53 protein-coding genes, 1 tRNA gene and 2 pseudogenes (1 of these 56 cut by a window edge) are annotated in these 56,128 nt (G+C 67.2%); 15 read left to right on the forward strand and 41 right to left on the reverse strand.

The window, feature by feature from the left end; genetic code table 11:
• From IMW82_RS08620 to hppD, 7 genes and pseudogenes are all read right to left on the reverse strand, one after another.
• Positions 1-315 (reverse strand): annotated as a pseudogene (locus IMW82_RS08620) (nitrite reductase, copper-containing); the annotation flags it as partial.
• A 122-nt stretch (positions 316-437) separates the two neighbouring features.
• On the reverse strand, positions 438-1,688 hold the full coding sequence (locus tag IMW82_RS08625) for an NnrS family protein (protein WP_211004332.1): 1,251 nt from the start codon (positions 1,686-1,688) through the stop codon (positions 438-440).
• A gap of 98 nt (positions 1,689-1,786) precedes the next feature.
• Positions 1,787-2,548, reverse strand: coding sequence for a helix-turn-helix domain-containing protein (locus tag IMW82_RS08630; protein WP_108470399.1), 762 nt, complete (start codon positions 2,546-2,548; stop codon positions 1,787-1,789).
• A gap of 35 nt (positions 2,549-2,583) precedes the next feature.
• Positions 2,584-3,984, reverse strand: coding sequence for an oxygen-independent coproporphyrinogen III oxidase (gene hemN, locus IMW82_RS08635; protein ID WP_211004333.1), 1,401 nt, complete (start codon positions 3,982-3,984; stop codon positions 2,584-2,586).
• A 100-nt stretch (positions 3,985-4,084) separates the two neighbouring features.
• Positions 4,085-5,071: a fumarylacetoacetate hydrolase family protein gene (locus IMW82_RS08640; protein WP_211004334.1), complete on the reverse strand. Its 987-nt coding sequence runs from the start codon at positions 5,069-5,071 to the stop codon at positions 4,085-4,087.
• 37 nt (positions 5,072-5,108) lie between these two features.
• Positions 5,109-6,407 carry a homogentisate 1,2-dioxygenase gene (hmgA, locus tag IMW82_RS08645; protein WP_108470396.1) on the reverse strand — a complete coding sequence of 433 codons (1,299 nt, stop codon included), beginning with the start codon at positions 6,405-6,407 and terminating at the stop codon, positions 5,109-5,111.
• Positions 6,408-6,418: 11 nt separating this feature from the next.
• Positions 6,419-7,480 (reverse strand): 4-hydroxyphenylpyruvate dioxygenase, encoded by a 1,062-nt coding sequence (hppD, locus tag IMW82_RS08650; RefSeq protein WP_199909794.1) that lies wholly within the window; start codon positions 7,478-7,480, stop codon positions 6,419-6,421.
• 132 nt (positions 7,481-7,612) lie between these two features.
• Here hppD and IMW82_RS08655 point away from each other — a divergent pair, with 132 nt between their 5' ends.
• Positions 7,613-8,083 (forward strand): MarR family transcriptional regulator, encoded by a 471-nt coding sequence (locus tag IMW82_RS08655; protein ID WP_108470394.1) that lies wholly within the window; start codon positions 7,613-7,615, stop codon positions 8,081-8,083.
• Between the two features lie 32 nt (positions 8,084-8,115).
• Here the strand turns inward: IMW82_RS08655 and IMW82_RS08660 are convergent, their stop codons facing one another.
• The 6 genes and pseudogenes from IMW82_RS08660 to IMW82_RS08680 form a co-directional block, all read right to left on the reverse strand.
• Positions 8,116-10,938 carry an aconitate hydratase gene (locus tag IMW82_RS08660; RefSeq protein WP_108470393.1) on the reverse strand — a complete coding sequence of 941 codons (2,823 nt, stop codon included), beginning with the start codon at positions 10,936-10,938 and terminating at the stop codon, positions 8,116-8,118.
• Between the two features lie 75 nt (positions 10,939-11,013).
• A complete protein-coding gene (locus IMW82_RS17910; RefSeq protein ID WP_267895670.1) occupies positions 11,014-11,145 on the reverse strand; it encodes a hypothetical protein in 132 nt (43 codons plus the stop codon).
• Positions 11,146-11,147: 2 nt separating this feature from the next.
• Positions 11,148-11,432: pseudogene (locus IMW82_RS17975) on the reverse strand (succinate dehydrogenase iron-sulfur subunit); the annotation flags it as partial.
• 208 nt (positions 11,433-11,640) lie between these two features.
• Positions 11,641-13,149 (reverse strand): peptide MFS transporter, encoded by a 1,509-nt coding sequence (locus IMW82_RS08670; RefSeq protein ID WP_108470392.1) that lies wholly within the window; start codon positions 13,147-13,149, stop codon positions 11,641-11,643.
• A 134-nt stretch (positions 13,150-13,283) separates the two neighbouring features.
• A complete protein-coding gene (locus tag IMW82_RS08675; protein ID WP_108470391.1) occupies positions 13,284-14,783 on the reverse strand; it encodes a peptide MFS transporter in 1,500 nt (499 codons plus the stop codon).
• Positions 14,784-14,857: 74 nt separating this feature from the next.
• Positions 14,858-15,706 (reverse strand): tryptophan 2,3-dioxygenase family protein, encoded by an 849-nt coding sequence (locus tag IMW82_RS08680; protein ID WP_108470390.1) that lies wholly within the window; start codon positions 15,704-15,706, stop codon positions 14,858-14,860.
• A gap of 264 nt (positions 15,707-15,970) precedes the next feature.
• On the opposite strand from IMW82_RS08680, the gene pdhA reads away from it, so the two are divergent.
• The 3 genes from pdhA to IMW82_RS08695 all read left to right on the forward strand — a co-directional run bounded on the left by pdhA (position 15,971) and on the right by IMW82_RS08695 (position 19,543).
• Positions 15,971-17,056, forward strand: coding sequence for a pyruvate dehydrogenase (acetyl-transferring) E1 component subunit alpha (gene pdhA / locus IMW82_RS08685; protein WP_108470389.1), 1,086 nt, complete (start codon positions 15,971-15,973; stop codon positions 17,054-17,056).
• A gap of 3 nt (positions 17,057-17,059) precedes the next feature.
• Positions 17,060-18,040, forward strand: a complete 981-nt coding sequence (locus IMW82_RS08690; protein ID WP_108470388.1) for an alpha-ketoacid dehydrogenase subunit beta — start codon at positions 17,060-17,062, stop codon at positions 18,038-18,040.
• Positions 18,041-18,190: 150 nt separating this feature from the next.
• Entirely contained in the window at positions 18,191-19,543 is a 1,353-nt protein-coding gene (locus IMW82_RS08695) for a dihydrolipoamide acetyltransferase family protein (protein ID WP_108470387.1), read from the forward strand.
• An 86-nt stretch (positions 19,544-19,629) separates the two neighbouring features.
• Here IMW82_RS08695 and IMW82_RS08700 read toward each other — a convergent pair whose 3' ends face one another.
• Genes IMW82_RS08700 through IMW82_RS08710 form a run of 3 tightly spaced genes read right to left on the reverse strand, consistent with a single transcriptional unit; the run spans position 19,630 to position 21,408 of the window.
• Positions 19,630-20,214 (reverse strand): hypothetical protein, encoded by a 585-nt coding sequence (locus tag IMW82_RS08700; RefSeq protein WP_159082144.1) that lies wholly within the window; start codon positions 20,212-20,214, stop codon positions 19,630-19,632.
• Between the two features lie 28 nt (positions 20,215-20,242).
• Positions 20,243-20,887 carry a DUF6348 family protein gene (locus tag IMW82_RS08705; protein WP_108470385.1) on the reverse strand — a complete coding sequence of 215 codons (645 nt, stop codon included), beginning with the start codon at positions 20,885-20,887 and terminating at the stop codon, positions 20,243-20,245.
• 2 nt (positions 20,888-20,889) lie between these two features.
• Complete coding sequence (locus IMW82_RS08710; protein ID WP_108470511.1) at positions 20,890-21,408, reverse strand: M48 family metallopeptidase; 519 nt, start codon at positions 21,406-21,408, stop codon at positions 20,890-20,892.
• A gap of 58 nt (positions 21,409-21,466) precedes the next feature.
• Here IMW82_RS08710 and IMW82_RS08715 point away from each other — a divergent pair, with 58 nt between their 5' ends.
• Positions 21,467-21,850, forward strand: a complete 384-nt coding sequence (locus IMW82_RS08715; protein ID WP_108470384.1) for a VOC family protein — start codon at positions 21,467-21,469, stop codon at positions 21,848-21,850.
• 3 nt (positions 21,851-21,853) lie between these two features.
• Here the strand turns inward: IMW82_RS08715 and IMW82_RS08720 are convergent, their stop codons facing one another.
• From IMW82_RS08720 to IMW82_RS08730, 3 genes are all read right to left on the reverse strand, one after another.
• Positions 21,854-24,082, reverse strand: coding sequence for a DUF5916 domain-containing protein (locus IMW82_RS08720; RefSeq protein WP_108470383.1), 2,229 nt, complete (start codon positions 24,080-24,082; stop codon positions 21,854-21,856).
• A 174-nt stretch (positions 24,083-24,256) separates the two neighbouring features.
• Complete coding sequence (locus IMW82_RS08725; protein ID WP_108470382.1) at positions 24,257-24,586, reverse strand: hypothetical protein; 330 nt, start codon at positions 24,584-24,586, stop codon at positions 24,257-24,259.
• A gap of 33 nt (positions 24,587-24,619) precedes the next feature.
• Positions 24,620-25,984 (reverse strand): tryptophan--tRNA ligase, encoded by a 1,365-nt coding sequence (locus IMW82_RS08730; RefSeq protein WP_108470381.1) that lies wholly within the window; start codon positions 25,982-25,984, stop codon positions 24,620-24,622.
• A gap of 141 nt (positions 25,985-26,125) precedes the next feature.
• Here IMW82_RS08730 and IMW82_RS08735 point away from each other — a divergent pair, with 141 nt between their 5' ends.
• Complete coding sequence (locus IMW82_RS08735) at positions 26,126-26,455, forward strand: YegP family protein (RefSeq protein ID WP_108470380.1); 330 nt, start codon at positions 26,126-26,128, stop codon at positions 26,453-26,455.
• A 48-nt stretch (positions 26,456-26,503) separates the two neighbouring features.
• Here IMW82_RS08735 and IMW82_RS17915 read toward each other — a convergent pair whose 3' ends face one another.
• The 10 genes from IMW82_RS17915 to IMW82_RS08780 form a co-directional block, all read right to left on the reverse strand.
• Positions 26,504-26,626: a hypothetical protein gene (locus IMW82_RS17915; RefSeq protein WP_267895672.1), complete on the reverse strand. Its 123-nt coding sequence runs from the start codon at positions 26,624-26,626 to the stop codon at positions 26,504-26,506.
• 44 nt (positions 26,627-26,670) lie between these two features.
• Positions 26,671-27,243, reverse strand: coding sequence for a YkvA family protein (locus IMW82_RS08740; RefSeq protein ID WP_108470379.1), 573 nt, complete (start codon positions 27,241-27,243; stop codon positions 26,671-26,673).
• Between the two features lie 267 nt (positions 27,244-27,510).
• A complete protein-coding gene (gene rocF / locus IMW82_RS08745; RefSeq protein WP_108470378.1) occupies positions 27,511-28,425 on the reverse strand; it encodes an arginase in 915 nt (304 codons plus the stop codon).
• Between the two features lie 214 nt (positions 28,426-28,639).
• Complete coding sequence (locus tag IMW82_RS08750) at positions 28,640-29,104, reverse strand: DUF3617 family protein (RefSeq protein ID WP_108470377.1); 465 nt, start codon at positions 29,102-29,104, stop codon at positions 28,640-28,642.
• 559 nt (positions 29,105-29,663) lie between these two features.
• Positions 29,664-29,921, reverse strand: a complete 258-nt coding sequence (locus IMW82_RS08755; protein ID WP_234411245.1) for a hypothetical protein — start codon at positions 29,919-29,921, stop codon at positions 29,664-29,666.
• Positions 29,922-30,100: 179 nt separating this feature from the next.
• Positions 30,101-30,352 (reverse strand): hypothetical protein, encoded by a 252-nt coding sequence (locus IMW82_RS08760; protein ID WP_108470376.1) that lies wholly within the window; start codon positions 30,350-30,352, stop codon positions 30,101-30,103.
• A gap of 171 nt (positions 30,353-30,523) precedes the next feature.
• Positions 30,524-30,599, reverse strand: a tRNA-Thr gene (locus IMW82_RS08765).
• A 41-nt stretch (positions 30,600-30,640) separates the two neighbouring features.
• A complete protein-coding gene (locus IMW82_RS08770; protein WP_108470375.1) occupies positions 30,641-31,300 on the reverse strand; it encodes an SPOR domain-containing protein in 660 nt (219 codons plus the stop codon).
• 52 nt (positions 31,301-31,352) lie between these two features.
• Entirely contained in the window at positions 31,353-32,093 is a 741-nt protein-coding gene (locus IMW82_RS08775) for a type III pantothenate kinase (protein WP_108470374.1), read from the reverse strand.
• On the reverse strand, positions 32,090-33,079 hold the full coding sequence (locus tag IMW82_RS08780; RefSeq protein WP_108470373.1) for a biotin--[acetyl-CoA-carboxylase] ligase: 990 nt from the start codon (positions 33,077-33,079) through the stop codon (positions 32,090-32,092). Before IMW82_RS08780 ends, IMW82_RS08775 begins: the two co-directional genes overlap by 4 nt.
• Before the next feature lie 194 nt (positions 33,080-33,273).
• On the opposite strand from IMW82_RS08780, the gene IMW82_RS08785 reads away from it, so the two are divergent.
• Complete coding sequence (locus IMW82_RS08785) at positions 33,274-33,600, forward strand: hypothetical protein (RefSeq protein ID WP_108470372.1); 327 nt, start codon at positions 33,274-33,276, stop codon at positions 33,598-33,600.
• Between the two features lie 12 nt (positions 33,601-33,612).
• Positions 33,613-34,407: a M90 family metallopeptidase gene (locus IMW82_RS08790; protein ID WP_108470371.1), complete on the forward strand. Its 795-nt coding sequence runs from the start codon at positions 33,613-33,615 to the stop codon at positions 34,405-34,407.
• 4 nt (positions 34,408-34,411) lie between these two features.
• On the opposite strand, the gene IMW82_RS08795 is transcribed toward IMW82_RS08790, so the two are convergent.
• The 4 genes from IMW82_RS08795 to dusA form a co-directional block, all read right to left on the reverse strand.
• Positions 34,412-35,833, reverse strand: a complete 1,422-nt coding sequence (locus IMW82_RS08795) for an ATP-binding protein (protein ID WP_108470370.1) — start codon at positions 35,831-35,833, stop codon at positions 34,412-34,414.
• A complete protein-coding gene (locus IMW82_RS08800; RefSeq protein ID WP_108470369.1) occupies positions 35,799-36,491 on the reverse strand; it encodes a response regulator transcription factor in 693 nt (230 codons plus the stop codon). Before IMW82_RS08800 ends, IMW82_RS08795 begins: the two co-directional genes overlap by 35 nt.
• The gene (locus IMW82_RS08805; RefSeq protein ID WP_108470368.1) at positions 36,491-36,841 is read right to left on the reverse strand and encodes a PepSY domain-containing protein; all 351 of its coding nucleotides are present in this window, start codon (positions 36,839-36,841) and stop codon (positions 36,491-36,493) included. Before IMW82_RS08805 ends, IMW82_RS08800 begins: the two co-directional genes overlap by 1 nt.
• 88 nt (positions 36,842-36,929) lie before the next feature.
• Positions 36,930-37,901, reverse strand: coding sequence for a tRNA dihydrouridine(20/20a) synthase DusA (dusA, locus tag IMW82_RS08810; protein ID WP_211200178.1), 972 nt, complete (start codon positions 37,899-37,901; stop codon positions 36,930-36,932).
• 670 nt (positions 37,902-38,571) lie between these two features.
• Between dusA and IMW82_RS08815 the strand changes: the two genes are divergently transcribed.
• Positions 38,572-39,546 (forward strand): hypothetical protein, encoded by a 975-nt coding sequence (locus tag IMW82_RS08815; RefSeq protein WP_199909790.1) that lies wholly within the window; start codon positions 38,572-38,574, stop codon positions 39,544-39,546.
• Positions 39,547-39,621: 75 nt separating this feature from the next.
• Here the strand turns inward: IMW82_RS08815 and IMW82_RS08820 are convergent, their stop codons facing one another.
• The 4 genes from IMW82_RS08820 to wecB are packed head-to-tail and all read right to left on the reverse strand — an operon-like array spanning position 39,622 to position 46,807.
• Positions 39,622-40,536, reverse strand: coding sequence for a DUF4434 domain-containing protein (locus IMW82_RS08820; RefSeq protein WP_159082143.1), 915 nt, complete (start codon positions 40,534-40,536; stop codon positions 39,622-39,624).
• Positions 40,533-43,445: a tetratricopeptide repeat protein gene (locus IMW82_RS08825; protein ID WP_108470367.1), complete on the reverse strand. Its 2,913-nt coding sequence runs from the start codon at positions 43,443-43,445 to the stop codon at positions 40,533-40,535. The genes IMW82_RS08820 and IMW82_RS08825 overlap by 4 nt, the downstream gene beginning before the upstream one ends.
• Positions 43,442-45,679, reverse strand: a complete 2,238-nt coding sequence (locus IMW82_RS08830; RefSeq protein ID WP_108470366.1) for a glycosyl transferase family protein — start codon at positions 45,677-45,679, stop codon at positions 43,442-43,444. The genes IMW82_RS08825 and IMW82_RS08830 overlap by 4 nt, the downstream gene beginning before the upstream one ends.
• Positions 45,680-45,694: 15 nt before the next feature.
• Positions 45,695-46,807 (reverse strand): UDP-N-acetylglucosamine 2-epimerase (non-hydrolyzing), encoded by a 1,113-nt coding sequence (wecB, locus tag IMW82_RS08835; RefSeq protein ID WP_108470365.1) that lies wholly within the window; start codon positions 46,805-46,807, stop codon positions 45,695-45,697.
• Between the two features lie 406 nt (positions 46,808-47,213).
• On the opposite strand from wecB, the gene IMW82_RS08840 reads away from it, so the two are divergent.
• A complete protein-coding gene (locus IMW82_RS08840; RefSeq protein ID WP_211004335.1) occupies positions 47,214-48,977 on the forward strand; it encodes a polysaccharide deacetylase family protein in 1,764 nt (587 codons plus the stop codon).
• A gap of 366 nt (positions 48,978-49,343) precedes the next feature.
• Positions 49,344-50,120 carry a ferredoxin--NADP reductase gene (locus IMW82_RS08845; protein WP_108470364.1) on the forward strand — a complete coding sequence of 259 codons (777 nt, stop codon included), beginning with the start codon at positions 49,344-49,346 and terminating at the stop codon, positions 50,118-50,120.
• A gap of 13 nt (positions 50,121-50,133) precedes the next feature.
• Here IMW82_RS08845 and IMW82_RS08850 read toward each other — a convergent pair whose 3' ends face one another.
• The gene (locus IMW82_RS08850) at positions 50,134-50,787 is read right to left on the reverse strand and encodes a serine/threonine protein kinase (RefSeq protein WP_234411244.1); all 654 of its coding nucleotides are present in this window, start codon (positions 50,785-50,787) and stop codon (positions 50,134-50,136) included.
• A 112-nt stretch (positions 50,788-50,899) separates the two neighbouring features.
• Here IMW82_RS08850 and IMW82_RS08855 point away from each other — a divergent pair, with 112 nt between their 5' ends.
• Positions 50,900-51,382, forward strand: coding sequence for a DUF456 family protein (locus IMW82_RS08855; protein ID WP_108470362.1), 483 nt, complete (start codon positions 50,900-50,902; stop codon positions 51,380-51,382).
• A 63-nt stretch (positions 51,383-51,445) separates the two neighbouring features.
• On the forward strand, positions 51,446-53,218 hold the full coding sequence (locus IMW82_RS08860) for a DUF885 domain-containing protein (protein WP_108470361.1): 1,773 nt from the start codon (positions 51,446-51,448) through the stop codon (positions 53,216-53,218).
• 3 nt (positions 53,219-53,221) lie between these two features.
• On the opposite strand, the gene IMW82_RS08865 is transcribed toward IMW82_RS08860, so the two are convergent.
• The 3 genes from IMW82_RS08865 to IMW82_RS08875 all read right to left on the reverse strand — a co-directional run bounded on the left by IMW82_RS08865 (position 53,222) and on the right by IMW82_RS08875 (position 54,755).
• Complete coding sequence (locus IMW82_RS08865; RefSeq protein WP_108470360.1) at positions 53,222-53,554, reverse strand: TfoX/Sxy family protein; 333 nt, start codon at positions 53,552-53,554, stop codon at positions 53,222-53,224.
• A complete protein-coding gene (locus IMW82_RS08870) occupies positions 53,551-54,219 on the reverse strand; it encodes a hemolysin III family protein (RefSeq protein WP_108470359.1) in 669 nt (222 codons plus the stop codon). Before IMW82_RS08870 ends, IMW82_RS08865 begins: the two co-directional genes overlap by 4 nt.
• A gap of 98 nt (positions 54,220-54,317) precedes the next feature.
• Positions 54,318-54,755 (reverse strand): hypothetical protein, encoded by a 438-nt coding sequence (locus IMW82_RS08875; protein WP_108470358.1) that lies wholly within the window; start codon positions 54,753-54,755, stop codon positions 54,318-54,320.
• A gap of 375 nt (positions 54,756-55,130) precedes the next feature.
• Between IMW82_RS08875 and IMW82_RS08880 the strand changes: the two genes are divergently transcribed.
• Together IMW82_RS08880 and IMW82_RS08885 are read left to right on the forward strand one after the other, a co-directional pair.
• On the forward strand, positions 55,131-55,796 hold the full coding sequence (locus IMW82_RS08880) for an energy transducer TonB (RefSeq protein ID WP_108470357.1): 666 nt from the start codon (positions 55,131-55,133) through the stop codon (positions 55,794-55,796).
• 151 nt (positions 55,797-55,947) lie between these two features.
• Positions 55,948-56,128, forward strand: the 5' portion of a protein-coding gene (locus tag IMW82_RS08885) for a cysteine dioxygenase (protein WP_108470356.1). Its footprint extends 386 nt past the window's final position; the window shows 181 of its 567 coding nt (coding positions 1-181); its start codon is at positions 55,948-55,950; its stop codon lies off the right edge, out of view.

A 56,128-nucleotide genomic window follows, 5' to 3' on the forward strand; every position in this document is an offset into this window, starting at 1 on the left:
TACCGTGCCGCCGAAGGTCCAGAACGTGTAACTGACGCCTTCGGAGATCGGCATCTCCTTCTCGATCACTTCCAGCTCGACGATGACTTTCGCCGGGTAGTTGCGGTTGACCGGCGGCGGCACGTGCGGCGGGCCGGTCAGCACCGCGTGGATCGGCTCGCCCTGCGGCGGGCCGAAGTCGCCGTGGGTCGCGGCGATCGCGGCAGGGCTGGCGTCAGCCTCCCCCACCGGCGATATCGCGGACGGCTTGCCGGAGCAGGCCGCCAGTGTCAGCAGGGCCGCCGCGGCGGCGGCGAAAAACGGTGGACGTGGCATGAGCGATCTCCGTGAGTTCTTGCGCGTCCTAGCCTAGGCGATCGCCCGACCGCGCTACTGACCTGGGTCAATTCGAACTCTTCCGGAACCGCACTGCGTCACCCTGCCACGGCCCGCGCCCCTCAACCCGGCTTGCCGTCCGCCCGCGGGGTCAGGTAGATCCACGCCGAGCGCAACACCCACGGCAGGAATGCCAGCAGCCAGCCGTAGGCGGCGATCACCAGCCACAGGTAGACATCGCCACCCAGCTCGGCGCGGATGCGCAGCAGCGCCACCACCTGCAGCAGGGCAAAGCACAGCCAGGCCACCGCGCCCATCTGCAGTGGCCGGCCGGAATGGCCCTGGGTCACCCGGGTCACCATCGCCACCAGCATCGAGCCGAAGAAGCCGATGCCCAACGCATGCAGCGGCGCACGACCGAGGATGAGGTGCCCGCTGGCCGCATACACCACGTCCTGCACCGCGTACAGCACGAACGCCACCGGCAGCCACGCGAACGCCAGGTGCAGCACGGCCAGGATGCCCGGGTGCATGGCTTTCCATGGCTGCCAGGTCAGCGAGTGCCACGCAAACACCAGCGCCAGCGGCACGTCGACCAGCCACAGCCAGCCGGTCACGCCGCGCCAGTCCAGCAGCAAATGCGCCAGCAGCAACGCCCACACCAGCGGCATGCTCCAGTCCGGCCGGATCACCTCGTAGCCTTTCACCATGTTGCCGGTGAAGAACGGCAGCATGCGATGCATCACCGAGAAATAGATAGGCAGCAGCAGTCCGAAGGTACCCAGCTTGATCGCCAGCCAGGCGCAATCCTCCGGCGCGCCGAACAGGTAGGCCAGGAACACCGCCAGCCCCACGCAACCCAGGCTCAACGCCGCCAGGCAGGAGCGCGCATGTCCCTTGCGCTCGGCCACCGACGCACGCAGCACCCCGGCCAGCGTCCACACGCCGATCAGATAGCCGACCAGCATCACGCTGATACCGAGCTTCAGCAGCCACGGCAGGTTGAGCAGGCCGACGTTCGCCAGCACGTAGCCGCCGAACACGCAGCCGGCCACCGGCAGGTAACGCGTCTTCGGCAGGTCCGGCCGGCCCAGCCAGCGCGGGAACGTGGTCAGCAGGAAGCCGAACATGAACAGCGGGAACAGGCCGTACTGGATCAGCATCGCGTGCGCCCAGCCCGGCGGGATCGACGGCTGCGGCCAGCCGGCCAGGCCAAAGCGCATCCAGGTCAACTCCACCGCCCACCACGTCATGCTGAGCAGCACCGCGACGGTGCCGGCCAGGAACAACGGCCGGTGCGGCGCGGAGGCCAGCAGCGCCGTCAGCTGCGCCGGCGCGACCGCTGTCGCCGCGGGAGATCGTGATTCAGCCATGCCGATGCCAACTCGAACGAGAATGATTCGCCATCGTGGCAGGTTAGCACCAGCGCGGGCACTGATCTGGGTCAGTCACCCGGGGCACCCCGCGGCGTTCATTCCGGCAGCAGCGCCTGGCCGATCTCGCGCAGCTTCTTTGGATTCAGCAGTTCCAGTTCGCGCCCTTCGATCTCGATCAGCCGCTGACTGCGGAAGCGGCTGAGCACGCGGCTGACGGTTTCCGCGGCCAGGCGCAGGTAGTTGGCGATGTCGCCGCGCGACATGCTGAGATGGAAGCGCGTGCCGGAAAAGCCACGCACGGCGTAGCGGCCGGCCAGGTCCATCAGGAACGCGGCGACGCGTTCGTCGGCGCTGTGGTCCCCGGCGAGCAGGCTGGCGGTGCCCAGCTCCTTGCTCAGCATGCGGAACAGGTGCTGCTGCACCGCCGGCACGCGCGAGGCCAGCGCACTCATCGCGGGGAACGAGAAGCGGCAGAAATAGGCGGTGTCCAGCGCCACCGCATCGCACGGGAAATGCTCGGGGTAGATCGCGTTGAGACCGATCACCTCGCCGGGCAGATAGAAACCCAGTACCTGCTCGCGCCCTTCCTTGTCGACCATGCGGGTCTTCACGGTGCCCGAACGCACCGCAAAGATCGCGCGGAACGGGTCACCGGTACGGAATATCTGTTCGCCGGCACGGAACGGGCCGACGTGCTCGACCAGGCACTGCAGCTCGGCCAGCTCCGGCTTGTCGTAGCCGGCCGCGATGCACGCGCTGGAGAACGCGCAGGTGCCGCAGAAGCGCGTCTCGTCGCCGTCGTCGGCAATCGGGCTGGGCGGCTCGGGCAGACGACCTGCCAGGGGCTTGGATTGCATGATGGTGATGGGCTGCCGGGTCGGGGCTGCGTGGATCAGATCACGCGCGAGTAGCGTGGGGCCTGTGCCGCGTCGTCAAGATAGGCGTCGAAGCACATGGCGATGATACGCAACAGCAGCCGTCCCCGCGAGGTGACCCGGATCTCGCGTGGGCTTTCCGTGACCAGCCCGTCCTCGATCAGCGGCTGCAGGCGCTGCCGCTCGCGCGTGAAGTACTCGTCGAACAGCAGCCGGTGGCGCGCGCCGAACGCCTGCTTGTCCAGCGTGCCGTGGCACATCAGCTCGTTGATCAGCTCGCGCCGGATCAGGTCGTCCTCGTCCAGCTGCAGCCCGCGCATCAGCGGCAGGCGGCCGGCGTCCAGCGCCGCGTAGTAGCCGATCAGGTCGCGCGCGTTCTGGCTGTAGCTGTCGCCGATGCGGCCGATCGCGCTGACGCCGAGGCCGACGATGTCGCAGTCGCCGTGCGTCGAGTAACCCTGGAAGTTGCGCTGCAGCGTGCCGGCGCGCTGCGCCAGCACCAGCTCGTCGCTGGCCTTGGCGAAGTGATCCATGCCGATGTAGACGTAGCCGGCCGCCGACAGGTGCTCCAGCGCGCGGCCGAACAGCGCCAGCCGGGTGGCCGCGTCGGGCAGGTCCGCAGCCTCGATCTGCCGCTGCGCCTTGAACATCTCCGGCAGGTGGGCGTAGCCGTAGACCGCCACGCGGTCCGGGTTCAGCGCCACCACCTGGTCCAGCGTGCGGCTGAAGCCGTCCACGCTCTGGAACGGCAGGCCGTAGATCAGGTCGACGCTGGCCGAGCGGAAGCCCGAAGCCCGCGCCGCCTCGATCACCTCGCGGGTCTGCTCGAAGCTCTGGATCCGGTTGACTGCCTTCTGCACCACCGGATCGAAATCCTGGATGCCCACCGAGAGGCGGTTGAAGCCCAGCTCGCCCATGGCGCGGATGTAGGCGCCGTCGGCGAAGCGCGGGTCGATCTCGATGCCGTACTCGCGGTCCGCCGCGTGGCTGAAGCTGAAATGCCGTGCCAGCGACTCCAGCAGCTCGCCCATGTGCGCGGTGTCGAGGAAGTTCGGCGTGCCGCCGCCGAAGTGCAGCTGGCGCACCGGCCGGTCGCGGTCGAACAGCGGCGCGATCAGCTCGATCTCGCGGTACAGCCGCTCCAGGTAGCGGTCGGCCTGGGTCACGTCGCGGGTGATCACCCGGTTGCAGCCGCAGTAGAAGCACGGGCTCATGCAGAACGGCACGTGCACGTACACCGACAGCGGGCGCGGGATCGGCTCCTCGTTGGAGGCGCGGATCGCCCCGCGCAACGCCACCTCGTCGAACTCGGCCTTGAAATGCGGCGCCGTCGGGTAGCTGGTGTAGCGCGGCCCGGCCACGTCGTAGCGGGCGATCAGCGCCGGGTCGAATTCGGGAGGAGTGATGGGAATGGCCATGTTGCCGAGTCTGTCGGGAGACCTGCCGGCATGCCTTGATCCGGGTCAATTCGCACGCCGGTCGCGGCGACCTGCCGCAGCACCGGCGTGGCGGCCCGCGTCATCGCCGGTACGGCTCGACCTGCTGCTCGATGGCGCCGAAGATCGAGGCGCCGGCGGCGTCGGTGACGTCGATCTTCAGGCGGTCGCCGAACTTCAGGAACGGCGTGCTCGGCTGGCCGTCGCGCAGGGTCTCCACCGTGCGCTGCTCGGCCAGGCAGGAGGCGCCCTTGCCGGTGTCCTGGTTGGCGATGGTGCCGGAGCCAACGATGGTGCCGGCGGTCAACGGCCGCGTCTTCGCCACGTGGGCGACCAGCTCGGCGAAGCTGAACTGCATGTCGACGCCGCATTCGGCCTCGCCGAACCAGGCGCCGTTGAGCCAGGTGCGCATCGGCAGGTGCAGTTTGTCGCCAGCCCAGGCCTCGCCCAGTTCGTCCGGCGTCACCAGCACCGGCGACAGCGCCGAACGCGGCTTGGACTGCAGGAAACCGAAGCCCTTGGCCAGCTCACCCGGGATCAGCCCGCGCAGGCTCACGTCGTTGACCAGGCCGACCATCTGGATGTGCGCAGAAGCCTCGCCCGGCGTGACCGCCATCGGCACGTCGTCGGTGACCACCACCACCTCGGCTTCCAGGTCGATGCCGTAATCCTCGCTGGGTACGACGACCGGATCGCGCGGCCCGAGGAAACCGGCGCTGGTGGCCTGGTACATCAGCGGGTCGGTGTAGAAACTGGCCGGCACCTCGGCGCCGCGCGCGCGACGCACGCGTTCCACGTGCGGCAGGTAGGCCGAGCCGTCGACGAATTCGTAGGCGCGCGGCAGCGGCGAGGCCAGCGCGGCCATCTCCAGCACGAACGCGCCGGCGGCGCGGCCCGCGTTCAATTCGTCCGACAGCGCGTTCAGCCGCGGCGCCGCGTTCGACCAGTCGTCCAGCGCCGCCTGCAGCGTCGGCGCGATGCTGCCCGCCGTCACCGCGCGGGAGAGATCGCGGCTGACCACCACCAGCGTGCCGTCGCGGCCGCCTTCCTTGAGAGATCCGAGTTTCATCGTGCTGCCTTGTGTCAGATGCGTGGATGGATCGCCGTCACGGCGCGAAGTGCTTGCCGATATCCTGCCAGCATCGGTAGTAGTCGTGCTGCAACTGCGGCGCATCCAGCGCCTGCTGCGTGGGGCGGATCACCTTGCGCGTCTCGAACATGAAGGCCATGGTGCCGCCGATCACGTCCGGCTTCGACAGGTCCGCGTGCGAGGCCTTCTCGAAGGTGGCTGCGTCCGGACCGTGGGCGCTCATGCAGTTGTGCAGCGAGGCGCCGCCGGGCACGAAGCCCTCGGCCTTGGCGTCGTACACGCCAGTGATCAGGCCCATGAATTCGCTGGCCACGTTGCGATGGAACCACGGCGGCCGGAAGGTGTGCTGCGCCACCAGCCAGCGCGGCGGGAAGATCGCGAAATCCATGTTGGCCGTGCCGGGCGTGTCGCTGGCCGAGGTCAGCACGGTGAAGATGCACGGATCGGGATGGTCGACGCTGATCGAGCCGATCGTGTTGAAGCGGCGCAGGTCGTACTTGTACGGCGCGTAGTTGCCGTGCCAGCCGACCACGTCCAGCGGCGAGTGGCCGATGTTCGCGGTCCACAGCGCACCCTGGAATTTCGCCACCAGCTCGAACGCGCCCTCGGCGTCCTCCCAGGCCGCCACCGGCGTGAGGAAATCGCGCGCATTGGCTAGGCCGTTCGAACCGATCGGGCCCAGCTCCGGCAGGCGCAGCAGCGCGCCGAAGTTCTCGCAGACGTAGCCACGCGCCTCGCCATCGGGAAGGTCCACGCGGAAGCGCACGCCGCGCGGAATCACCGCGATCTCCTGCGGCTCGAGCTCGATCACGCCCAGCTCGGTGGCCAGATGCAACCGGCCGTGCTGCGGCACGATCAGCAGCTCGCCATCGGCGTCATAGAAGAAGCGCCCCTGCATCGAGCGGTTCGCCGCGTAGAGGTGGATGCCGATGCCGCCCTGCTCGGCCGGGCCGCCATTGCCGGCGATCGTCACCAGGCCGTCGACGAAGTCGGTCAGCGCGGCTGGCAGCGGCAGTGGGTCCCAGCGCAGCTGGTTCGGCGTGGCCGGCGCCTCGTCGAAACGGTTGTGGAAGGTGGCATGTGCCAGCGGCCGGAACGGCTCATGCACCGCGGCCGGACGGATCCGGTACAGCCAGCTGCGCCGGTTCTGGTGGCGCGGTGCGGTGAATGCGGTGCCGGACAGCTGCTCCGCGTACAGCCCGTGCGCCACCCGCTGCGGCGAGTTCTGGCCGACCGGCAGCACGCCGGGGATCGCCTCGCTGGCGAACTCGTTGCCGAAGCCGGATTGGTAGCCCTTGTCCACGATCGTTGCCATGCACCGCTCCTTCAGAGGAACCCGCGTTTCATCTGGTCACGCTCGATCGACTCGAACAGCGCCTGGAAGTTGCCTTCGCCGAAACCCTCGTTGCCCTTGCGCTGGATGATCTCGAAGAAGATCGGGCCGATCGCATTCTGGGTGAAGATCTGCAGCAGCTTGCGCTGGTGGGTTTCCGGATCGGCGTCGATCAGGATCCTGTTCTTCGCCAGCCGCGGCACGTCCTCGCCATGGTTCGGCACGCGCACGTCGATTACCTCGAAGTACGCATCCGGCGTGTCGAGGAACTCCACGCCGGCTTCGCGCATCCGCTCCACCGTGGTGTAGATGTCGTCGGTGAAGCAGGCAATGTGCTGGATGCCTTCGCCGTGGTAGGCGTCGAGGTATTCGTTGATCTGGCTCTTCGGGTCGCTCGACTCGTTCAGCGGGATGCGCACGATGCCGTCCGGCGCGGTCATCGCCTTGGACACCAGGCCGGTCTTGGCGCCCTTGATGTCGAAGTAGCGGATCTCGCGGAAGTTGAACAGCTTCTCGTAGTAGTCCGACCACTTCTGCATGTTGCCGAAATGCAGGTTGTGGGTGAGGTGGTCGATGAAGGTCAGGCCGAAGCCGGCCGGGTTCGGCGCGGCACCGGCGATCGCCACGTAGTCGGCCGCATAGGCATCGCCTTCGCGCGGCACCAGGTACAACATGCAGTCGCCGATGCCCTTGACCACCGGCACGTCGATCGCGCGGCTGGCCGCCTTGTGCGCCACCGCTTCGCCGCCGTTGGCGAGCACCTTCGCCGCCACCTCGGCCACCGGCTTCTTGAAGCGGATCGCGAAGCCGCAGGCACTGGGGCCGTGCTTCGCGGCGAAGTCGGCGGCGAACGAGTCCGGGTCCTCGTTGACCAGGAAGTTCACGCCGTTCTGGCGGTAGACCGTGATCGGGCGCGAGACGTGTTTCAGCACGGCGCTGAAGCCCATCCGCCGGAACAGCGCGTGCAGCTCGCCGGCGCGACCGGCCGGGGCGGCGAACTCGACGAATTCGAAGCCGTCGATCCCCATCGGGTTCTCGAACGTGGTGACCTGCATGCCAAGGTTCGGCTGGGCGTTCATGGCGCTCTCCTGTGTGTCGGTGCACGATGGCCGCTCACGAGCGTGCCACCATCGCTGGTAATCCTTCGTTATAGTTACAATTGAAACCAGTTGCAAGGAACTCGTCCCATGTCCTCCCGCCACAAGAGCGCCCCGGCCAGCGCCGAGCACGCACCGTTGCAACTGGAGCATTTCCTGCCGTACCGGCTGTCGATCCTGTCCAACACGATCAGCCAGACGATCGCCGACGACTACCAGCGCCGCCATGACCTCTCGGTGACGGAGTGGCGGGTGATGGCGGTGCTGGCCCGCTTCGAGGGGCTGTCCGCGCGCGAGGTGGCCGAGCGCACGGCGATGGACAAGGTGGCGGTGAGTCGCGCGCTGGCGCGCCTGGTCGCCGCCGGCCGGGTCGACCGCAGCACCCACGACAACGACAGGCGCCGCTCGGTGCTCAAGCTCAGCGCCGCCGGCTGGGTCATCCACGACGAGGTCGCCCCGATGGCCCGCACCCGCGAACGCGAAGTGCTGGCCAGGCTCGATGCCGACGAACGCCAGTGGCTGGTACGGATACTGGACAAGCTGCTGGCGGCGGACAGCTGACAGGCCACCCGCTGCGCAGCACGGGTGCCGGCTTACGCCGCAGCGGTGCCCGGCGCGGCACCCAGCAGCTGGCGCAGCATGTACGGCAGGATGCCGCCGTGGCGGTAATAGGCCGCCTCCGCGGGCGTGTCGATGCGCACCCGCGCCTCGAACACGGTCTTCCTGCCCTGCGCATCGGTGGCCTCCACCTTGACCGTGGGCGCGGGCGCCTCGCGGCCGGCCAGGCCGGCAATCTCGAAAGTCTCCTCGCCGGACAGGCCCAGCGTGTCCGCATTCTGGCCCTCCTGGAACTGCAGCGGCAGCACGCCCATGCCGATCAGGTTGGAGCGGTGGATGCGTTCGTAGGACTGCGCGATCACCGCCCGCACACCGAGCAGCGCGGTGCCTTTCGCCGCCCAGTCGCGCGACGAGCCGGAGCCGTATTCCTTGCCGGCCAGGATCACCAGCGGCGTGCCGGCGGCAAGGTAGCTGACCGAGGCGTCGAAGATCGTGCTCACCGGGCCGCCCTGCCGGGTGAAGTCGCGGGTGAAGCCGCCCTCCGTCCCTGGCGCCAGCTGGTTGCGCAGGCGGATGTTGGCGAAGGTGCCGCGGATCATCACCTCGTGGTTGCCGCGACGCGAACCGTAGGAATTGAAATCCTTGCGCTCCACGCCGTGTCCGGCGAGGTATTTGCCGGCCGGCGAATCCACCTTGATCGCGCCGGCCGGACTGATGTGGTCGGTGGTCACCGAATCACCCAGCCGGGCCAGCACGCGCGCGCCGCGAATGTCGGTCAACGGCGCCGGTTCGCGTCCCACGCCATCGAAGTACGGCGGCTGGCGCACGTAGGTGGAATCGGCATCCCACTGGAAGGCGTTCCCCTCGGGCACCTGCAGGCTGCGCCAGTTGTCGTCGCCGGCGAACACGTCGGCATAACCGTTGGCGAACATGTCGGCTTTCACGCAGGCATCGATGACATCCTGGATCTCGCGGTTCGACGGCCAGATGTCGCGCAGGTACACCGGCTTGCCGTCACTGCCGGTGCCCAGCGGGTCCTTGAGCAGGTTGGTGTGCATCGTGCCCACCAGCGCATAGGCCACCACCAGCAGCGGCGACGCCAGGAAGTTCATCTGCGACTGCGGGTGGATGCGCCCCTCGAAATTGCGATTGCCCGAGAGCACCGAACACACGTTGAGGTCGTGCTCGGCCACCGCCGTGGCCACTTCGGGAATCAGCGGGCCGGAGTTGCCGATGCAGGTGGTGCAGCCGTAGCCGACCAGGTTGAAGCCGAGCTGGTCCAGGTACGGCGTGAGCCCGGCCCGGTCGTAGTAATCCGTGACCACGCGCGAACCCGGCGCCAGCGAGGTCTTGACCCAGGGCTTGCGGCTCAGGCCCTTCTCCACCGCACGTTTGGCCAGCAGGCCGGCGCCGATCATCACCAGCGGATTGGAGGTGTTGGTGCACGAGGTGATGGCGGCGATGACCACGTGTCCGTTGTCCAGTCGGGCGCTGCCGCCGTTGGCCATGGCGATCTCCACCGGCGCGTGCGGCCAGTCGTGACCGATATCGCAATGGCCGGGGACATGCGGCGCATCGCTGGCGCTGCCGCGCACGATCGACACCGGGTCGCTGGCGGGAAACGATTCGTCGATGGCCTCGTCCAGACTTCCAAGGATCGCCTTCTCGTAGGGCTGCCCGCCGAGCAGCGCGCCGACGGCACCGGGCGCAATCCGCACCGGGATGCGGTCCTGCGGCCGCTTGGGCCCGGCAATGGAAGGCTCCAGCGTGGCCAGATCCAGTTCGAGCGTCTGCGAATACTCGGCTTCGTCAGCGGGGTCGTGCCACAGGCCCTGGGCCTTGGCGTAGGCCTCGACCAGGCGCACCTGATGTTCGGAACGGCCGGTCAGGCGCAGGTAGGCGAGGGTTTCGTCGTCGATCGGGAAGATCGCGCAGGTGGCGCCATATTCCGGGCTCATGTTGCCCAGCGTGGCGCGATTGGCCAGCGGGATGCGGGCCACGCCCGGCCCGTAGAAATCGACGAACTTGCCGACCACGCCCGTCTTGCGCAGCAGCTCGGCGACGGTCAGCACCAGATCGGTGGCGGTGGTGCCGGGCGGAAACTCGCCGGTCAGCTTGATGCCGACCACCTGCGGAATCAGCATGCTCATCGGCTGTCCCAGCATGGCCGCCTCAGCCTCGATGCCGCCCACGCCCCAACCCAGCACGCCCAGCCCGTTGACCATCGGCGTGTGCGAGTCGGTGCCGACCAGCGTATCGGGGTAGGCCAGCATGCCGTCCGGTCCCTCGCGGGTGAACACCACGCGCGACAGGTACTCCAGGTTGACCTGGTGGCAGATGCCAGTGTCCGGCGGCACCACCTTGAAATTGTCGAACGCATGCTGCGCCCAGCGCAGCATCTGGTAGCGCTCCACGTTGCGCTCGAACTCGAGCTGCGCGTTGATGGAAAAGGCGTCACCCTGGCCGAACGCATCGACGATGACGGAGTGATCGATCACCAGCTCGCTGGGCACCAGCGGATTGATCCGCTGCGGATCGCCGCCCAGCGCGATGATCGCGTCGCGCATCGCCACCAGGTCCACCACGCACGGCACGCCGGTAAAATCCTGCATCAGCACGCGCGCCGGCGTGTACTGCACCTCCTGCTGCCCAGTGGCCTGCGGTTGCCAGTCCGCCAACGACTGGATCTGCTCGCGGGTGACCAGGTGGCCGTCCTCGTTGCGCAACAGGTTTTCCAGCAGCACCTTGAGGCTGTAGGGCAGTCGGTGCGCGGTCTTGATGCGGTCGAGCCGGTAAATCTGGTAACGGGTGTCGTCGACCGTCAACTGGTCGCGCGTGCCGAAGCTGTCGCTGCTCATGAAACTCTCCTCGTGGAGCGTGATACCCGCCGCTCGTGGCCCGTCTCTCGGCGAACCGCCGCGACACGTGAATGCTTATCGAAACGCCAGGTACAAGCTGGTGAACACGCCGATGGCCATCAGCGCCAGACAGGCCAGATCGAGCGCAACCAGGGCCGAAAATTTCATGCGGTCGGCATGCACGTAGTCCTCCACGATCACGCGCAAGCCGACTTGATCTTGATCAGCGCGTCCAGCAGCATCGGCCCGCACTTGTCGCGGTCGATGGCATAGGTGTCGATGCGTGGATTGCGTCCCGACTCGGGGTCGTAGCGGTACACCTGCAGGTGCCGCACCCGGGTGGCGCCCGCAGGTTCGGGCCAGGTCACGCCCGCTTCGATGCGCGAGGCAGGGGATGCGCCCGAGTTGCGCGACACCGGAAACCGTTTGGGGCTACGCCAGCGTGAGATCTGCTTCGAGCTCTTGATCAACACCGGCGACCCTCCCGCCGCGATGAAGTGGCCCGGCGGGTTGCGCCAGAAGCGTCTGCCCACGCGGCAATCAAGCTGATCGATGACGACTCGTCGCTGGCAGCAACCAGCCCGGGCGACGACGCCTCTCTGAAGATACTGGTAGAGAAAGCGTGAAACCCGGGTAAAGGCAGGCTGCCGTCTCATGCAACCCGGCCGCGCTGGCGGCGGACGGGTTCCGTTTCCACGCGGCTCAACGCACCCCGTGCATCAGCCGGTTGATCAGCGGTGCGATCAGAAACAGCACGACGCCGCCGCCGAGCAGGATCCAGAAGCCCATGGTGTAGCCGGACAACGCCGAGTCCACGGTCATGCCGGTCTCGCCGCTGACGTGGCCGGCGAATAGCCCCGCCAGGTTGTTGCCGATCGCGGTGGACAGGAACCAGCCGCCCATGCCCAGCCCCACCAGCCGCACCGGCGCCAGCTTGGTCACCATCGACAGGCCGATCGGCGACAGGCACAGCTCGCCGGCGGTCTGCAGCACGTAGCACAGCACCAGGGTCCACAACGGGATCATGCCGTCGCCGCCCACCAGGCTCGACAGCGCATACATCAGCACCGCGAAGCCCAGCGCGTTGCCGATCAGGCCCAGCCCGAACTTGCGCGGGATCGACGGTTCGATGCGGCGCTTGTCCAGCCAGCCCCATGTCATCGCCACCAGCGGCGCCAGCAGCACGATCGCCACCGGGTTCACCGACTGGAACCAGCCGACCGGGAATTCCCAGCCCGCCAGGTTGCGATCCACGATGTGCTGGGCCAGGAAGTTGAACGAGCTGCCGGCCTGCTCGAAGAACATCCAGAACAGCACGTTGAAGGTGAAGATGATCAGCATCGCGATCACCCGCTGGATCTGCACGGCGCCGGTGCGGATCGCCTCTACCACCAGCATCGCGCCCACGCCGATGAACAGCGCGGTCAACAACCACTGGATTGCCACCGCACCGGCCCGGTCCATCAGCAGGTAGACCAGCGGGATCGCCACCAGCACGCCGATGGCCACGTACACCACGCGCATCGGGCTGGCGATTTCCGGCGCCGGCTTGCCGACCGGACCGAGCTGGCGACGACCGAACCAGAACCACACCAGGCTGATCAGCATGCCCACGCCCGACGCGGCGAAGACCACGTGGAAGTTGTCGTGCTGCGGCGTGCCGAAGACGCGTTCGGCCAGGTAGCTGGTCAGGATCGGCGCGATCAGCGCACCCGCGTTGATGCCCATGTAGAACAGGGTGAAGCCGCGGTCGCGGCGCGAATCGCCGGTGGCGTACAGCTGGCCCACCATCGAGGAGATGTTCGGCTTGAACAGGCCATTGCCCACGATGACGGTGGCCAGGCCCAGCATGAAGATCTCGTGCTGCGGCACCATCACCATGAACAGGCCCGCGGCCATCACCACCGCGCCCAGCAGGATCGAGCGCTGGTAGCCGATGATCTTGTCCGCCACGTAGCCGCCGAACACCGCGGTGGCATAGACCAGCGCCAGGTAGGCGCCATAGGTGCGGCTGGCCGACGCCTGGCCGGCTTCGTCGCCGTTGAAGAACTGCGCCACGATGTACAGCGTGAGCGCCCAGCGCATGCCGTAGAACGCGAAGCGCTCCCAGAACTCCGACATGAACAGCATCCACAGCGGACGCGGATGCCCCAGCATTTGCGGATAGTCGGGTACCGGCTTCGCGTCGCCGGCGAGTGTGATGTTACTCATGTCTAGCCCCTGTGCTCATCGGTGATTCGCAAGTTATTGCGAACGACCAGATGTAACCGGCGGCCTCGCATCCGTCAAATGCGCTGCAGCACGCGGCCCGGGAGAAAACCGCGCGCTGCCAAGACCGGATGGCGTCAGCGCACGCCGTGCATCAGCCGGTTGATCAGGGGCGAGATCAGCAGCAACAACGCGCCGGCACCGGCCAGCAGCCAGAAGCTGAAGGTGAAGCCGCCCAGTGCGGAGGCGGCGGTCATCCCGCTTTCGCCGCTGATCCTGCCGGCCAGCAGGCCCGACAGGTTGCCGCCCACCGCCAGCGACAGGAACCAGCCGCCCATCGCCAGGCCGACCAGCCGCGGCGGCGCCAGCTTGGTCACCATCGACAGGCCGATCGGCGACAGGCACAGCTCGCCCACCGTCTGCAGCACGTAGCACAGCACCAGCGGCCAGAACGGAATCAGCCCGTGCGCATCGAGCAGGCGCGACAGCGCGTACATCAGCACCGCAAAGCCGAGGCCGTTGAAGATCAGGCCCAGGCCGAACTTGCGCGGGATCGACGGCTCGCTCCTGCGCGCCGCCAGGAAAGCCCAGACCACGGTGACCACGGGCGCCAGCACGATGATCGCCAGCGGACTGACCGACTGGAACCAGCCCACCGGGAAGGTCCAGCCGCCGAACATCTGCCGGTCAACCAGGTTCTCGGCGAGGAAATTGAACGAGGTGCCCAGCTGGAAGTAGAACATCCAGAACAGGATGTTGAAGGCGAAGATGATCAGCATCGCCACCACCCGGTCGACCTGCACCCGACCGTGCCTGACCGCCTCGACCAGCAGCATCACCGCCACCGCGGCGAACAGCGCACCCAGCATCCAGGACAAGCCGGTGGTGACGAAGGCCAGCAACAGGTACACCAGCGGCACGGCGACGACCATGCCCAGCACCACCCACACCACGCGCATGCGGCCGGCCGCTTCAGGCGCCGGCCGGCCCACACCCTTCAGCCCGCGCCGGCCGAACCAGAACCACAGCAGGCTGAGCAGCATGCCCACGCCGGCCGCGCCGAACACGATGCGGTAGTTCTGCTGCATCGGCGTGTCGGTGAAATGGGCGGCCATCCAGCCGGTCAGCAGCGGCGCCAGCAGCGCGCCGCCGTTGATGCCCATGTAGAACAGGGTGAAGCCGCGATCGCGGCGCGGATCGTCGCGCCCGTACAACTGCCCGACCATGGTGGAGATGTTCGGCTTGAACAGCCCGTTGCCCACGATCACCATCGCCAGGCCGAGCAGGAAGACGTCGCGGCTGGGCAGCATCACCACGAACAGGCCCAGCGCCATCATCAGCGCGCCCAGCAGGATCGAGCGCTGGTAGCCGATCACCCGATCCGCCACGTAGCCGCCGAAGATGCTGGAGGCGTAGATCAGCGCGGTATACGCACCAAAGATGCTGGCGGCCCACGCCTGGCCGGAGGCATCGCCGTGGTAGAAGTGCGCCACGATGTACAACGCCAGCGCCCAGCTCACGCTATAGAACGCGAAGCGTTCCCAGAACTCGGTCATGAACAGCATCCACAACGGACGCGGATGCCCCAGCGTCTGCGGATACTCGGGCGCGGCGCTGATCTGGACGACTTCGTTCATGGGTGCTCCCGGATTTCAGGTGGGCACATCATGACGGGATTCATGCCAGGCTGCGCAACCGGCGGGCGATCGGCTCAGCTGCCGAGCACGGTGCGCACGTCCAGCAGTTCGGGGAAGAATTCCAGATCGAGAGCCTTCTTCAGGAAGCTCACCCCGGACGAACCGCCGGTGCCGCGGCGATGGCCGATGATCCGTTCGACCGTTTTCATGTGGCGGAAACGCCACAACTGGAAGCTCTCCTCCACGTCCACCAGCTGTTCGCACATGTGGTATTCGGGCCAGAACTCCGCGCGATCCTCGTAGATGCGCTTGAGCACCGGCAGCAGCGCCTCGTTGCGCCGGTAGGCCTGCGTCCAGTCGCGATCGAGCAATTCGGCCGGCACCGCGTGGCCACGCCGCGCCAGGTAACGCAGGAACTCGTCATACAGGCTGGGCGCCTCCAGCACCGCGCGCAATTCCCCCTGCGCGGCCGGGTCGTGCGCGAACACCTTGAGCATGTCGGCGTTCTTGTTGCCCAGCAGGAATTCGATCTGGCGATATTGCAGCGACTGGAAGCCGGACGACGGCCCCAGCACGCCGCGAAACTCCAGGTACTCCGCCGGCGTCAGCGTCTCCAGCACCGCCCATTGTTCGAACAGCTGGCGCTGCACCTGCTTCACCCGCGCCAGGATCTTCAGGCAGGCATCGATGTCGTCGGCCTGCAGGTGCAGCACCGCCGCCTTCAGCTCGTGGATCAGCAGCTTCATCCACAACTCGGAGACGTGGTGCTGCACGATGAATAGCATCTCGTCGTGGTGTGGCGGGTTGCTCAGCGGCTGCTGCGCCGACAGCAATGTGTCCAGCTGCAGATAGCCACCGTAGGTGATCTGTCCGTTGAGGTCGGTCTGGATGCCCGCTTCGAGATCGCGCTGGTTGTCGCTCATGCCGGTCCGTCATGTTTCCGTGGAACACACATGGTAACGGCTGGGCAGCGATCACATCCTGACCCACGACAGGGCGCGCCAGCTGGCTTGCGCCGAGCATGGTGGTGCTCCGGACCTCCTTCCGTACGTCCACGCATGCTGCGCTGTACCTTGCAGCGCAACATCCCTGCCTGCTATCAAGCGCGGTCTTGTGCGGTTGTTTGTGTGTCTCGTGCGTCGGAAACACGCCACCGCCAGCCCATTTCCTCACCCCCGGAGCGAGTCGTGACCATCGCCGCCAAGTTTGAAATCGAATACCTGCAATACCTCGATGCCGAGGGCAAGCAGGTACGTGATGACCTGCCCGAGTTCGCGAAAGACCTCGGCCACATGGTCGAGCTGTACAAGCTGATGCTGTCCACTCGCGTGTTCGACGCCAAGTCGATCGCACTGCAGCGCACCGGCAAGCTGGGCACCTATGCCAGCTGCCTCGGCCACGAGGCGGCGCACGTCGGCATCGGCAGCGCGATGCGTCCCGAGGACGTGTATGCACCGAGCTACCGCGAATACGGCGCCCAGCTCTATCGCGGGGTGCAGCCGCGCGAGGTCTACATGTACTGGGGCGGCGACGAGCGCGGCAACGACTACCAGAAGGAACCGGCGCGGCACGACTTCGCCTGGAGCGTGCCGATCGCCACGCAATGCCTGCACGCGGCGGGTTCGGCGCTGGCGTTCAAGATCCGCGGCGAGAAGCGCGTGGCGGTATGCACCATCGGCGACGGCGGCTCGTCCAAGGGCGACTTCTACGGCGCCATCAACATCGCCGGCGCGCAGAACCTGCCGCTGGTGGCAGTGATCGTCAACAACCAGTGGGCGATCTCGGTGCCGCGCAAGATCCAGTCCGGCGCGCCCACGCTGGCGCAGAAGGGCATCGCCGCCGGTCTCTTTTCGATCCAGGTGGACGGCAACGACATCATCGCCGTGCGCAAGGCGATGGAGGACGCGCTGGAGCGCGCGCGCAACGGCCAGGGCGGCAGCGTGCTCGAACTGGTCACCTACCGCCTCGGCGACCACACCACCGCCGACGATGCACGCCGCTACCGCGGCGAGCAGGAAGTGAAGGACGGCTGGGAAAAGGAGCCGATGAAGCGCCTGCGCAACTGGCTGGTGGCGAAGAAGGTGTGGGACGACGCGAAGGAAGAAGCTTGGAAGGCCGAGTGCGACGAGTGGATGGACAACGAGGTGAACGCCTATCTCGAGACCAGGACCCAGCCGGTCTCGGCGATGTTCGACTACATCTTCGCCGAAGTCCCCGCCGATCTCGCGAAACAGCGCGACTACGTCCTCTCGCTCGAAAACAAGGCCCACTGAGTCATGGCACAGATCACTCTCATCGAAGCGGTTACCCAGGCGCTCGCCTACGAGATGGCGCACGACCCGAGCGTCGTGGTGCTGGGCGAGGACGTCGGCGTCAACGGCGGCGTGTTCCGCGCCACCCAGGGCCTGCAGGAAAAATTCGGCGAGCTGCGCGTGCTCGACACGCCGCTGGACGAAACCACCATCGCCGGCGTCACCGTCGGCCTCGCCGTGCAGGGCATGAAGCCGGTGGCCGAGGCGCAGTTCGAGGGCTTCATCTACCCAATGATGGAGCAGATCGCCTGCCACGCCGCGCGCATGCGCAACCGCACCCGCGGCCGCCTCACCGTGCCGGCCGTGTGGCGTGCGCCGTGGGGCGGCGGCATCCGCGCACCGGAGCATCATTCGGAAGCGAACGAGCACCTGTTCACCAACATCCCCGGCCTGCGCGTGGTGATGCCCTCGTCGCCCGCACGTGCCTACGGTCTGCTGCTGGCCGCGATCCGCGATCCCGATCCGGTGATGTTCTTCGAACCCAAGCGCATCTACCGCCAGTACAAGGAAGAGGTGCCGGACGACGGCGAGGCCTTGCCGCTGGACGTGTGCTTTGTGCTGCGCGACGGCACCGACGTAACCCTGGTGAGCTGGGGCGCGCAGGTGAAGGAAGCGCTGGAAGCGGCCGACGCACTGGCCGCCGAAGGCATCAGCGCCGAGGTGATCGACGTGGCCACGCTGACCCCGCTGGACTTCGACACCATCGCCGAGTCGGTGCAGAAGACCGGCCGCTGCGTGATCGTGCACGAAGCGCCCAAGACCGCCGGCTTCGGCGCCGAGATCGCCGCCCGCCTGGCCGAGGAATGCATGTATGACCTGCTCGCCCCGGTCGAGCGCGTCACCGGCTTCGACACGCACATCCCGCTGTTCCGCCTGGAAATGAAATACCTGCCGAGCGTGGAACGCGTCGTCGACGCGGCCAAGCGTACCCTCGCAGCAAGCTGACGCCCTTGCTCCTCCCCCTGCTTGCAGGGGGAGGCTGGGAGGGGGTAAAGCTCTTGATCTGAAGTTCAGGCGAAGAGCACCCCACCCCAACCCTCCCCTGCCATGCAGGGGAGGGAGCAAACCGGAAAACTCATACCTGGAAATCCGCTCATGGCTGATATCAAGACGTTCTACCTCCCCGACCTCGGCGAAGGCCTGCCCGACGCGACCGTGGTCGAGTGGCACGTGAAGGTGGGCGACACCATCAAGCTCGACGCGCCGCTGTGCTCGATGGAAACCGCCAAGGCGGTGGTCGACGTGCCCTCGCCGTACACCGGCAAGGTCGTCAAGCTGCATGGTGCGCCCGGCGACATCATCGAGACCGGCGCCGCGCTGGCCGATTTCGAGCCCGACCCGAACGCCAAGCAGCGCGCCGAGGCCGAAGCCACCGGCCATCACCACGGCCCGAAGAAGACCGAAGCCGCACCGGCACCCGCCGCGGCCAAGGCCGATCGCGAGGACGAAGGCACCGTGGTCGGCGCGATGGTCAGCGGCAACACCGTGCACGTCGAACAGGCCGCCAGCATCGGTGGCGTGAAAGCCGTGCCGGCGGTGCGTGCGCTGGCGAAGAAGCTCAAGGTCGATCTCGCCCGCGTGCGCCCCAGCGGCGCCGACGGCGTGGTGACCATGCAGGACGTGAAGAACGCCGCCGCCAACGGCAGCGCCGCACTCGGCGCCGCCCCGGCACGCGCGGTGCCCGCCTCGGCCGGCCGCCACCTGGCGCCGGAACTGCCGCAGCCGGAGCATGCCCCACAAAACCAACAGCGCGGTCCGGTCTCGCTGGCCGGCAAGCCGGTACGCACCGCGCCGCCAAGCGTCAGCGCCAGCGGCCAGCCGGAGCAGCTGAAGGGCGTGCGCCGCAACATGGCCCGGGTGATGGCCGACGCCCACGCCCAGGTGGTGCCGACCACGCTGGTCGACGACGCCGACCTGCACGGCTGGATCGGCAAGCAGGACATCACTGCGCGCCTGATCCGCGCCATCGTTGCTGCCTGCAAGGCAGTGCCGGCGCTGAACGCCTGGTTCGACGGCAAGAACCTCACCCGCACGCTGCATCCGCAGGTCGACATCGGCATCGCGGTGGACACCGACGACGGCCTGTTCGTGCCGGCGCTGCGCAACGCCGACGTGCTCGACGCGGCCGGCGTGCGCGCCGCGATCAAGCGTCTGCGCACGCAGGTGGAAGATCGCACGATCCCGGCCTCCGAGCTATCCGGCTACACCATCAGCCTGTCCAACTTCGGCATGTTCGCCGGCCGCTACGCGACGCCCGTGGTGGTGCCGCCGACCGTCGCCATCGTCGGCGCCGGCAAGCTCAGCCACGACGTGGTCGCCGTGATCGGCGGCATCGAAGTGCACCGGCGCATGCCGATCAGCCTGACCTTCGACCACCGCGCCGCCACCGGCGGCGAAGCCGCACGCTTCCTCAAAGCGATGCTCGACGATCTGGCTTTACCGAACTGAGCGAACGACAACACGTAAAACAAGCAGGACGTCTTCGGGCGTCCTGTTTCTTTTTACGTTCCCGCATCAAACCAAGGCTCAGAAAATTATCTGTAGAAGTACATCGCAAGCTGTCTCAGGACAGCGAGAAGCAACAAAATCAGAAACAGTCGTCTAGCGAAAATTGAAATTCGGGCAACTACGATATCCCTGTTCGACCATTGCTCGGGCGGAACAACTCCAACTCTGCCCCACTGGCTACCCCATAGCGCATAGAGAAGGCATGGAATTCCCCAAAACAGGAATCCAAGCAGTGAAGCGTAAGGCGATGGCTCGCTAAAACTGCTTATACGCATAGCTTGGCCAGAAAACAGGAATTCGTGAATGATGTAGTAGAAATAAATCAGGAAGACGAAAGCCGCTCCAATTCTCGAAATCACCATCAACATACGGTGTGATACGCAACCAGCGATCATCCCCGTCGTAAGCAATGCAAAGAATGCCTCGCCAGCGATTCTTGCGCCGGTCCAACCGGACTGTTGGAAGAAAAAGAACATGCCTATCGTAAATAGCGTCAGAACCACGGAAATCGTGATAATGAAAGCACTCGCGCGACTCTTCGGCACCCTTTCTTCCGTGTCTGAAAGATTTTTCTTTTTGCGTTCCGTCATGGATTTTTCACTCAATGTCATCGAATCGAATCGTTCTGAATTGAAGTCCTCAGTAATCGCGCACGTCCAGCAACAGGAAACAACGGGCGCTGTAGTCGCCGCTGTGCGGCCACGGGACGGCAGTCAACGCCAGCGTTCCAGCCGTCCACAGTTCGTTGTCGAGCAGCGCCTCGCAGCGTGAATCGCCATCTGCGGCGTGACTGTGCACCAGCCGAATCCAGTGCAGCTCGGGGCTGAGCGCCTCGCGTTTCAACGCGGCCTCGACCGACGCCAGCGCCTCGGCCGGCATGCTCGCAGCATCCGCACCGCGTGCGCTGAACGGGCCGATGAATACGTCCCAGGTGCGCACGCCGATCTCCCACGCGGTAATCCGCATCCGGCGCTCATCGGTGACGTACCAGCACGCGGCCAGCAGGGGATGGAACACGTCGTGTTCGAACGCGCGCAAGGCATCGCGACAGCCGGCGTCGCCGCCGCCCACGCCGGCGAAGCTCTCCTCAATATAGCGCTCCTCACTCAGCACCACGTCGACGTCGAGCCGGCCGGGCTCACCGGCCGCGCCTTCGTGCCAGGCGGCACGGATCGCCGGAAAATCGCCGTCGGTGACCAGCCAGCCGTCCTCGTCCACGTCCAGTTCGACGTCGTGGCGCTCGAACAGCCGCAGCAGATACTTCTGTAGCGCCGCACTGTCCATCGTCATTCCCGCAGGTTGGTGGTGTCGCCCGACGGCAATTCGCGCCAGGTCAGGTACACGCGCAGATCGAACTCCAGCTGATGGTAGTCCGGCAGCATGTACTGGCACAGCTGGTAGAACGCCTTGTTGTGCTCGATTTCCTTCAGGTGCGCCAGCTCGTGCACCACGATCATCTGCAGGAACTCCGGCGCGGCGGCCTTGAACAGGCTGGCCACGCGGATCTCCTTCTTCGCCTTGAGCCGGCCGCCCTGCACGCGCGAGACCGCGGTGTGCAGGCCGAGCGCGTTGCGCAGCACGTCGAGCCTGGCGTCGTACAGCACCTTGTCGATGCCGGGCGCATTCTTCATGTGTCGCTGCTTCAGCGCGGCCACGTAGGCGTACAGCGCCTTGTCGCTCTGCACGTCGTGGCGCGCCGGATAGCGCCTGGCCAGGTGCTCGCCCAGGCGCTCCTGCGCGATCAGTTCGCGCACCTTGTCCTGCAGCGTGGCGGGGTAAGCCTGGAGATACTTGAACGGAACCATGCGGCTATTCTCGCACTGCGTCGCCGCACGCGTAGCGGCCAGCCGACGGAGCCATGCCATGCATCACAGCCGACTCTGCACCCTCGTCATCGACTGCCAGGTCGACGACCTTGCCCCCGCGACCCGCTTCTGGAGCCTGGCGCTGGGCAAGCCGATCGCCAGCGTCGACCAGGACGGCGACGGCAAGTACGCCGAGCTGCAGACCGCCGCGGACGAACCGATCATCCTGCTGCAGAAGGTGGACCACGCCAGCCGCGTGCACCTGGACATCGAGACCGACGACCTCGACGCCGAGGTGGATCGGCTGGAACGGCTCGGGGCGCGCCGCATCGCGTTCGTGCGCGAACGCTGGTGGGTGCTGGAAGCCCCCAGCGGGCATCGTTTCTGCGTGGTGCGACCGCAGCGCAAGGCGTTCGGGCCGCACCTGAACACCTGGGACTGAGCCTCAGATGTCGAAGCGGTAGCTCAGCTTCACCAGCAGCTGTTCGTCGTCGCGCAGCGCGAAACTGCGGTCGAAGACATCGGCGGTACGGCGCGCGTAACCATCCATCGCGTAGCCGCCGCGGCCGTAGACCACGTACAGGTACGACAGCGGCGCCAGCTCGTAGCGGTAGCGGATCTGCAGGCCGAGGTTGCGCACGCTGAAGTCGTCGACCGGCTCGTTGCTGGCGACGGCGCGACCGTTGGCCTGCACGCGGTAACCGCCACGCACGCGTGCGTCCAGCCCGATCGCCTGCAGCTTCACCCGCAACTCCTGGCGGCTGTCGATGGTCCAGTCGAAACCGGCGTCCAGCTGCAGCGTGTGCTCGTCGTAGCGGCCGATGAGGTTGTCGTGCTGCCACACCAGCCAGTCCGGCAGGTGCTCGTAGTACGGGCCGGCATAGACGCTGAACGCGTCGCTGACGAAATAGGTCGGGATGAACTTGACGTCGTAGCCGAGCTGCCGGTTGCCGCCGAGCCCACCGCTCACGACCTCCGCATCCAGCTTGAACGCCCAGTCGCCATGGCGCGGGCTGATCCGTTTGTAGGCCAGGTCCACCGACGGCGGCAGGAACAATGCGCCGTTGCCGCGGGTGAGCAGGTCGTCCCAGCCGGCGCTGTTGACATTGAGCTGCACCGTTTCGGTGGCGCCGTTGCGCAGGTTGCTGTTGCGGCTGACGCGGAACTGGCGGCGCAGGCGCAGGCCGTGGTCGTTGTCCAGTCCGTCGATGCGGAAGCGCCACTCGTGCGAGCTGTAGGCGGAGTCGGCCGGCAGCGTGGTGTTGCGCTTGCGCACTTCCCAGTGGCCGTAGTTGAAGTTGTTGCGCTCCAGGTAGCCGAAGTCGTTGACCTGCAACTGGTCGCCGAAATGCATGCCCAGCCACTGCTGGCGCCAGCCGTCGCCCATCTCGTAATCCGCGATGACGGTGCCGCCGCTGTCGCGCGTGTGCGTGCCCGACTGCAGGATGTCGCTGCCGACCACGTTGGTGGCGATGGTCAGCTGCGGCGTGGGCCGCCAGTGATGGTCCACGCCGAGCACGGTGGCCTCGCGATCCAGCCACGGGCGGTCGACCCGGGTCAGCAGCATGCCCAGGCTCTGCTCGCCGAAATCGTGGGTCACCCGCGCGGCGCCGAAAAAGCGCCCCGCCTCGCCATCCTCGTCGGCGGCCAGCACGCCGTAGCTGGTGGTGCCGAAGCTGCCATTGAGCTTCACCGCCGCATTGATGTCGGCCGCGCCGTGACCATCGTCGGACGGGCCGCCAACACGCCGCGTATAGACCAGCTGGCTGTAGTCGTCGAGCAGGCTGAAGTCGAAGATGCCCTGGTTCTCGGTGAAGAACGGCCGCTTGTCGCTGACGTAGGTTTCGGTGGCGCTGAAGTTGACCACCAGGTCGTCGCTCTCGACCTGGCCGAAATCCGGATTCAGCGCCGCGGTCAGCTGGAACTGACCGTTCGGCTTCCACAGCAGGTCGGCGCCTTGCTGGAAGTGGCTGCGGCCGCGCACGTTGTCGTACAGGCCAGACACGTACGGCGTCAGCGCCAGCAGCGACTGGCTGTACTGCGGCACCTCGACCCGGCTGAATGTGGACAGGAAGCGCGGCAGCGTGAAGCTGGCCACTGGCCACGAGTCGCGTTCGCCGGTCGAGCCGGTCACGCGGTCGAGATAGATGCCAATGGTGCGCTTGCCGTCCACGGCCGTGTGCATCGGCGCGATGTACCACGGAATCAGGATCTCGACGGTCCAGCCTTCGGCATCCTCGCTCACCGCATGCTGCCAGCTGCCGTCCCAGTCCTTGTTGAACTGGTTTTCGTTGGTGACCACGGCGTCGTTGATGCCGCCGGTCGAGCTGACCACGAAGTCGTAGCCGGTGCGCCCGTCGCCGTTGAAGTCGATCATCACATTGACCCGGTCGACCTGGTCCTCGAAGTCGCGCTGCACGCGCTGGTGCGTGCGCGGCACGCCCGCCGGCTGGTCGCAACGGAACGCCACGGCCAGGCCCTTGGGTGTGGCCAGGATCCAGGCCTCGGTATGCAGCGAGCCCGGCTTGCCGGTAAGCGGCTGGGTCTGGCGGAAGTCGGCGATGTGCCGCGCGCCCTTCCACTCGTCGGCACCGATGTGGCCGTCGATCTCGACGGCCAGCGCCGGTGCCGACAGCGCGGCCAGAATAAGCAACAGCAGGCATGCCATGCGCATGTCGAAATTTCCACGGGAATGCGGCGCGGGGTTACGCCCTGGGAGCGATGGATTCGCTACACCGGATAGATGCGCAGCTTGCCGTTTGCGTTTAGCCACCTCGACCGCCATAAGTCACGGCATGACTTGTGGCAGGCAGCCACCGCGTTCAGCGCGGGGCGCCCGTGGGCCTGATCAGGATCGCCGCCGGCGCCCCCACAGCGCATGCCGCAGCAGCATCGCCAGCACCAGCACCGCAGTGAACGCGCCGTAGCCGTACAGCGCCGGCAGCACCTGCTGCCAGATCGCACCACTGGCGCGACCGAAGCCGTCGACCGTGGGCAACTCGACCGTGTCGAAACCGAGCACTGCGCACTGCGCCGCGGCGATCAGCGCCAGCAGCAGCGCGGTGAAATCAAAGACGCGCCGGCCGGACGTGCGCGGCAGGCTCTTCGGGTACGCCCAGTAACCCCAGCACAGGATCAGCAGCCACGGCGCAAGCAGCAGGATGGCGAGATATCGCATCAGTCGATCACCCGAAAAGTTTGGCGCCGCGCATCATTCCTGCGCGGCCAGTTGATCCAGCGCTTCGCGCAATTGCACCAGCGCTTCGTCGCGAGCCTGCCCGTCACGGTAGTCGGGCGTACTGGCGACCGCCGCGCCGTCCAGCTCCAGGCTCATGCTCAGTGGCTGAATCTGCCATACGGCCGCAGCCGCACCCAATATCTTGAGTTGCTTCTGCAGCGCACCGGCCGCCTTCGGATCGGCGAACGGCTTCGACAGCAGCAGCTCCTCGCCTTCTGCAGAGAACAGGCGAAAACGAAAGCTGCCATCGGCGTCGCGGAAACTGGCGAAGCGCGGCATCTTGCCCGGCTTCGGCGCGCCCTTCGACTGAGCAGTCGCCGTTGGCGCGGTGGTCATCGCGCGCAGACCCAGCACTTCGCGCAACGCAGCCACTTTCGGCGTGGCGATCGCGCGTGCCTTCTGCGCACCCTGCCGCAGGATCGTCTCGATCGCGGCCGGATCGGCCATCAAGGCCTCGTAGCGTTCGCGCATCGGCCCCACGTCGGCCTCGATCCGCTCGCACAACACCTGCTTCGCCTCGCCCCAGCCGATGCCGTCCAGCAGGGCCTGGCGGAACGCCGCGGTCTCGGCTTCGCTGGCGAATGCACGGAAGATGGTGAACAGCGCGCAATCGTCCGGATCCTTCGGCTCGCCGGGCAGGCGCGAGTCGGTGACGATGCGCATGATTGCCTCGCGCAGCTGCTTCTTGCCGCCGGCGAACAGCGGAATGGTGTTGTCGTAGCTCTTTGACATCTTGCGCCCGTCCAGGCCCGGCAGCGTGGCCACCTGCTCCTCGATCAGCGCCTCCGGCAGCACGAAGAACTCGTGCCCGTGCAGATGGTTGAAGCGCTGGCCGAGGTCGCGCGCCATCTCGATATGCTGGATCTGGTCGCGCCCCACCGGCACCTGGTTCGCGTCGAACGCCAGGATGTCGGCCGCCATCAGCACCGGGTACATGTACAGGCCGGCGGTGATGCCGGCATCGGCGTCCTCGCCCGCCGCAGTGTTCTTGTCCACCGCCGCCTTGTACGCGTGCGCGCGGTTGAGCATGCCCTTGGAGGCGATGCAGGTCAGGAACCAGGTCAGCTCGGGGATTTCCGGGATGTCCGACTGGCGGTAGAAGGTGACCCGCTGCGGATCCAGGCCGGCGGCCAGCCACGTCGCGGCGATCTCGAGCCGCGAACGCTCGATCCGCGCTGCGTCGTCGCTCTTGATCAGCGCGTGGTAGTCAGCCATGAAATAGAACGCATCCACGTCGTCGCGCCGGCTGGCCTCGACCGCTGGCCGGATCGCGCCCACGTAATTGCCAAGGTGCGGAGTGCCGGTGGTGGTGATACCGGTGAGGACTCGGATGTTCATGCTGCGTCGCGCAAGTAAAACGCCAGTCTACGACATCCGGTGGAACGACTCGACCGGACGGGTTGCCGCCCTTGCCAAAAAAATCACGCCCTATCGGTTCAGATTCCGCGAGGCCCCCGACCTATGCAAGGAGATCCACCGATGAGCGGCAAGTTCACTGTGTTTACCGGCAAGAACGGCGAAACCTATTTCAACCTGAAGGCCGCCAACGGCGAGATCATTCTCAAGAGCGAGGGCTACAAGGACAAGGCCAGTGCGCACAACGGCATCACGTCGATACGCAAGAACGCACCAGACGCGACGCGCTACGAGAAGAAGACCTCGGTCAACGGCAAGTTCCACTTCAACCTCAAGGCGGCCAACCATCAGGTCATCGGCAGCAGCGAGATGTACGAGAGCGAACGCTCGCGCGACGCTGGCATCGCCTCGGTGATGGCGAATGCGGCGGACGCGAAGCTCATCGAGGAGTAAAACCTGCCGGTGCGGCCCGCACGGCCACACCGGCGTTTCGCTGGCACCTCAACGGATCAACGTGGACTTGCCGAACAACGACTCGACCAGATCCACCGCCAGCATCGCGGCCCGGTTGCGCTTGTCGAAGGCAATGTCGTGGCGATGGGGCGCCGCCGCCGGAAATGACAAGGGCGCCGCAGCGCCCCGTGTGGAATACCGGCATCCGTTGGCAATCAACGCACCTTGAACAGCACCGGTGACCAGTTGCCGCCGACATAGGATTCGTTGCGGCGGCGGTGCATGCGCTCGATCGTCTCGATGCGGCGTGCCTCGGCCCACTCGACCCGGTTCAGCATCAGGCCCGCCCGGCTCTCCCCGCGTCGGGTCGCCTCGTTGTCGCGCCAGTGGCGGAAGTCCTCGTAGGCCTCGATCTCGTGCTGCAGCTCGCGCACGCAGAGCTCGATCATGATCGCGTCGTCAAGGAAGCCCAGCACCGGGATATTGTCCGGAAGGATGTCGTCCGGACTGGAAAAATAGGCCAGCGCCGCCAGTACGTTGTCGCGATCCGCCTCAGGCAGGCCGAAGCCGGCGTCCTCGACCAGGGCGATCATGGTGTCCAGATGTTTCAGACGGATCGCCACGAAGTCGGGCAGATTCTTGCCGATGGTTTCTTCCAGCAGATTGCGCGCGGCACCTACAATGCTCACGGCATCCAGCGCGGCCGCCTTCTTCTGCGCCTCCTTGATACTGTCGACAAACAGCTTTACGTCTGAATCGGTCAAGGTAATGCTGATGTCCAGGCTCATGGCTGACGACTCGCGAGGCAATGGCAGGAGGGGCCAGCCTATGCTAGCCGCCGCATGGACGTCAATTGCCTGTGCCGCTCCAGCGCGCGAACGGCCGGCTCTCCCCCCATCTCGATGTCGAAGGTCGCCAGCGAGCCTCTGGCGACGACCGCCGGGCTGGCACCATCATCTGCGCGGGATGTGCCGACGGCGCCGACAACCCACCCATGCGGGACAGCCGTTGCAGGCCGCGGCGCAAACGTCCGTTGGCGGCACCCGCCGGCCGCCTCAGCGCAGCAGCGTGGACTTGCCGAACAGCGACTCGACCAGGTCCACCGCCAGCTTCGCGGTCTGGTTGCGCTTGTCGAAGGCCGGGTTCAGTTCGACGATGTCCAGCGACGCCACGCGCCCCGTGTCGGCGAGCATCTCCATGCACAACTGCGCCTCGCGGTAATTCGGGCCGCCGCGCACGGTGGTGCCCACGCCCGGCGCGATGCTGGGGTCGAGGAAGTCGACGTCGAAGCTCACGTGCAGGTGGGTGTTTTCGTCGATCCCGGCCAGCGCCTCTTCCATCACGCGCTTCATGCCGATCTCGTCGATGTGGCGCATGTCGTGCACCTGCATGTTCGCCTCGCGCACCAGCCGCTTCTCGCCCTCGTCGACCGAGCGGATGCCGATGTAGCGGAACACATCCGGCGTGGTTACCGGCGTGTTGCCGCTGAGCCCGGTGAGTTCACTCGGGCCAATGCCGCACAGGCAGGCCACCGGCATGCCGTGGATATTCCCGCTAGGCGTGGCCTGTGCCGTGTTGAAATCGGTGTGCGCATCCAGCCACAGCACGCGCAGCTGCTTGCCTTCGTCGTGGCAATGGCGCGCCACCGCCGAAATCGAACCGATCGCCAGGCAGTGGTCGCCGCCGAGCATGATTGGCAGGCGCCCGGCCTGAAGCTCCTGGTGAACAGCCGTATAGACGGCCGTATTCCAGGCCACCACCTCGTCCAGGTGGCGGTAGCCGTGTTCAGGCGGCAACCACGGATTGAGCGGCCCCTGCAGGTTGCCCCGGTCGATCACTTTCAGCCCGCGGCGCTCCAACTTTTCCGCCAGGTTGGCCACACGCAACGCTTCCGGCCCCATCGCGGCACCACGATGGCCGGCGCCGATGTCGGTTGGCACGCCGATCAATGAAACGGTCTGTTTGCCCATGATCCGTGTTTACCTGCCATGCGTCGCGGCAGCCGCACGGTCTGAGCCAGCGCATGCCGCCGATGTAGGAGAACGGTAGCCGGTGAACGGTGGCGTCTTGCCACTATCCCGAGCGAGCTACCGCCGTCCCTGTGAGAAAGGTGCCCGCGATACGCTCGCCGCAAGCGCCCCGAAGTTTACCGGAACGGCCCGGTCGACGCTGATGGCTCTCTGCTCAATGCCGCTGCCGGCTCGCGGCATAATCGCAGCTGTCGGTGCGCTGGCCGGCGTAGGTCATGTCCATGACGACGCCCTGCCCACCGATGTAGCCGTTCGCGTGAACGCTGCCATTGGTACCGCCATCGGGCAGCAGCTCAAAGCTTGCATCACCGGTCATTCTCGGCGGGTCGCCGCCGCAGACCAGGTGGTAACTGACGACATGGCCGACCTGCCGGTAGTCGCTGACCACGCAACCCCGCTGTCGCTGCAGTATGACGCGCATGTCATGGCTACTGGAGATGCACACGTCCAGCGTAGTCGTGCGCACAGGCAGGTCGCCGGCACCCGGCACCTGCATCTTCATGGTGACGCTCATCTTCAGCATGCTGCCGGAATCCGGCTGCGCCAGTGCCGCCGTGGCCAGCAGCGCGAACGCGCACAGACCGCAGGCGTGGAAAGGACGTGAAACAGGCAGGGGCATTCTCCGGCACGATCCGGCAAGGTGACGTCACCGGATCGACACACACGACAGCGGCGATCGCATCCATTGCAACCACGCTACCCCAGCGAGGCCGGCATGTTCGCCCGTCAGTGACATCCCGTCTGGCGACTTCGCGCCTGCTCGTCCTCGCGGCGCGATCGCGCACCAGGACTCCACGACACCAGATCCCCGGTACCGCGGACCGGCGAAACTTCCGGCCTGGCACCATGAACGATTTTTCCCAGCAGCATCCCTGCAAACAATGACACTCCACGCCAGAAGGCGGAGTGTGCAAGAAGCGTTTGCATGTCGATCACCCCGAGCTGCCCCTGTGCAGCCGTCGGGCCGATCGTAGCAAGCTTTCACGCCACGTGTACACTCACCGCCAGGTACCGGCCGGCCCAAGCAAACCGGCGGAGAATGCCTGCCGATGGCCGCCGTAGCGCATACGGCCGAGACACCTTGCGCAACCGCGCCAGGACGCTAATGCGGATGACACCCCACACGGCAGGGCGCGACCTGTGCGGCAAGGACCGGAGATTGTGTCGGGTCGACGGAATCAGGCCGCCGCACATTGCGGGATGATCGGCCCCGCATAGTGGGCCAGGGTAATGGTGAATTCCGAACAGGCCATGTCGACCTTGGCCATGCGACCGGAATTGGCATGCTCCTCGCGTGCCAGTCCACGGGCCAGACGGATCGCATGCGCGAAGCGCAGCCCGTCGTACAGCACGACCTCTCCGCTGCAGATGCACCACAGGCCGTGGCGGCTTTCCCTGATCGTCAAAACCACGCGCATCGCCGCACCCTCGGACAAAGGAGTCACCCGGAGTGCCCATCCGCGCGCCCCTGCCGACGGATGATCCAGTGCCTCCGGTATGACCCAGTTTGCCCGGCACGACACGCCATGTATGTCGGCGCGGGCCTACGGCACGTGTGCGCAGCTGCCCCGGGAGGGCCTCGGGTCGGCGCCTGTCGGTCCTTCCAGCGTTCCGGTCAGCCGGCCTGGCAAAGGCTTTGTTGTTCCGGATGCGGTACCTGGCCATAGCGGGCGAGGATGACCGGTTCCGAATACTCGCCACGGTCGATGTCGGCCGCCTGGGCATAAACCAGCACGCCGTCACGCTGCCCGGCCAACATCTCGCCGCGCGTGCGTGCCAGCTGTTCCATGCCGTGAAGGATCGGCTTGTCCGCGACGATGTCGCCGCCCTCTTCGTGAAAGCCCTGCACCACGTAAAGCGTACCCATGACGTACCCTCGCAGCGTGCCCCCGCAGCTGCGAGCGTGGGCAGGCCGAAGTAGACAGATTGCGATGGTTTCGTTAAGACCGGTTCGAAGCGTTCAGCTTGGTCAGGCGATGCCGCAAGGCCGCACACCGTGAAAAAGCCGGGCGCGGCGGCAAAGCGGATGACGGGGAGCTGGTGCCGGCAGCAGGAATCGAACCCGCGACCTACTGATTACAAATCAGTTGCTCTACCAACTGAGCTATGCCGGCGAGGCCGGGGGGATTCTAGCAGGCCGCCTCGCAGCGCGTGTTCAGAAGCAGCCGGTGCTGTGCGCATCGATTCCCGTGGTGTGGACACGACTGCGCCAGTCGAAGTTGCCGCCATCGGCGACCACCAGGTCCAGCCAGTATTCGGGCACGCTCTCGCTGCGCTCGCTCATGCGGGCGGGGAAGCCGGCCGCGATGACTTCGTCGCGGCGTTTGCGCGCATTGGCCGGGTCCTTGAACAGGCCCAGCGAGATCGTGTTGGGCTGATCGCCGGAGCTGACCACGAAGTAATCATTGATGTCGCGCGCCGCCAGCTGGCGGGCCACCGCCAGTGCCTGCGCGCGGTTGCCGGCTGCTGGCAGGTAGACCCACCAACCGCTGGTCTGGCTGGTCTGTTCCTGGCGCGAGCGCATCCGCGTGGCCTGTGCGGACAAGGCCTGGCGCGCGTTGCGCAGGTCCTGCGGGGTGGCGAACGGGCCCAGGGCGAGGCAGCTGTAGCTGAGGTTGTGCGGCGGCGTCATCGCCGCAGGGATGGCTGTCGTCGCTGCCGGCCCAGGTTGCGGCAATTCCGACAGCAGGCGCAATTCCGCCACGCCGGGATCGCTGGGCGTGCCGCCGCGGGCATACGGCTGCCCCAGCAGCAGCCAGGCACCCACCGCGATATTGAGCGCGGTCAACAGTACGAACAGCAGGCGCAGGAACATCGAACCCCCATCAACCGGCAACGATCGTCATTCTAGACGGACGATGGCGGCGTCATTGCGCGTTGGCCCACACGGCCAGGCCACGCAGCACACCGTCCTGGCTCAGCCGGGCCGGCAGCGACAGCAGCGGCAACAGCGACTCGCCGTCGCCGCCGCCAAGAATCAGTTCCGGCGTCGCGCCGAGCCGCGCGGCGGTATGCGCGGCGAAACGTTCGACCAACGCGGCCGCCGCCTGCCAGCAGCCCGATGCCACCGCGTCGGCGGTGTTGTCGGCCAGCTCCACGAGCTTGCCCGGTCGCTCCGGCCGCACCCGCACCGTGGCGCCCAGCAGCGACTGCTGCATCAGTTGCGGACCCGGTGCGATCAGGCCGCCCAGGTGCTGGCCATCGGCTGCCAGGGCGTCCAGCGTGAGTGCGGTACCGACACCGGCCAGCACGCACGGCGCGTGGCCCTCGGCATGCGCCGCCACCATCGCCAGGAACCGATCCACGCCCAGCCGCTGCGGCTCGGCATACGCGTTGCGTACGCCGCAGGCATGCGCCGGCGTGCGCAGCCAGGTCGGCGTGCAGGCGAACAGGTGCTGCGTCATGGTCGCCACCTGCGCTTCGCGCGCGGCATCGACGACCGACGCCGCGACCACCTGCGCCGGTCGCGGCAAACCGGCCCACGCCGGTTCCAGCACGGCCGCCAGATCCTCCTGCCAGTCCACCGCGCCGCGCGCCAGCCAGCCAGCCGGCTGCACCTGCAACGCCCACTTCAGCCGCGTGTTGCCGAGGTCGAGCAGCAGCCTCATGCGCGGCGCACCGTGACATCCGCGCTGTCGATCCGGCGCACGCTGCCATCGGCCATGCGCACCTGCAGTGCGCCATGCGCATCCACGCCGGCACCCACGCCGTCGAACGTGCCCAGGGCCCCGCTCAGCTGCAGCGGCTGGTCGCGCAGTAGGTCGTGGCGCGCGTAATCGGCGCCGAACGCGGCGAAGCCGTTGCGCTCGAACTGTTGCAGCCCATCGACCAGCGCTGCGATCAATGTCGCCGCGGCGCGGTTGCGGTCCGGCGGCGTACCACCGGCCAGGGTGGCCAGGTCGCTGGCGGGCTGGCCGGCCTGTGCGTGCAATGCCGGCGTCAACCGCAGGTTGAGGCCGATGCCGATGACTGCCGCGCACGGCCCCTGGTATTCGCCGCTCAACTCGACCAGGATGCCGCCCAGCTTGCCACCGGCCTGCCCCTCGGTAACGGCCAGTACGTCGTTCGGCCACTTCAGGCCGGCCCCGGCGATGCCCAGATTTTCCAGCGCGCGCAGCACGATCACGCCGATCGCCAGCGACAATCCGCTCAGCGCGGCGAATCCCGATTCGAAACGCTTGAGGCAGGACAGGTACAAGTTCAGCCCCGGCGGCGACAGCCACTCGCGGCCACGCCGGCCGCGACCGGCATGCTGGGTCTCGGCCAGCACGATGCTGAAGTCCTTCGCCGTGCTGCCACGACGCTGCAGTTCGCTGGAGGTGGAATCGAGCTCCCAATGCACCTCCAGTGCACCCAGCGAACGCGCCGGCTGTGGCGGCAGGGCGGCGCGGATCTGCTTCGCATCCAGCATCTGCAATGGCCACGGCAGGCGGTAGCCGGCCCCGCCGCGTGCCTCGATCGGCACGCCGCGGGCGCGCAGGACCTCGACCTGCTTCCAGATCGCCGCGCGGGTCACCCCGGCCCGTGCGGCAAGGCCGGCGCCGGATAGCGACTCTCCATCGGCAAGCAGGGCCAGCAAGTGCGCCGGCTGCATCAGCCAGCCCCGGAAGCGGCCACGGCGAGAGGCCGGCGGCGAAGTGAGAGATGGCGGGGCAAGTCGGGCATCGGCGGATTCTAGCCCGGTGGCGGCCCTGCGGCATCCGCCGGCGGCCGGCACAGCACTGGTACGGCGCCGGGGTTTCTGAGACGATCGTGGCCTTCGCCTGAGGGGCAGGGAGTTCGTTCGCCATGCGTGCCACCCATTGGCTTATCGGTTGCGTCTTGTGCCTTGCCGGGATCGGCAGCGCCGCGGCGGCAAGTCCGGAGACTACCCAGGACCTGGACAGCACCTCGCACGCCGCGCTCGACAACGCCAGCTCCCATGACGGCAACAACAGCAGCGGTGGCGACGCGCTGGGGCTGACCCGCGACTGCCCGCCGTCCGGCAGCAGCGACAGTTCCGGCGGCACTTCCGGCAATGGCAGTGGCCGCTCCGGCGGCGCTTCCTCCGCGCCGACGCCAACCCGCCGGCCGCATCTGGGCTGGCAATCGCTGCTGCCTGGGTCGATCCAGTAAGCGCTCGGCGTCATGCCGGGGCATTGGTGGCAATCGCTGCGGACGCGTTTTGAACCGGCGCCGATCGCCGATCCACTGTGGCGACGTGCACTGGCCGGCTGCCCGCTGGCACGCCGGCTCGACCCCGAACGACAGCAGCAGCTGCGCCGGCTATCCGCCCTGTTCCTGGCGCGCAAGCGTTTCCACGCGCTGGCCGGCGCCGTGCTGGACGACTACTGGCGCCTGCTGATCGCCATGCAGGCCTGCCTGCCGGCGCTGCAGCAGGGCGCCGCCAGCCTGCGCGGCTGGCGCGAGGTGCTGATCTACCCGGGCGAATTCAAGGTGCGCCGCAGCCACCACGACGACCGCACCGGCGTAGTCACCGAAGGCGACGAGATCCGCATCGGCGAGGCGTGGGAGCGCGGTCCGTTGGTGCTGTCGCTGGCCGACGTGCAGCTGGATCTGGAGCAGCCGTGGGACGGCTACAACGTGGTGGTGCACGAGATGGCGCACAAACTGGACATGCTCGACGGACCGCCGGATGGCGTGCCGCCGCTGGTGGACATCCCGCGGCGGCGCTGGATCGAGCAATTCCAGCAGGCCTATGACCGCCTGGTCGCGATGCCGCCGGACAGCTGCGACAGCCCGATCGACCACTACGCCACCGAAAGCGCCGCCGAGTACTTCGCCGTGGTCAGCGAGTTGCATTATTCGCAACCGGCGCTGCTGCGGGACGCCGAGCCGGCAATCGCCAGGCTGCTGCAGACTTACTACGGCCGTTCGCCGGCCGAGGGGCGCGAGCCGGCCGGCCTCCGTCGCGCACGCTGAGGGCTCAGCTCGCCGCCAGTTTCACGCTGAAGCGCGCGCCGCCGAATTCCGGCGAGCGGTCGACCACCAGCTCGCCCTGATAGGCGTGCACGATGTCCTGCACGATCGACAGGCCGATGCCGTGCCCCTGCACCCGCTCGTCGCCGCGCACCCCACGCTGCAGCACCTTCTCGATCTGGTCTTCGGCGATGCCCGGGCCGTCGTCTTCCACGCTCAGCCACAGGCCGGGGCGCTTGCGGCCGGATTGCGGCTGCATCTTCACCACCAGCAGCACGCGATGGCCGGCCCACTTGAACGCGTTCTCCAGCAGGTTGCCCATCAGTTCCAGCAGGTCGCCCTGCTCGCCGTAGAACATCGCGTCGTCCTCGATGTCGAATTCGCACAGAACATTTTTGGCCGCATAGACCTTCTCCAGGCCCTGCACCAAATCCTCGGCGTGACCGGCGATCGGCACCGCGCTAGCGAAGGTCTGCCGACCGGAGGTGGCCGCGCGCGACAGCTGGTAGGCGACCAGCTCGTTCATCCGCCGCACCTGGTCGAGCACGCTGCTGCGCCGTGCCGCCTCGTCGCCTGCCGTCGGCGATTCCAGCTGCGAGCGGATCACGGCCAGCGGCGTCTTCAGGCTGTGCGCCAGGTCGGCCAGGGTGTGCCGGTAGCGCGTGCGCTGCTCGCGTTCGTTGGTGATGAAGGCGTTGATGCGCTCGGTCAGGCCGGTCAGCTCCAGCGGGTACTGGCTGTCCAGTTGTTCGCTCTCGCCGCGCTCGACCCGGCTCATGTCGCTGGCCACCTTGCGCAGCGGGGTCAGGCTCCAGCGCAACAGCAGCAGCTGCAGCACGATCAGCATCACGCCGAGGATCGACAGCCAGACCACCAGGGTGTGGCGGAACACCGCGTTCTCGCCCTCGAGCTGGTCCTCAGCCTGCGCCACCATGACGGTGAGCCGCACCGATTTCTTCTCCACCGTGTCCAGCGCCACGCCGTAGCTGTAGTAGTACAGCCGGCCCATGCGGGTGTCGACCGGTCCCACGAACTGGCTCTGGCCGGGCGCCAGCGGTTTCAGGAAGCTGAAGTCGCGCCCGATCGCCGAGGACGACTCCCAGCGATAGCCCTGGTCGCCCAGCGCCACGGCGTACAGGCCGGAACCCGGCTGCGAAAAATTCGGGTTCGGCGACGTTTCCGGCGGCAACAGCTTGCCGTACCGGTTAACGTCGGTATTGGTGATGTACGCGATCGCGAAATTCTCGAGCCGGTCGTGCAGCGTGCGCAGTGCGCGCGCCTTGTTGGTCTGGGTCAGGGTCAGCCCGACCAGACCGAGAAACCCGGCCAGCACGAATGTGGTGGCGATCGCCGCGCGCGCCGCCAGCGACAGCGGGCGGCGCGGCGACCCGCGTTCATTCGTCGTCGCCGTCGGTGCGCGGGATGGCAAAGCGGTATCCGCGTCCACGTACCGTCTCGATGGGTTTGAGGGTGCCTTCCGGATCGAGCTTGCGGCGCAACCGGCCGATGAACACTTCGAGCACGTTGGAGTCGCGGTCGAAATCCTGCTGGTAGATATGTTCGGTGAGATCGGCCTTGGAGACCAGCTCGCCGGCGTGCAGCATCAGGTACTCCAGCACCTTGTACTCGTAGCTGGTGAGGTCGACCAGCTTGCCCTCCACCGTCACCGTCTGCGCGGTGGTGTCCAGCTTGATCATGCCGCAGGCCAGGATCGGTTTCGACCAGCCGCTGGCCCGGCGCACCAGCGCGTTGATGCGCGCCAGCAGTTCCTCGACGTGGAACGGCTTCACCAGGTAGTCGTCGGCGCCGTACTTCAGCCCCTCGACCTTGTCCTGCCAGCTGCCGCGCGCGGTCAGGATCAGGATCGGGTAGCGCTGGCCATGCTCGCGCAGTGCCTTGACCAGATCCATGCCGGACATCCTGGGCAGGCCCAGGTCGATGATCGCCAGGTCGAAGGGCACCTCGCGGCCGAGGTAGATGCCTTCCTCGCCGTCCTGCGCCGCATCGACGGCGAAGCCGTCGCGTTTCAAGCGTGCCGCCAGCGTCTCGCGCAACGGCGCCTCGTCCTCCACCAACAGGATGCGCATTAGTGTCTCCCTCTGTTGCCTAAGTCGATGATGGCCGGACGCGGATTCGAGTTGACCGGTGACGGATTGCCCCGAGGCGGCTCGACCGGTGACTGACCACCCCGGGGAAGCTCGGCGGGTATCGCCACCACCCGCACGTGGCCATCCGGATCGAGTACCTTGATGCGGTATTCCGTATGGTGGCCGAACTTGCGTGGATCCGCCGACAGCACCTTGCCGCCGGTCTCCCGCTGCACCTTCGCCACCGCCTGCTCCAGGGTCAGCGACGGCACGGCCGGCTGGGCCGCACGCACGCCGCCGCCTGCGATCAGCAGCAGCGTCAGGACCAGCGGGAGGTATTGCTTCGACATGGTTGCCTGGATTCCATCCGGATTCGGTTCCGGTTGCCGTTCAGCCTAGGGAACCGCAGCTGAATACTGACCGGACGGGCGTGCGCTGTCACGCCGCGAGCGGGCGCGGCGCCAGTGCCCGCTCGATCAACGCCCAGCCGGCGCCCGGCAGGTGCGCACCCTCGCTGAGGATACGGCGGAAGCCGCGTGCGCCCGGCTCGCCCTGGTACAGGCCCAGCAGGTGCCGGCTGATGTGCTTCAGCGCGGTGCCGCGCGCCAGCTCGGCCTCGACGTAGGGCCGCAGGTGCTGCAGCACGCTTTCGCGGGTGGGCAGCGGCTCGCCGTGCAGCGCATGCTCGACCTGAGCCAGCAGGTACGGATCGTGGTACGCCGCGCGCCCCAGCATCACCCCGTCCAGCTGCGCCAGGTGCGCCTGCACCTGCGCCACCGTGGTGATGCCGCCGTTGATCACCACCACCAGTGCGGGAAACTCGCGCTTGAGCCGATAGACCCGCTCGTAGTCCAGCGGCGGCACCTCGCGGTTCTCCTTCGGCGACAGGCCCTTGAGCCAGGCCTTGCGCGCGTGCACCACCAGCACCTCGACGCCCGCTTCCAGCATCAGCCCGGTGAAGTGCTGCAGGTCGGCGTAGTCGTCCTGGTCGTCCACACCAATGCGGCATTTCACCGTCACCGGAATGCCGACCGCATCGCGCATCGCCTTCACGCAGTCGGCCACCAGTGCCGGCTCGTACATCAGGCAGGCACCGAAGCGACCGGACTGCACCCGATCCGACGGACAGCCCACGTTGAGGTTGATCTCGTCATAGCCCGCCTCGGCGCCGAAGCGTGCCGCCTGCGCCAGCTCGTGCGGATCGCTGCCACCGAGCTGCAGCGCCAGCGGATGTTCCTGCTGGCTGTGCTCGAGCAGGCGCAGCTGCCTGCCACGCACCAGCGCGGCACTGGTCACCATCTCGGTGTACAGCCGCGCCCGCAGCGACAACAGCCGGTGGAAGTAGCGGCAATGGCGATCGGTCCAGTCCATCATGGGGGCGACGGACACTTGGTAGCCTGACGTGTTCAATGGGTTGCCCGATAGTATCCAAACGTTGCGCCCGACCCGGCGCAACGCCAGGCCATGCATTCTCGCATCCACTCGTACCCGCCAGTAACGCCAGGCCGGCATGGCGAGTGTCCTCGCGCCTGCGCCGCGAGCAAAGGTTCACGCCACGACGCAGGCTCGGGACCGCACTCGGCACAGTCACGGAACGATGCCACCGGCTGTTGACAAGCCGCCTTCCTGCCAACCGCATCACAAAAGCACACGGTTCTCGCGGCAAATTACCACGCGCTAACCAAATTTTGATGCCGTCAAAAGTCGGTTTGCTAGACTGCACAACACCAGTGATGTCCACGCGCGATCATCTCGGGCCAGTACTGCCCGGCCTTGGTTCCTGCAAGCAAGGCTGACCTGATCGGCGTGTCGACGGACGGTTCCGACCTGGTTCGGCCGTCCAGGCAGTTTCGGCATTTTCACTGGCATCCCAACGGTAGCCTCACTGCCGTCCCCCTTGCCTCGGCGTACGGGGAGGGCGGCCGTTGCATGGACGATCTTCACGGTGCCCGGACGAGCACGACCTGGCCCGACTCCGCGAGCTTTTCCACGGTGCCGTCGCCATGTCGTGGCACCCCCGTGTCACAACCACTACTCCCAATACGGGTAAAGGATCGCCCACACACGAGACCTCTCATCGATGGCCCACCTAGCAACTGCTGCAAAGACCCTGCTGGCTCCGCTCGCCGTATCCCTGGCCCTCTACGCCGCATCGGCACCCCTCGCGCCGACCGCCCACGCCCAGGCGGCGACGCTCAAGACGCCCATCTACGGCGTCACCCTGGACGACCTGTCCAACCTCAACGCCATCATCACCTCGCTGACCAAGCTGCCGTACAAGCCCACGGTGCGCGTGGTGTTCGACCCCGGCACGTCTGCCGCCGAGTACTACCCTGCCCTGGTCAAGCTGCACACGGTGGCCTACGTGATGGGCGAGATCATGGACTCGTACTACTTCCCCACCGACATCAACACCTACACCGCACGCACCAAGGAGCTGGTCTACGGCCTGAACGGTACGGTCGATGTGTGGGAGATCGCCAACGAGATCAACGGCGAATGGCTGCGCCAGAACCCGAATGGCAGCAACGCCACGGTGAACGCGCAGGAAACCGCGATCGGGCAGATGGTCGCCGCCGCCAACTCGATCGTGAAGGGCGTCGGCGGCAAGACCGCCATCACGCTTTACTACAACGACGACAGCAAGGGCACCAATTGCTGGGCGAAGCCGCAGGACTACTGGAAGACCTGGCCCACCACCTTCCTGTCCTCCACCGTCCGGCTGAATACCGATTACGCGTTCTTCAGCTACTACCCGTACCAGGACTGCCCCGGGCTGTCGCCATCCTGGGAGACCGATTTCAGCGCGCTGGTGAACATCTTCCCGAACGCCAAGGTCGGCTTCGGCGAGATCGGCACGTCGAGCCTCAGTGCACCCACCTCGGTGCAGACGAACCTGATCAAGACCTACTACCCGATGGTCAACACCATCAAGAACCCGAAGTTCGTCGGCGGTACCTTCTGGTGGAACTACGCCGAGCAGATGGTGCCGTACACCAAGGCGTACTGGACCACGTTGCACGATACGATCGCCCCGCTGAAGGTGCCGCAGTAAAGCGGCCACCGTGCCGGAGCGCCCACCTCGCGTGAACGGCTCGCCAAAAGGAACGCCTCCATCCGGAGGCGTTCCTTATTTTGCGCCGTCCTGGCGCCGCAGCACCTGTGCCACCCCGGGCAGGTAACGCAGTCCGAAGAAGACGCTGTCGCCCCCGCACGGCGCCCGCTGTGCCAGGGCCACGCCGGCCTCGGCGGCAGGCAGTGCCGTGGCGGTGAAGGCGCTGTCCTTGCCGGTCTGGCGGAAAATTTCGTAGACGACGCCCTGTGCATGCGGCTCCTTGCAGTGGCCCACCGCGCCGAGATACAGCTCGCGCTCCCCCGCGGCGAGGCGTCCGGTGCCCGCGCCATCCTGCACCCAGACATGCACGCCGCTGCGCTGGACATCGGCCAGCAGCTCGGCATAGCGCGACGGTGCCATGTTGCCCGCGAAGAATGAGGTCACGTAGACCGGCCGCGGCGCGACGCCGTCCAGCTCGCGCTGTTCCGCGGCAAGATGATCCTGCAGTTGCCTGCGCACCGCAGGATCGCGCCAGCGCCGGTCGTCGATCTCGAGCGGCAGATACCAGCCGGCAATCGCTGCACTTCCCAGGTCGCCGACCCAGCGCCGGGCGACCTCGGCGTTGCCGCGCGAGAGCGTGCGCAGGTACGCATCCAGCGCCGCCGGCGATGCTTCCTGGCGCTGGAAAAACGCGGGGTCGCTGTCCAGCCCCAGCACGATGTGCAGGCCGGCAGCGTGCGCCTCGCGCACCCGCTGCAGCAACCAGGCGTGTCCGGCCGGGTCGCCGAACGCATCGCCGTAACGGGTCCACTGCACCACCAGCGTGTCGAAGCCGCGCGCGCGCACTTGCGCGAACACGGACGGCCACTGTGCCTGCGCGATCTCGCGATCGCGCAGCTGGGGCTGGTAGAAGATCGCCGTGGCGGCCTCGGCCCGCAGCGTCGAGAGCAGCAGCGCCAGCCCCGCAAGCCAGCACAACGCAGGCTTCACCACTGCGTCCTCGCGATCAGGAACACCGCGTTGTTCTCGCGCAGGTAGCTGGTGAAGGCGTGCTGTCCTTCCACCGCGATGCTGAAGCGATGCGGGTAGGCGTCGTAGCGGGTTTCGCCGTACCACAGGTTCCACTGCACGCCGACGCCGGCGCGGGTGTCGCGCGCGTAGCCCGCGCCGTGCGCGCGGTCGATGCCGGTGTACTGCACATGGACATAAGGTTCGACGGTCTGGCCGTCGACCAGTTTGCGGTGCCAGCCCAGCTGGTAGTCCGCAGTGAACACGGTCTGCCTGGCGCGCAGGTAACGGGCGATATCGACATAGAAGTTCTGGGTGAGCCAGCCCGATCCGGTCACATGCCAATCGTCGCTGAGCCGCGGGCTGAAGGACCACGATCCGCTGGCGCGCAGCATGGTGTCGTTATGGGTATCGCGGCTGTTGCCGGCGGGCGTCTGCTGCTCGATCGACAACACCACGTTCTGCGTGACCAGCGGCTTCCAGTGCAGTCCCACGCCGAGCATCGGCGAATGCACCGGCCACACCGAGCCGGCGGCACCGCTGCCGGCGAAGACGCGCGCGTAGGCCGCCAGCGTATTGGCGTCGCCGCCGGTGAGATGCGGGTCGAAGCGGTATTGCGCCTCGAGCTGCAGGTAGCTGCGATAGGAGACGCCCGGCGCCGCCGCGTTGGCCGCCGAGGACACGGTGTCGCCCAGGGTCATGTCCGCGTTGAAGCGCCACTTGCGGCCGAGATCCTCGTGCAGGCGACGCAGGCTGTAGCGCTGCTGCTCCGTGTCTTCCCGCTCCGTGCCGTCGTTCCCGGCGTCGCTGGCAACGGCGGGACCGAGCTGGTCGATCGCCTGCGCCGCATAGGCCTGCGCCTGTGCGTCGTCGCCCAGCTGCTGGTGCACGTACAGCAACTGCCGGGTCAATCCGGGATCGTCGGGATTGGCCCGGTGCGCGCGCTCGAACTGCGCCACCGCTTCGTCCGGCGCACCCGCCTGCAGATAGGCGTAGCCCAACGAGGCGGCCAGCCGGCTGTCGTCGGGTGCCAGCGCACTGGCACGTTGCAGCGAAAGCAGCGCCTGCTGCGCTTCGCCCGCCCGGCTTTGCAGGGCCGCCAGGCGCGCGTAGTAACGCGGATCGGCGTGCATCGCCACGGCATTTTCCAGATCGACCCGGGCCAGCGCCGGGTCGCCCGGCTCGTCGGCCTGCGCGCGCAGCCACCAGTAGTTGTGGTCCTGCCGGCCGCCCCGCACCGCATACGTATCCAGCCAGGAACGCGCGACGGCCGGGTCGTCGACGGTGAGCGCGGTGGTCGCGGCGGCCAGCAGATCGGCCGGCTGCATGTGCGCCGCCGGCACCGAACGCCAGGCTTGCAGGGCCGTGGCATAGTCCTGCGCGCTGTAGGCCTGATAAGCCAGCGCGCGGGTGATGTCGCTGCCTGGCTGGCGTCGGCGGGCCTCGGCGTAGGCGTACTCGGCGAGGCCGGGCCGGTCGTTGCCGTAGCAATCGCCGAGTTGCCGCCACAGTCCGGCCGGGTAGTCCGGCGAGAGGTCGGCCATCACCTGGCGGATCCCGTCGCAGTCGCGCAGGGCGCCCAGGATCGGAACCTGCGCCACGCGCAGCGGCACGCTTTCCAGCGGCTGCCGCAGGCGCGTGCGATCGTCCGGCGAAAACAGCGTCGGCTGCTCGCTGGCCAGCACCGCCAGGCGGGACAGCAGAGCTGCCCGGCCCGGATTACCGGCGAACGGATATGCACCCAGCAACAAATGCTTCGCCTCGCCGCGTGCACCGGCCTCGATCAGGCGATAGCTGAGCGGATCGAGCAGGCGGTAGCCCTCCGGCTGCGCGATCAGTGCTTCGGCCTGTTGCCCGGCCTCGGCATGGCGGCCTTGCTGCAGAGCCAGGCTGAAACGCTCTTCGTGGAGGCTTCCGCCGGGCAATCGCGACAGCATGCGTTGCGCCGTCGTGCTGTCGCCGCGCGCCATCGCCAGCGGCACCGAAAGCCGCGCCTGCAGCACCGCGTTGGCGGGGTGGCGCGTGGCATAGCGAAACAGCAACCCCGGCCGGTCTCGCGCCACCGACGCGAGCAGGTCCAGCCACTGTCGCTCATCCTTTTCGCTGGTGAATGCGGGCTGGCGGGCGGCCATGTAGGCGGCCAGCCGCTTGCGGTCGCCGCGCTGGTCGAGGGCCGCGGCCATGGCCAGATCCTGCGCCGGCGCATCCAGCCCGCCGCGCGCTTGCAGCTGGCGCGCCGCATCCAGCTCGCCGAGCTGAAGCAGCAGGTTGAACCACTGGCCGCGCTCGTCGGCACTGAGCTTGTCGCTCGTCTCGAGTTCGGCCAGCTGCGCGACAGCGCGCTGACGATCACCGAGGTAGATCGCGCGCTGCACCAGTGCATGGCGCAAGGCGCGGCCTTCGGGGCTGCGCGCGAAATCCCGGGCATCGAGCTCCGCCTGCGCCCTGGCAAGATCGCCCACCTGCAGGTCGTCGAAGCCACGCTGGGCGCGGCATGTCGGCCGGTTGTCGCGAGCGCAGTCGACCGCCGCTGCCGTGGCAACAGGTGCGGCGACACGCAGCCGCGGGTCATCCGGCGTATAGCGGCGTTGTTCGTCCAGCACCTGGCTCGCCTGCACCGCATGACCGAAATGCCGGTAGGCCCCGGCCAGGTCCAGTGCCGTGTCGATATCCTGCGGCGCCAGCGTCCGCGCACGCTCGAACTCCGCCACCGCGGTGCGCTCGTCGCCGCTACGCATGGCCGCGTAGCCGGCCTGTCGATGCGGGTACACCAGGAACTGCCGGTAGCGGCTGCCGCCGGCGGCCGGCTCCTGTCCCGCCGCGTGGAGTGGCCACGCCGGCGCCAGCGCGAACAGCGCCAGCGCGCAGTGGATGGGCCATGGCCGTTTCATGCTGCCTCCTCCGCTGGCGCCAGCGAGCGCACCGGCATGGCGGCCTCCAGGTCGAGCAGCAGGTCGATGTCCGGCTGCAATGTCGCCTGGAGGGCCAGCATGCGATCCAGCGTTTCCTGATTGATCACGCCCTGTTCGACCAGGAACTTCCCCAGCGGCTGCGGGCTGCGCGCGTGGCTGAGCAGCAGCGACCTGAAGGCCACCGCATCCAGGTGCCCCTGTGCCACCAGGATTTCGCCCAGCATGACCTGGCGCGACACGTAGCTGTCCCATAACGATGTCACGCGGTCGCCACGGATCCGCCCGCTGCGCGTCGCGTCGTCGAGCAGACGGTACGGGTCGCGCTCGTGGCGGCACGCGTGCGCGTACCGGCAACGCAGCCCGACCGCGACCTGGCCCTTGTGCGCAATCACGTAACGCACCGGCCGGTCGAGCTGGCGTGCGATCGCCGCCAGCGACACCGGGTCGATGTAGGACTCGCTGGCGAGAACCAGCGTGCGGCCTTCGTGGCGCAACGGCAACACGGCGTAGTGCAATGCCAGGCACGCTGGCAGCACATCCAGCAATGCGCGCGACAACCCGGCGAAGTCCACCGATTCGCAACCGACGCCAATCTGCTCGGCGATCGAGCAGGCCAGTTGTGCGGCGGTGATCCGGGATTCGTGGACCATCGAGCTGCCCAGTTGCAGGCCGTCGATGCGGTGCAGTTCCGCCTCGCGCAATTCCTGCGCCGAGACCACGCCGTTCGCGACCAGTATCTCGCCGAGCGAGCGTTTGGCACGGTTCTCGCCGCCGATGCTGGGGAAGTCGTGGGTGGTCTTGTCCCAGGCCACGCGCCGCGGGTCGCCACACTTGATGATCTGCCGGATCGCGCGCCAGTTGGCCAGGAAATTGATCAGGTTGCCCCACAGCAGTCGCGGTATCGACAACAGCCCCTGCTTCACGCCGTAATAGCCGGACACGAAGATGATCCGCTGCAGCATGCGGTTGCCCATCAACGCGATGTTCGCCGTGAGAACGAGATCGAACCACGGCTGCCCCTCGAAGATCGACACGAAGCGCGGCGCCTCGGTCCACACCTGCTGCAGCAGCCAGAGCATGACCAGCTGCAGCAGGATCAGCATCGCGGCGAAACTGACGAAGTTGCTGATCGCGCCCTTGCGGTCGCGCCACAGGAAATAATTGAGCACCCAGCCGTGCCCCCAGCCGTGGGTGCGGTAGCCCTGGTAGACGATGCCGATGATCCAGCGCGACTTCTGCCGCACCGCCGTCGCCAGGCGGTCGGGAAAATATTCGCGCACGCAGATCACGTTGGACTCGCGCCAGCTCTGGCCAAGAAGGCTCTCGCCGGCGTCATGCCGCTGGTAGCGCAGCACCGGGAAGCGCACGAAGATCTCCTCCATGCCCTTGGCCTTCAGGCGCAGGCCGATGTCGTAATCCTCGGTCAGGCTCTGCACGTCGAACGCGATGCCATTGCCCGCCTCGATCAGCGTGAGCACGGCGCGCCGACTGAAGCAGGTGCCGACGCCGGCGCTGGGCACCTGCCCGGCCAGCGCCTCGCGCATGGGCACGTCCTTGCCGTGCAGCTCGGCGAACTCGTCCAGGTAATGCAGGCTGGTGAAGTTGTTCCACTGCCGCGCAAACGGGTAGACCGGCAGCTGGATCAGGTCCTTGCGGTCGACCAGGTAGTTGAACAGCCGCAGCTCGTGCGCGCACACGACGTCCTCGGCATCGTGCAGGATGAAGCCCTCGAACGTCATGCGGGCGCGCCGTTCGAACTGCAGGATGGCGTCCAGCACGTTGTTGAGGCAGTCGGCCTTGCTGGTCGGCCCCGGCCGCGCGCACACCACCTTGTGCACGTTGGGAAAGCGCGCACACACCTCGTCGACATCGCGCTGGGTATCGGGATCGTTCGGATAGGTGCCGACGAAGATGTGGTAGTTCTCGTAGTCCAGCGTGGTCGCCGCCAGCTCGGCCATGTGGCCGATCACGCCGGTTTCATTCCAGGCCGGCACCATGATCGCCAGCGGTTTTTCCGCCGGACGGTACAGCTCGTGATAGTTGGTGTGCTCGTGCCGCTGGTAGACCACCATTGACTTCCACAACCGACGCAGCCAGTAGGCGATGTCGATGAACAGGTCGTCCAGGCCGCTGACCAGCATCAGCAGGGCGATCGCGATGACGGCCACGCTCAGGCCGTAGAGATAGGTCGAGAATGCATCCAGCCACCACATGCCGCACCTCCATTGCTAGACCGCGGTGCGCAGGTGTTCGCCGCACGCCAGCGCGTTCTGCAGCACATCGACGATCCGGATGCTGGCCTGGCCATCACCGAATGGATTGCCTGCGCGCGCCATCGACTGGTACGCGGCCGGGTCGGACCAAAGCGCCTCGATCTGCCTCGTGATGGACTCGCGCTTTGTACCGGCCAGCCGGGCACAGCCAGTCTCGACCGCTTCCGGCCGCTCGGTTTCGGTACGCAGCACCAGCAGCGGCACGCCGAAGGTGGGCGCCTCTTCCTGCAGGCCGCCGGAGTCGGTCAGCACCAGCCAGGAGTCGACCAGCGCCTGCTGCATGTCCAGGTAGTCGAACGGCAGGCTCAGGTGCACGTTGGCCAGCCCGCCGAGGATGGCGTGCACGGGCTGGCCCACCACCGGGTTGAGGTGCACCGGGAACAGCACCTGCAGCTCCGGGTGGCGATTCGCGACATCGGCGATCGCATGGCAGATCTCGCGCAGGTCGCTGCCCCAGTTCTCGCGGCGATGGGCGGTGACCAGCAGGTGGCCGCGCCCCTCCACCCGGCGCTGTATCCGGTGGTGCCGCACCACCCAGTGCTGCGCGTCGATCACGGTATTGCCGGTGACGAAGACATGCTCGTGCGGGATCGCCTCTGCGCGCAGCGCCTGCGCCGCACGCTCGGTCGGTGCGAAATGGAACCGGGTGATCCGGCTGACCATCTGGCGCAGGCCTTCCTCGGGGAACGGCCGCTCCAGGTCATAGGTGCGCAGGCCCGCCTCGACGTGCGCGACCGGAACGCGGTGGTGGAAGCCGCACAGCGCGCCGAGGAAGGTGCTCTCGGTATCGCCCTGCACCACCACCAGCGACCAGGACCCGTCCGACATCACGCTGTCGAGCAGGCCGCGGCAGCGCACGCTGAACTCGTGCAGCCCGTCGCCGACACGATCGAGCGAAATGTCGGGAACGATGCCGAAGCAGGCAAGCATCTGACGCGCCATCTCGTCGTGCTGCCCGGTATGCAACCAGTGCGGCCGCACCCAGTCGCTGGCGCGCATGCAGTGATACAGCGGTGCCAGCTTGATGATCTCCGGGCGTGTGCCACAGACAATCAGTGCATCCTGCATGTGCTTTCTCCCCCACAGGACGGCAACACGGTCCTGCTACGCGGGCATCCTGCCCATGTCCCCACTATCGCGAAAAGCCGACCGCAAGCGCCTCAATGGGCGGGGGGAGTGCCTGCGATCGAGCCCGTATCGGCGGTCACGAGTACCGCCTTGTTGTTCAATATTGCGAACTGCAAGTTAAATCAACGAAAATTTTCGATGAATTCTCCTTGTTGTGTCCTTGACATGATGTGTGATTTATAATAGCCAAGCCAGCCAAGCTGGCGATCGGCTGCAAGCAAGCTTGCCAACGGAGGGCAAGGCGTCCCTTTCACGGGACAGGGGCCTGGGCATTCGGGATGTGTATTGCACTTCCAGCAGCGCGCTGACTGCGCGCCTGCCCAACCACCGCGTGAGAGGAACTCCCATGACCAAGTCAACGCTTGTCGGGCTGTCGACTTTCAAGTCCGTCATCATCAGTGCGGCACTGCTGTTCGCTGCGGCATCCAGTCCGATGACCGTCGCCACGCCGGCGACGGCCGTGCGCACCACCGGCGACCGCATGCTTCCCGCGCCACCGCCCCCCCCGCGCGCGGCGCTGCCGGAGAAGAAGTCGACCGTCGTCTCCCCGACGACGACCCGTCTGCTGGCACCGGCACTGCTGCAGGCGGTGAACCAGTACGCCGGCGCGCCCGGCGCGAACCCGAACCAGAACACGCTGGTGTTGTACGACAGCTCCGGCCAGTGGGGCTGGCTGGGTGAAGCCTACGGCGTGATGGCCGGAAACCTGGTCACCCACGGCAGCAAGTACACCCTGCATCCGGCGGCGGCTTACGTCGCGGGCGAGCTCGGCGGCTATACCGGCCTGGTCTACGTCGGCTCGACCTACGACGAGCCGCTGCCGACCGCATTGCTGGACGACGTGCTGGCGACCAGCAAACCGGTGCTGTGGATGAACGACAACATCTGGCAACTGGCCGCCCGTGCAAGCAACTTCGCCGGGCAGTACGGCTTCACGCCGATGTTCTTCGACTTCAGCAATGCGCTGGCGGTGACCTACAAGGGGGTCGCGCTGCAGCGCAATGCGCTGGCGGTGCCCACTGGCCTGCTGCAGACGGCGATCAACGACCCCACCAGGGCGCAGGTACTCGCCACGGCCAGCAACGACGTCGGCGGCACCATCAACTGGGCCACCCGCGGCGCCAACCTGACCTACATTGGCGAGATTCCCTTCAGCTACACGGGGCCGAACGACCGCTACCTCGCGGCCGTCGACCTGATCGGCAAGGTGTCCAACCCGTCCATGCCGTCGCGCAAGCGCGCGCTGGTGCGCATCGAGGACGTCAGCGCGGACGCCGACCCGACCGAATTGCGCGCGATCGCCGACTATCTGTACAAAAAGCACGTGCCTTTCAGCGTGGCGGTGATCCCGTTCTACAAGGATCCGAACGGGGTATACAACAACGGCGTGCCGGTCAGCACACACCTCTACCAGGCCAGCGGCGTGGTCCAGGCACTGCGCTACATGCAGTCGAGGGGCGGCACACTGCTGATGCACGGATATACGCACCAGTACTCGAATGTCGACAATCCCTACAGTGGCGTAACCGCTGACGATTTCGAGTTCTACCGCGCGCACATCAGCACCGACAACTACGTCATCTACGACACGCCGGTGGCCGAAGACTCCGCACTGTGGGCGCAGGGGCGCATCGCAAGCAGCCAGCAGGAATTCGCCAAGGCGGGTTTCACCGTGCCGAACATCTTCGAGCCGCCGCACTACGCGGCCTCGGCGATCGACTACCAGGTATTCCAGCCCGCGTTCACCGCACGCTACGACCGCGGCCTGTATGCGGCCGGCTGGTGCCCGAACGGGGCCTGCGGAACCGGCACCCCGGACTACACCCGGATCTACGGCGAGTTCTATCCCTACCTGGTGCGCGACATCTACGGCTCGGTGGTGATCCCGGAGCAGCTCGGCAACGTCGAACTGACCGAGTTCAACCACAACCCGCCGCGCTACCCGGCCGACATCCTCTACAGCGCCAACTGCAACACCGTGATCCAGGATGGCGTGCAGAGCTTCTTCTTCCACCCGTACCTGAGCATCAGCTACCTGAAGCAGATCGTCGAAGGCCTACAGGCGATGGGCTACACCTTCGTGCCCGCGAACACCGTCAAGCAGGGCTGACGACGCAGGACTGCTGGGCCGCCGATGGAACGGCGGCCCAGCGGCGGGGCGTGTCTCGAACACACCCCCGCATCGCAACCAGGGGCGTGCCACCGGCACAATATCGCGCACCCCGAAGCCGGCTATCCCGGCCAGTCGCTACCGGCGATGCACCGCATGGATGCGGCAATTTGCCCTGCCGATCACGCCAGGATGCGGGCGCGGGCGCAGCCACTCGCGTATCCTAGGCGCCTGTCGCCGCGCCCATCCCGGCGCTCGCAAGGCACCGTGGCCACGGCCGCCCTCCCCGCGAGTCCCCATCTCCGGCCAGCCGGATGGCATGGCGTGCGACTTCCCCGACGGCGCAACAAGGCGAGACGACCGACCATGGTGGCAATGGCAACCGAGCACGTGATCGACGTGCAGCACTGGAACGACAACCTGTTCTCCTTCCGCACCACGCGCGACCCGGGTTTCCGCTTCGACAGCGGCCAGTTCGTGATGATCGGGCTGGAAACGGACGGCCGTCCGCTGCTGCGCGCGTACTCGATCGCCAGCGCCAGCTGGGAGGAACACCTGGAGTTCTTCTCGATCAAGGTGTCGAACGGTCCGCTCACCTCGCGTCTGCAGCACCTGCAGCCCGGCGACCCGCTGATCGTCACGCGCAAGCCCACCGGCACGCTGGTGCTGACCGACCTCAAGCCCGGCAGGCACCTGTACCTGCTCGGCACCGGCACCGGGCTGGCGCCTTTCATGAGCATCATCCGCGACCCGGACACCTACCAGCGCTTCGACCGGATCGTGCTGGCCCACGGCGTGCGTCGGGTCGAAGACCTCGCCTACGCGCACTACCTGGAGCACGAGCTGCCGCAGCATGAGTACCTGGGCGAACTCGTGCGCGAGAAGCTGATCTACTACCCCACGGTGACGCGCGAGCCGTTCCGCAACCGCGGCCGCATCACCGACGCCATCGCCGACGGCGTGATGAGCCAGGCCACCGGCCTGCCGCCACTGAACGCGGCCACCGACCGCGTGATGCTGTGCGGCAGTCCGGCGATGCTGGACGACCTCAGCGCCCTGCTCGACGGCCGCGGCTTCCAGGTTTCGCCGCGCACGCGCGAGCCGGGCGACTACGTGGTCGAGCGGGCCTTCGTGGAGAAGTAGGCGCCAGCCGCGCTCAGCCGCGCATGCGTCCCCTGCCCTCGTTGTCCCAGTAGCCGAAGACCCGCCGCGCCACCAACTTGTACAGCCGCTTGCCGCTGGCGCGCCACAGCCGCGAAGGCAGCGCCGGCGTGGCCAGCATCGTGCGCTGACGCGCGCTCAGCGCTGACTCGCAATACGTGCGCTTGTGCTTGAGCAGATGGCGCAGGTCCTCGCGTGCCAGCAGGCGGAACAGGCGGCCGCGACGACCGCGGGTCCAGGCGATCTGGAAATCCACCAGCGCGGGACGGCCGTCCACACACACCAGCCAGTTCGGTTCCTTGGCCAGGTCGTTGTGCACGATGCCGCGCTGATGCAGCCGTGCCAGCAGGCGCAATGCGTCGCGGTAGTAGTCGCGGTCGCGTGGCCGCGCCTGCTGCATCGGAATGCCGGCGATGTAGCTGCGCAGCAATTCGCGCCCGTCCCAGCCCAGCAGTACCGGCACGCCATCGATCCCCGCCAGCCGCTGCAACGCACGGGCTTCGCGTGCCGCCGCGCGGTGGGCCGCCAGCCATGCCCACCAGCGCGCGGCGCGGACGTCACGGCGAATCACCCGCACGCCAGCGCGTTCGATGATCTCGATGCGGCCGAGCTCGTCGGCCTTGAGCAGGAGAGGAGGGGCTGCGTCCACGGAAATTCCGGCAGGCACGGGCGGCACGCGGTTGCATGTCATAGTGCCTCAATCGATCATGGGTTGTGCGACCGGCATGCCCGTCGCGTGTCCCAATGATGGAACCTGCCCGATGGATATTGCGCTGTACGTACTCGCCGCCCTGCTGATCGCCGGTGGCCTGGCTGGCGCCGTGCTGCCGGCGCTGCCCGGCATCCCGATGCTGTTCGGCGGCATCTGGCTGGCCGCGGCGGTGGACGGCTACCGGCATTTGGGCCTGTGGTGGCTGTTGATCATCGGCGCGCTGGGCACGCTCGGGGTAATCGTCGACTTCGTCGCCAGCACGCTGGGTGCGAAGCGCGTCGGTGCCAGCAAGATGGCCCTGTGGGGTGCGTCGCTGGGCACCCTGCTGGGCATGTTCTTCGGCATCCCCGGCCTGCTGTTCGGGCCGTTCCTGGGTGCGCTGGCCGGCGAGCTCGCCTCCGGCACCAGCGTGCTGCGCTCGACCCACGTCGGCATCGGCACCTGGCTGGGCCTGCTGTTTGGCACCCTGGTGAAACTGGTGCTCTCGTTCGTGATGGTCGGGCTGTTCGGGCTGGCGATGCTGTTCGGCTGAGCTTCCGGCACATGCCTTCGGCACGCGCAGCGTCCTAGGCTGGACTTCCCCAGGGAGAACACCATGCCCAGACGCCTCGCCTTCGCCTTCGCCGCCGTGCTGACCACGACCGCTTCGCTGCACGCCCAGACCGCACCGCCAGCCTGGATCGCCCGCAGCAACGCCGACTCGCAGATCCTGCTCGAGCAGATCGCCCGCTTCAGCCCGGAGTTCGCCTCGCAGGTGGGCGTGTCCGGCTACGACGACAAGGTCGCCGACCTCCGCCCCGGCGCGGACGAGCGCTCGCGGGCCGCGCTGGTCGTGGCGAAGGCGAAACTGCAGGGCTTGCTGGCCACGGAGCAGGACGCCAACGTGCGGCAGGACCTGCAGATCCTGATCAAGGCCGCCAGTGAACAGATCGAGGGTATCGACCTCAACCGTCAGTACCTGCTGCCGTACACCGACGTGGGCCAGCTGGTCTTCAGCGGCGAGTTCAGCCTGCTGAAGGACGACGTCGCCGCGGCGCGCCGCCGCTCGGCGTTGCAGCGCTTGCAGTGCTACGTGGGCAAAACGCCCGGCTGCACGCCGATCGCCGAGCTGGCGAAGGCGCAGACCGTCGCCCGGCTCGGCGACAAGGCACTGCTCGGTCCGTACAAGGGCGAAGTCGAGCAGAAACTCGCGAACAGCCAGCGCTATGTCGACGGCATCCGCCAGTTGTTCGCCAAGTACAAGCTGGACGATGCCGAGGGCAAGGCTGCACTGGACGCGCTGGACACGCAGCTGAAGGCGTACGACGGCTGGGTGCGTGGCACCGTTCTGCCACGCGCGCGCAGCGACTTCCGTCTGCCCGAACCGCTGTACGCATACAACCTGCGCCAGGTCGGCATCGACATCCCGCCACAGCAACTGATGGAGCAGGCGCAGCTGGAGTTCGTCGAGCTGCGCGGCATGATGCAGGTACTGGCGCCGGTGGTGGCGAAGGCCGAAGGCATCGATGCCACCGACTACCGCGACGTGCTGAAGGCGCTGAAGAAACAGCAGCTGGGCCGGGACCAGGTGGAGCCGTGGTACCACGAGGTGCTCGGCCACATCGAGGACACCATCCGCCGCGAACGCATCGTCACCCTGCCGCAGCGCAAGATGCAGATTCGTCTGGCCTCGGAGGCCGAGGCGGCGCAGATCCCGGCGCCGCACATGGACCCGCCGCCGTTCATCAACAACCACGGCGAGCAGGGCACCTTCGTGCTGACCATGGGCAACCCGGGCAAGAACGGCGACGCGACCCAGGCCTACGACGACTTCACTTTCAAGGCCGCCGCATGGACGCTCACCGCGCACGAGGGCCGGCCGGGTCACGAGCTGCAGTTCGCGGCGATGGCCGAACGCGGCGTATCGCTGGCGCGCAGCCTGTTCGCGTTCAACAGCGTCAACGTGGAAGGCTGGGCGCTGTATGCCGAGGCCGAGATGCTGCCGTACGAGCCGCCGGCCGGCCAGTTCGCCGCGCTGCAGGCACGGTTGATGCGTGCGGCTCGCGCCTGGCTCGACCCGATGCTCAACCTGGGCCTGATCACGCCCGCGCGTGCACATCAGGTGCTGGTCCACGAAGTGGGCCTGTCCGAGGCGATGGCGCAGCAGGAGATCAACCGCTACACGTTCGACTCGCCCGGTCAGGCCAACGCCTATTTCTACGGCTACCTGCGCCTGCAACAGCTGCGCCTGCAGACCGAGCTGGCGCTGGGTCCGAAGTTCGACCGGCTGGCGTTCAACGATTTCGTGATCGGCCAGGGCCTGCTGCCGCCGGAACAGCTGGCCGAAGCCGTGCGCACGCAGTTCGTGCCGGCGCAACGGAAACGCTGAGCGTCAGCGCCGCGCGCTCTTCGCCAGCCAGCCGGCAAGCTGCACGGTGTCGCGACTGAGCGCAGCGGGCAGCACGATGTAGTGCCGGCTCGGCGCCGCGCCGGGTTTCGCGATCAGCCGCGCGGTGCCTTCCAGCCGCAGCAGCGCTGGCTGGTCGGCGGGTGCCAGTTTCAGCGCCAGCCCGCCTGGTGTCAGCCATGCGCACGGCTTCTCGGCGAGATACGCCATCAGCCCGCCGAACATCGGCTTGAAGCGCAGTTCGTGCGGTCGGCCCAGGTGGGTGGCCGCATCCTCCAGTTCGCGGCGCAGCAGCGCGAGGCTCGCCGGCGTGCTCATGCCGGCGCGTCGGGAATCACGTACAGCAGCACGGCGAGGAAATGCAGCACGCTGCCGGCCAGCACGAACACGTGCCACAACGCATGGTGGTACGGCAGTCGCCGCCACAGGTAGAACGGCACGCCCAGCGTGTAGGCCAGCCCGCCCGCGAGCAGCAGTGCGGTGCCGCCAGTCTGCAGGTGCTGGCTGAGCGGCTCGAACGCGATCATGCCGATCCAGCCCATGCCCACGTACAGCAGCACCGCCAGCTTGTGATAACGCTTGAGCAGGCCCAGCTCCAGCGCGGTGCCGGCCAGCGCCAGCGTCCACACGGCCACGAACAGGCTCCAGCCCCATGCCCCGGGCAGGGCGACCAGGGTAAACGGCGTGTAGGTGCCGGCGATCAGCACGTAGATCGCGATGTGGTCGAGCGCGCGCAACGTCGGTTTGGCGGCCGCCACGGGAATCGAGTGGTACAGCGTGGAAGCGGTGTACAGCAGCACCAGCGAGGTGCCGAACACCGCGCAGGCCACCACGGTCAGCGCATTGCCATGCAGGGCCGCGAACGCGACCAGCGTCGCCAGCCCGGCGATGCTGAGCACGATGCCGAGGCCGTGGATGATGCTGCTGGCAAGCTCGTCGCCGAAGCTGTAGCGCGGGATAACCGCACCGGATGTGACAGACATGCGGGACTCCTGGGGAATGCGAGGTGCGAGGGCATACCTTAACCGGGGTGTCCGCGCCCGACTATCGTGGCGCATGGTCGCCCCGGCACCCTGTCACGTCATTCGATGATGAACGCGCCGAACGCCACGCCCAGGTTCCAGCCCTCGCCCTTGCCGCTGAGCGCCAGCGAGACGTTGCCCTTGGTCAGCACCTGCGCCGCCGCCGACTTCTCGGCGCCGGCATGCGCTTCGGCATTCGCGTAATGGCCCAGCACGTCGCGCACGTTGCTGGCGCCGCTGAACTTGCCCACGCCGTCGGTGATCTTCGTCTTGCCGAAGGTCAGCCCGCCACCCTTGGCACGCAACTTCACCTGCAGGCTCTGGCCGTTGCTGCAATGAACCGTGCCGCTGCCGCTGGCGGTCTTGTAGAACACCGACCAGCCGGACAACTGGAAACTCATCTTGCAGGAAATGTCGTCAGCCCGCACCGGCGCGCCAGGCAGCAGGCCGGCACAGGCCAGCCCCGCCACGGCCGTCCACTTGATCAGGTTCATCATCGTTCCTCATCGCATGCCGGCTGCTTGCCGGAGGTCGATTGTTGCAGGACTGCCGCGTTCGCGGTGAACACTGTCGTGAAAACCGCCTTCACGAAGAATCCACACCGGATCGCTGCCGCGGCAGCGCACGATCCATTGGCGGGTGTGACCCCTACCACCCGCGTTCCACATTCCGCCCCGCCTCCCCGCGGGGCTTTTTTTGCCCGTCGCGACCGCGCTGCCACGATCCCGCATTTGGCCATCCAGCCGTCCGCTTGCGCAAGCGTATTCCATGGGCATACGCTGCAGACGCGGCGACACGATCCCCCTGCTCACGCAGCGTGGCTGCCGCGACACCCCTACCAAAACCAGCCACACCGAAGTCAGGAGGTCGCCATGTCGTCCGCAAGCCTGGCCGTAGCTCATCGTACCCACCCCGACCGCACACGCATCGCCGCCATCAGCGCCGCGATCGCACTCAACCTGGCCGTGATCGTGATCGCCACGCGGCCGACCGGCCCGACGCTTTTCCACGTGATCGAACAGATCAGTCCGGCACCCACGATCCGCCTCGTCGAGCCGGAACCGCCCCTGCCTCCGCCGCCACCGGTCGAGATGACCCCCTTGCCGCACCCGCCCGCCGTGCCGGTCGCGCACACGCCGCCGTTGCCGGCCAACCCGCCGGCGGTCGTGCCCAGTACCGAAGGCAACGTCGCCGCGCCGCCGGTCGCCACGCCGACCCTGCTGCCGAGCGCCACGGCGCCAGGGCCGGCACTGACGGCGCCGGTCGAGGCCAGCCTGGCTTACCGCTCGGCCCCGCTGCGCTTCCCCACCCGCGCCCTGCAGCAGCGCATGCAGGGCACGGTGCTGCTGCGCGTGCTGGTGGACGAAACCGGCAAGCCGGTGCAGGTGGTGGTGGAACGCGGCAGTGGCTACCTGCTGCTCGACCGCAGCGCCGCCGAGCAGGTGCTGGCCGGCTGGCAGTTCCAGCCGGCGCTGGTGAACGGGCGGGCGGTGCGGGCCTGGGCACGGGTGCCGGTAACGTTCGACCTGCGCGACTAGCACTTTCGCAGCGGGCGTCCGGTCGGCGGATGCGCCGGCCGGACGCCTTTTTGCGCGCCCGCGCCAGTGCCTGCAGCGATGCCGCCGGCTTACGTGGCTTTAACGATATGCATGCTCCACTGGCGCCCATTCACCCTGCCAGGTTCCACGCATGGGCAAGCACCCGCCTCTCCTGAAAACCCTGCGCGCGATCGCGCTGGAACACGCCGCCGTCGAACACCCCGACCTCGCCACGATGGCGCGCGATCTGGGCCGCGTGGTGCATCAGGATGCCTCGGTGCTGGCCCGGCTGCGCCAGCGCCAGCGCGGCTTCGAACGCTGGCTGCTGGCCG

This window comes from Rhodanobacter sp. B2A1Ga4, assembly GCF_018101315.1.
GTDB classification, from domain to species: Bacteria; Pseudomonadota; Gammaproteobacteria; order Xanthomonadales; family Rhodanobacteraceae; genus Rhodanobacter; species Rhodanobacter thiooxydans_A.

Excerpts from the sequence above, each read along its gene's own strand:
- IMW82_RS08625 (WP_211004332.1), bottom strand. The coding sequence starts at position 1,688 with ATGGCTGAATCACGATCTCCCGCGGCGACAGCGGTCGCGCCGGCGCAG.
- IMW82_RS08630 (WP_108470399.1), bottom strand. The coding sequence starts at position 2,548 with ATGCAATCCAAGCCCCTGGCAGGTCGTCTGCCCGAGCCGCCCAGCCCG.
- hemN (WP_211004333.1), bottom strand. The coding sequence starts at position 3,984 with ATGGCCATTCCCATCACTCCTCCCGAATTCGACCCGGCGCTGATCGCC.
- IMW82_RS08640 (WP_211004334.1), bottom strand. The coding sequence starts at position 5,071 with ATGAAACTCGGATCTCTCAAGGAAGGCGGCCGCGACGGCACGCTGGTG.
- hmgA (WP_108470396.1), bottom strand. The coding sequence starts at position 6,407 with ATGGCAACGATCGTGGACAAGGGCTACCAATCCGGCTTCGGCAACGAG.
- hppD (WP_199909794.1), bottom strand. The coding sequence starts at position 7,480 with ATGCAGGTCACCACGTTCGAGAACCCGATGGGGATCGACGGCTTCGAA.
- IMW82_RS08655 (WP_108470394.1), top strand. The coding sequence starts at position 7,613 with ATGTCCTCCCGCCACAAGAGCGCCCCGGCCAGCGCCGAGCACGCACCG.
- IMW82_RS08660 (WP_108470393.1), bottom strand. The coding sequence starts at position 10,938 with ATGAGCAGCGACAGCTTCGGCACGCGCGACCAGTTGACGGTCGACGAC.
- IMW82_RS08670 (WP_108470392.1), bottom strand. The coding sequence starts at position 13,149 with ATGAGTAACATCACACTCGCCGGCGACGCGAAGCCGGTACCCGACTAT.
- IMW82_RS08675 (WP_108470391.1), bottom strand. The coding sequence starts at position 14,783 with ATGAACGAAGTCGTCCAGATCAGCGCCGCGCCCGAGTATCCGCAGACG.
- IMW82_RS08680 (WP_108470390.1), bottom strand. The coding sequence starts at position 15,706 with ATGAGCGACAACCAGCGCGATCTCGAAGCGGGCATCCAGACCGACCTC.
- IMW82_RS08690 (WP_108470388.1), top strand. The coding sequence starts at position 17,060 with ATGGCACAGATCACTCTCATCGAAGCGGTTACCCAGGCGCTCGCCTAC.
- IMW82_RS08695 (WP_108470387.1), top strand. The coding sequence starts at position 18,191 with ATGGCTGATATCAAGACGTTCTACCTCCCCGACCTCGGCGAAGGCCTG.
- IMW82_RS08700 (WP_159082144.1), bottom strand. The coding sequence starts at position 20,214 with ATGACATTGAGTGAAAAATCCATGACGGAACGCAAAAAGAAAAATCTT.
- IMW82_RS08705 (WP_108470385.1), bottom strand. The coding sequence starts at position 20,887 with ATGGACAGTGCGGCGCTACAGAAGTATCTGCTGCGGCTGTTCGAGCGC.
- IMW82_RS08710 (WP_108470511.1), bottom strand. The coding sequence starts at position 21,408 with ATGGTTCCGTTCAAGTATCTCCAGGCTTACCCCGCCACGCTGCAGGAC.
- IMW82_RS08715 (WP_108470384.1), top strand. The coding sequence starts at position 21,467 with ATGCATCACAGCCGACTCTGCACCCTCGTCATCGACTGCCAGGTCGAC.
- IMW82_RS08720 (WP_108470383.1), bottom strand. The coding sequence starts at position 24,082 with ATGCGCATGGCATGCCTGCTGTTGCTTATTCTGGCCGCGCTGTCGGCA.
- IMW82_RS08725 (WP_108470382.1), bottom strand. The coding sequence starts at position 24,586 with ATGCGATATCTCGCCATCCTGCTGCTTGCGCCGTGGCTGCTGATCCTG.
- IMW82_RS08730 (WP_108470381.1), bottom strand. The coding sequence starts at position 25,984 with ATGAACATCCGAGTCCTCACCGGTATCACCACCACCGGCACTCCGCAC.
- IMW82_RS08735 (WP_108470380.1), top strand. The coding sequence starts at position 26,126 with ATGAGCGGCAAGTTCACTGTGTTTACCGGCAAGAACGGCGAAACCTAT.
- IMW82_RS08740 (WP_108470379.1), bottom strand. The coding sequence starts at position 27,243 with ATGAGCCTGGACATCAGCATTACCTTGACCGATTCAGACGTAAAGCTG.
- rocF (WP_108470378.1), bottom strand. The coding sequence starts at position 28,425 with ATGGGCAAACAGACCGTTTCATTGATCGGCGTGCCAACCGACATCGGC.
- IMW82_RS08750 (WP_108470377.1), bottom strand. The coding sequence starts at position 29,104 with ATGCCCCTGCCTGTTTCACGTCCTTTCCACGCCTGCGGTCTGTGCGCG.
- IMW82_RS08760 (WP_108470376.1), bottom strand. The coding sequence starts at position 30,352 with ATGGGTACGCTTTACGTGGTGCAGGGCTTTCACGAAGAGGGCGGCGAC.
- IMW82_RS08770 (WP_108470375.1), bottom strand. The coding sequence starts at position 31,300 with ATGTTCCTGCGCCTGCTGTTCGTACTGTTGACCGCGCTCAATATCGCG.
- IMW82_RS08775 (WP_108470374.1), bottom strand. The coding sequence starts at position 32,093 with ATGAGGCTGCTGCTCGACCTCGGCAACACGCGGCTGAAGTGGGCGTTG.
- IMW82_RS08780 (WP_108470373.1), bottom strand. The coding sequence starts at position 33,079 with ATGCAGCCGGCGCACTTGCTGGCCCTGCTTGCCGATGGAGAGTCGCTA.
- IMW82_RS08785 (WP_108470372.1), top strand. The coding sequence starts at position 33,274 with ATGCGTGCCACCCATTGGCTTATCGGTTGCGTCTTGTGCCTTGCCGGG.
- IMW82_RS08790 (WP_108470371.1), top strand. The coding sequence starts at position 33,613 with ATGCCGGGGCATTGGTGGCAATCGCTGCGGACGCGTTTTGAACCGGCG.
- IMW82_RS08800 (WP_108470369.1), bottom strand. The coding sequence starts at position 36,491 with ATGCGCATCCTGTTGGTGGAGGACGAGGCGCCGTTGCGCGAGACGCTG.
- IMW82_RS08805 (WP_108470368.1), bottom strand. The coding sequence starts at position 36,841 with ATGTCGAAGCAATACCTCCCGCTGGTCCTGACGCTGCTGCTGATCGCA.
- IMW82_RS08815 (WP_199909790.1), top strand. The coding sequence starts at position 38,572 with ATGGCCCACCTAGCAACTGCTGCAAAGACCCTGCTGGCTCCGCTCGCC.
- IMW82_RS08825 (WP_108470367.1), bottom strand. The coding sequence starts at position 43,445 with ATGAAACGGCCATGGCCCATCCACTGCGCGCTGGCGCTGTTCGCGCTG.
- IMW82_RS08830 (WP_108470366.1), bottom strand. The coding sequence starts at position 45,679 with ATGTGGTGGCTGGATGCATTCTCGACCTATCTCTACGGCCTGAGCGTG.
- wecB (WP_108470365.1), bottom strand. The coding sequence starts at position 46,807 with ATGCAGGATGCACTGATTGTCTGTGGCACACGCCCGGAGATCATCAAG.
- IMW82_RS08840 (WP_211004335.1), top strand. The coding sequence starts at position 47,214 with ATGACCAAGTCAACGCTTGTCGGGCTGTCGACTTTCAAGTCCGTCATC.
- IMW82_RS08845 (WP_108470364.1), top strand. The coding sequence starts at position 49,344 with ATGGTGGCAATGGCAACCGAGCACGTGATCGACGTGCAGCACTGGAAC.
- IMW82_RS08855 (WP_108470362.1), top strand. The coding sequence starts at position 50,900 with ATGGATATTGCGCTGTACGTACTCGCCGCCCTGCTGATCGCCGGTGGC.
- IMW82_RS08860 (WP_108470361.1), top strand. The coding sequence starts at position 51,446 with ATGCCCAGACGCCTCGCCTTCGCCTTCGCCGCCGTGCTGACCACGACC.
- IMW82_RS08865 (WP_108470360.1), bottom strand. The coding sequence starts at position 53,554 with ATGAGCACGCCGGCGAGCCTCGCGCTGCTGCGCCGCGAACTGGAGGAT.
- IMW82_RS08870 (WP_108470359.1), bottom strand. The coding sequence starts at position 54,219 with ATGTCTGTCACATCCGGTGCGGTTATCCCGCGCTACAGCTTCGGCGAC.
- IMW82_RS08875 (WP_108470358.1), bottom strand. The coding sequence starts at position 54,755 with ATGATGAACCTGATCAAGTGGACGGCCGTGGCGGGGCTGGCCTGTGCC.
- IMW82_RS08880 (WP_108470357.1), top strand. The coding sequence starts at position 55,131 with ATGTCGTCCGCAAGCCTGGCCGTAGCTCATCGTACCCACCCCGACCGC.